The sequence below is a fragment of the Hymenobacter sp. BT491 genome, assembly GCF_014349165.1.
GTDB lineage: Bacteria > Bacteroidota > Bacteroidia > Cytophagales > Hymenobacteraceae > Hymenobacter > Hymenobacter jejuensis.
Window position 1 is genome coordinate 575502 of sequence record NZ_JACSJJ010000004.1, and the last position, 57671, is coordinate 633172.

Sequence of the window (57671 nt, forward strand, 5' to 3'; positions counted from 1 at the left end):
TGACATCGACGCCCGCCGCGTCGCGCCTATTATCGACGAACTGGAAGCCGATGACTTGCGGCCAACCGACGAAATGTCGGACCCCGATTCGCGGGTAGGCATGGGGCAGATGGAACAGCCGCAGCCCAATGCGACCGACGTGGGTGCCACCCCCGAAACCAACGCCGACCTGCTGGACCGCAACGCGCAGGAATCCGGTATTGAGCTGTAAACGATTGATTGTCAATTATTTGTATTTAACTTTAATTGCCACAGCCATGCCCTACAAGAGCAATAACACCAACCAGCAATCAAAGGAAAATCACGGCAGCCCCTCGCAGTCGGAGCAACCGAAAGGCGCCGGCAACCTGCCCGTCAACGATTTGGACGAACAAACCGAAGACCGGCTCGAACAGGAAGCCGCCGACGCACCGCAGCGGCACCCCAATCGCAACCTCGACAAGCCCGATATCGACAAGCCTACCTACTCGTGAGTAGCTGGCGCTGATCGTCAAAAAGCACCTGCCTTCAAATGCAGGTGCTTTTTGGTTTATAACGATTTTGCTTGCTGCCTGCTTTTTCGCTCCGCCCTGAATTTGGGTACTGCACGACGCAGTACGCTGCCCGCCCGCCGCTTCTCCACACCTTCCTTGCCATGGCCCGCTACGTCACTACCGATTTGCATGGGTGCTTGCTTTCCTTTCAGTGCGTGCTGGAAGAAGTACTTGCGCTAAAGCCCGCCGATGAGCTATATGTGCTCGGCGACTACGTCAACAAAGGGCCCGACAGCCGCGGCGTGCTCGACTACCTAATGCAGCTGCCCGGCCGGGGCTTTCGGGTGCAGTGCCTGCGGGGCAACCACGATCAGGAGCTGCTGGACGCGGCTCGCGGACGAGACAAGCTTACTTGGGCTTCGGCAGCCGATCGAAGGCTGACATTGCAGAGCTTCGGGGTGGAGGACGCCACTCAAATTCCGGAGCACTACCTGCACTGGCTCGATGCGCTGCCCTACCAGCTTGACTTACCGGATTTTGTGCTGGTGCACGCCGGCTTCAACTTTCGGCTGCCACCCGATAAGATGCGCACCGATTATCATACCATGCTCAACATCAAGGAGTTCGTGTTTGATGCTTCGCGTCTGCAAGGCAAGCGGCTTCTGCACGGACACGTACCGACGCCCACCGCCGAGGTGCAGCGCAGCGTGCGCACGAAGCAAGGCGTCATCAGCCTCGATACGGGCTGCGTATACCGCCACAACCCCGAGCTATCGCACCTGGCGATTCTCGAACTGGATGAATTTGCGTTGACATTGCAGCCCAACATCGAGCCGCCTTACGAAATCGCAAGGCGATGATTAATAAGGAGTTGTAATTATTAATCAGCGTGGAAGATCGGGTCTTTCAGCAGGTGCTGCGCCGCCCGCCGATACGGATTGACGGAGTCGGCGGCCACGTCGCGGAGCATGCGCGAGGCTTCTTCTACCCGTTCTTCCTTCCAAGAGGCCATGCCCAAGTGGTAGCGAGCCCGCCCCGCCAACGGCGACTCGGACTGTTGGCTGACGCGCCGTAAAAATGGCCGGGCTGCTGCCGCCTGGTTTTCGCGCAACAGAAAAATACCGTTGTAATACAGCAGCGTGTCCTGGCCAATGTTGTCGGTGGGGACGCGGCGCAGCGTGCCCAGCGCCGTAGAAAAATGCCCTTCGCGGTATTGGCGCATGGCTTCGGCCAGCAGCGGCCGCCGGTCGCCCTGCACAGTTACCTCGGGTAGGCCGGGGTCGGGCACGTAGTAGCGCGTCCAGGGGTCGTTGCTGCGGATGCCGGAGCGCGTCATCAGCCACACGCCCGCAATCAGCAGTAAGGCTCCGGCGGCAAGGATGCCCCAACGCTTCTGGGTGCTGCGTTTTCGGCGACGCATTCGGGTTACGGCGCTTTGGCGCTGGTCGAGGCGTTGGTCGAGGGCCAGTAAGCGCTGCCGGAGTGTGGCGTGGCCTGCTACCCAACGCAGATCGGCGGTGAGTTGCTCGTAGATTTCGTAGGCGTGGCGCAGGTCAGCATCGTGACTCAGGCGTTCTTCGAAAGCCGCCTGCTCATCGTTCGACATCTGACCGTCGGCAAAGCGCTCTAGTTCTTCTATATAAGGGCGCAAATCAGCAGGCGGTATCATACGCGAAGGCCTAAGCACGGGGTAAAAACTTACCTGGTTACTCGTTCGGCGGTGAGGAGGGTGGCAAATTACGCAGAAACCACGGGTCGCTCACACCGAAGCCACTGCATCGGAGCGCGACAGCAGTTCGTAGAGCTTGCGCAGACAGTTGTTTTTCTGGATTCGCGCCACGTTGGCATTGGCATAACCCATTTTTCCCGCCATGGTTACAAAATTGTAGCCTCGGTAATAAAAAAACAGAAGCACCTGCTGCGAGTCGGCGCTGAGCTGCATAAAGGCTTGCAGCAGTTTCTGCCGCCGTTGCGCTTCGGCCTTGGGCAACACTTGCGCCTGCTGGATCACAAACGTCGTCGAGACCTGCTGGCGGGCCATGCCGTAGATGTAGGCGCGCAAATCCAGCGGCAACCGCGTGATCCGGCCATCCACTACCTGATCGTAGAAGTCGAGCAGCACTTCGCGAAGCAACTCGTGGGCGGCCGGCGACTGCAGGTTGTGGTGCTGACGGGCCCACCGCGCAAAGTGGTTGCGGTGCTGCTGGTAAAAGGTCAGGAGCAGCGATTGATCGCCCACTCGTAACTGGGTAAGGCTCTCGGCAAGTGGCTGATTCATAATTACTTAGCAATTAGCAATAAGCTGTGGCTGGCGAGGATGCGGACCGGAATAAAGAGCAATGTATTAAGAAGCACAAAGTAAATGGCAAAGGCCCAGGCAACCTACGAGCAAAAGGCAGGAAGGGGATGCAGCTTCTTAAGTTCATAAATGTTAATTGAACTACCTTTGGGATATGGAAACGAGCACCGCAACTCTCACGCAGGACACCGTCCTGTTCGATCTTATTCGCCAGGAAAACGAGCGTCAGACCCACGGCATCGAGCTGATTGCTTCCGAGAACTACGTCTCGGAGCAAGTCATGCGTGCCCAGGGTTCGGTGCTCACCAACAAATACGCCGAGGGGCTTCCGGGCAAGCGCTATTACGGGGGCTGCGAGATTGTAGACCAAGTCGAACAACTCGCCATCAACCGTGCCAAAGAACTCTTCGGGGTGGAATGGGTGAATGTGCAGCCGCACTCCGGTGCCCAGGCCAACGCGGCCGTGATGCTGGCCATTTTGCAGCCCGGCGACAAGATTTTGGGCTTTGACCTCTCGCATGGCGGCCACCTGACGCACGGCTCGCCGGTCAACTTTTCGGGCAAGCTCTACAAGCCTTCGTTTTATGGCGTGGAGCCCGAAACCGGCCTGATCGACTGGCAAAAAGTAAAAGAAGCCGCTCGTCGTGAGCAGCCCAAGCTCATCATCTGCGGGGCCTCGGCCTACTCCCGCGACTGGGATTACAAAGCCCTGCGCGAAGCCGCCGACGAAGTAGGGGCCTTGCTCCTGGCCGATATTTCGCACCCCGCAGGCCTGATTGCCAAAGGGTTGCTGAACGATCCGTTTGCGCACTGCCACATCGTGACTACCACTACCCACAAGACCCTGCGCGGACCGCGCGGCGGCTTGATCATGCTGGGCAAAGACTTCGACAATCCCTTCGGCCTCAAAACTCCGAAAGGCGAGCTACGCCCCATGTCGGCCCTGCTCGACTCGGGCGTGTTTCCGGGTACGCAGGGCGGCCCCCTGGAGCACGTGATTGCGGCAAAAGCGGTTGCGTTTGGCGAAGCCCTCAGCGACACGTACGCCGAGTACACGCAGCAAATCATCCGCAATGCGCAGGCGCTGGCCAAAGGCTTCACCGACCGCGGCTACCAGATTATTTCGGGCGGCACCGACAACCATTTGATGCTCATTGACTTACGCAGCAAGGGCCTGACGGGCAAATTGGCTGAGAACACGCTGATCAAAGCCGACATCACCATCAACAAAAACATGGTGCCCTTCGACGATAAGTCGCCGTTTGTGACTTCGGGCATGCGCATCGGGTCGGCGGCCGTTACGACCCGCGGCCTGCGCGAAGCCGACATGGAGCGCATCGTCACCTTCATCGACGACGTACTGATGCACCACGACGACGAAACTCATATCGGGCAGGTACGCCGGCAAGTGAACGAATGGATGCAGCAGTATCCGTTGTTTAAAGGAGCCGAATAGTCAGGCACGGGGCAGGGCCACAACGCACCCTAGCGCACACGCCGGCAACATCCGGGGATCGCTGGTTTACGTTTGTTCTCTAACTCCCTTCGACGCGGCTATCTGGCTCGTTACCTATTACTCAAGTAAACCTCTGTGGATCAGGCTCATATAGAACCCGAGCAGGCGCTCGGTGAAGCGCATGAAATGACGTTCATCGACCATCTGGAGGCCTTGCGGTGGCACATCATCCGCGCGGCCGTCTCGATTGTCGTGTTCACAACCGGGGCATTTTTTGCCAAGGACTTTCTTTTTCACGACCTCATTCTGGGGCCGTCGCGGCCCGATTTCTGGACTTATCGCATGTTCTGCAAGTTCGGCAACTGGATCGGCGCGCCCGACCTGTGCATGGATAAGATCGGGTTCGTGATTCAGAACCGCGAGATGAGCGGCCAGCTGACCATGCACATCAGCACATCGTTTATGGTGGGCATCGTGCTGGCGTTTCCGTACACGTTCTGGGAACTCTGGCGCTTCGTGAAACCGGGCCTGTACCCGCACGAGCGGCAAAACTCGCAAGGGGCCGTGTTCTTCGTGTCGGTGCTGTTCATCCTGGGTTTGCTGTTTGGGTATTACATCGCGGCACCGCTGAGTATCAACTTCTTAGCCTCTTACACCGTCGATCCGACAATCGAGAACCAGATCGACATGCAAAGCTACATCAGCACGCTCACCACCATGTCGCTTTCGTGCGCGTTCGTGTTTGAGCTGCCCATGATCGTGTTCTTCCTGGCCAAAGCCGGGTTGATTACGCCCGAAATCATGCGCCTCTACCGCAAGCACGCCATCGTGGTGATTCTGGTGCTAGCCGCCATCATTACGCCGCCTGACGTTTCGGCCCAGATCATCGTGACCATCCCGATTCTGCTGCTTTACGAGCTGAGTATCAACATTGCCCGCATCGTAACGCGCAACAATCTGCAACGCCTCAACGCCGAGTTGGCAGCCAATAAAGGGCGTGCGTAGGGCACTCAATCCGATAGCAAACGCATAAACCAAGCGGCCCTCCGGTGATTGATACGGGAGGGCCGCTTATTTTTGAGCCTAAACCTGACCATGATGAGCAACTCCCTCGCTATCGGTTCCGACCACGCCGGTTTCAAATACAAGGAAATGCTAGCCCAGTGGCTACGCGACAACGGCTACGAAGTGCAAGACTTTGGCACGTATTCCGCTGATTCTGTGGACTATCCAGATTTTGTGCATCCGCTGGCCAACTCCATTACTGGCGGGCAGTTTGAGCGCGGTATTTTGGTGTGCGGTTCGGCCAATGGCGTGTGCATCACCGCCAACAAGCACAAGGGCATTCGGGCGGCTATCGCGTGGGCGCCCGAGTTGGCCACGCTGGCCCGCCAGCACAACGACGCCAACATCGTGTGCATCCCCGAACGCTTTGTGAGCGAAGAAGCCGCTCGCGCCATCGTTAGCCAGTTCCTAAATACGCCCTTTGAAGGCGGTCGTCACCAGACCAGAGTCAGCAAGATTGACGGCTAGTCAAATAGATAACTTCTTAATTATTAAGAAGTTATCTATTTGACTAGCCGATATACTTTTTCGTTGGCTGTAGGCTTGTAGCGGCCGAAGATACTGGGTACTTTATACTGAAGCTCCGGCAGCAAGCCCGCTTCGTCGATGAGGTAGTCGGGCGGATTGGGGGCAAAATTATCGGCTAGCCGGAACACCGCGGCATACTCGTTCAGGTGACCAAAGTCCTTCTGGGCTAGTTGCCAATCGAGGTACGGCGACGCCAGCCGGTTCTGCACGTAGGGCCGCCGGTCAGGGCCCAGCACAAGCAGCCGTTGCCCTTGCAGGGTAGCATAAATGGGGTTGGGCTGAACGGCATAGTTGCGCTCGGAAGGAAGCTGCAACACCCCGTCGAGGTGCAGGACGTCTCGGTACCGGATCACGACGACCGTGCCCACCAATAGCAGCAGCAGTACTTCGGGTGCCCATGCCCGCCGGGCTTTTTGCCAGAGAAACAGGCTGAAGTACGTTAGCGAAGGTAGAAACAGCACGAGGGTGCCGGGTGCTGCCCCGCGGCCTGCCGCCGCCATCGCAAAGGCTACTAGCAGCCATACCAGCATGAGCTGCAAGAACTTAACCTGAAAAACCAAGCCCAGCGACGTAGTAAATGTGCGTCCTAAGGCGAGCAAGAGCACCACGCCCGGCACAATCAGGAGCCGCAGTTGCAAGGCCAGCGGCAAGCCGTCGGCCCCCGCCACCACGCCGCGCAGCACCGGCTGCAAGTGAAACTGAACAAAGCTGGGCAAGGCCTCGGCATAAAGAAATAGCGTAGCCGCCACAGCGTACGGAAACAAGAAGCCGCACACCAGCAGCAGAAAGCTCCGGAAAGAATTGGCTGCGAAGATGATAACGGCAAACAACCCCACCAGCAGAAACAGCGCCAACGGCAAATAGCACAGCGCCGCTACCCCAATCAGGAAGCCTGCCCGAAATAGCCGCCGGTTGTCGTAGCCCTCGCGGGTAGTAGGCAGTAACGCACTGAGCGACAGAATGATAAATGTATGGCCAATCAGGAGCGGCGACAGAATGTCGAGGTCGAAGGTGCTGCTGGCCAGCAGCAAGTAAGTCAGCGCACCCACAAAGCCGCGCTCAGGATGCACATCGGCACGGTTGAGTACCACGTTTAGGCGCAGGGCTTGCAGAGCCAGAATGCCCAGCGCCAGCAGGCGATACAGCAGTAGCGGTCGGCTGGCTATCACATCGAGGGCACCAAACAGCACCGAGGCCAGCGGGGCGGTACTGTCATAGAGGTCGCGGTAGGGTAGGGCGCCTTCGTGCAGCCGCTCGCCCACGAGCAATGCGTGTAGCTCGGCGGGCATCAGGGGCACGCCCAACCACAGCAGCGGCAACCGCAGGGCCAGCAGCAGCAATACCAGCAAAATAAGGCGGGAAGGAAGCGGGCTTTTGAAAAAACGAAGCAAAGCGGGAAGGCTTAGGAACGTAACAAGTCAGAGACTGGCTTCGGCGGATGAGGTCGCGCGAGCAGCAAAGGTAGCAGCCTGTTACTGGAGCCAATACGTCTCTACCTGATGACGCAGGCCGTTCGGCTGGTATTGTTGCAGCAGTGTAGGGGAAGGGTAGCATTGCGGCTCAATGACCTTCTGCTGGCGCCTCAGTACCACTCGCATCCCTGCGGCGTTGGGTCGGAAACCGTCAGTCTTGCGCCCAAGCTGCACGAAGTCGGTAAGTTCCCAAGTCCCTAAGCCCCCAACTGCTATCTTTGCCAATTCATATGGAAAGCAAACGACAGCAAAAAGTTGCCAGCCTCCTGCAGCAGGAACTGGCCGCCGTCTTTCAACGCGACTTGCCCCACCTGTTTCCGGGGCTGGCGCCCGGCATCAGCACGGTACGGGTGTCGCCGGATTTGGGCGTGGCCCGCGTGTACCTGAGCCTGCTCATTGCCGGCAATGCCGAAGGCATGCTGGCCGAGGTGCGCGACAACGCCAAAACCATTCGACTCGCCTTGGCCAAGCGGGTGAGGCAGCAGCTGCGCATTGTGCCGGATCTGGCCTTCTACCTCGACGACAGTGCAGCTTATGCTGCCCGCATGGATCAGGTATTCAGCGGCTTGAACATCCCACCGTCGCAGCCGGAAGACCCCGACAAGGACCAGCCTGACTCGAAGCGCCCCAAACTTTTTGCCGACGAAGATGAGGAATAAGTGAATTGCCTTATGTGTGCAAATAATTGATTATCAATGTTTTGTACACAGGTTCAATTCGCGATTCGTCCTTCATAACTCAACGTTTCCCTTTGTATTACGATCCGATTAAAAAGTCGCTGGGTGAGGTATTTAACCGCACGCCGTGGCTGCGCCGCACGTTTTACGTGTTGCTCGATTTGTTGCTGTTGCGTACCTGGCACGTACACCGTGAGCTGCGGCAGTGGGCCGCGGGGCGTACCAACGAGGCGCTCAACATCCTGGATGCCGGTTCTGGCTACGGCCAGTACACGTACTGGCTGTCGGGGCTGAGCAAGAAATGGAACATCCTGGCCGTGGACGTGAAGGACGAGCAGATTGCCGACTCCAACCGCTTCTTCCGCCAGATTGGCCGCACCAACGTGCAGTTTGCCGTGCAGGACTTGGTGCTGTACCAAGAGCCCAACTCCTTCGACCTTGCCCTGTCGGTGGACGTGATGGAGCACATTCTGGAAGACGTAGAGGTGTTCCGCAACATCCATGCTTCGCTGAAAGACGGCGGTATGTTGCTGATTTCCACCCCTTCCGACCAAGGTGGCTCCGATGTGCACGCCGACGGCGAAACCTCGTTTATCGAAGAGCATGTGCGCGACGGCTACAACATCCACGAAATTCAGCAGAAGCTGCGCACGGCCGGTTTCGAGCGCATCGAAGCCCGCTACAGCTATGGCGAGCCCGGCCAGATTTCGTGGCGCCTAAGCATGAAATACCCGATTCTGATGCTGGGAGCCTCGAAGTGGTTTTTCGTGCTGCTGCCGTTTTATTACCTCGTGACGTTTCCGTTCTGCTTGATTCTGAACACATTGGATGCGCGCATGAAGCACGATTCCGGTACGGGCCTGATTGTAAAAGCCTGGAAATAGACCTTTTACGCTTAGCGGCGTATCTTGCTCTTGTGCTTCATTGGTGCATTCCCACAGTTTTTACTATGGTTGATTCAACACTTAAAATAGAAGTTCGAGGGCGAAAGGTGCTCATTCCGGTTGCGCAGGAAGCGCGCCTGACCAGCTTCCCTATTTACGCGTAATCTGGCATAGGTATATGATTGTCAGATATTTACCTAATAAGTTGCTCTTTATCCTCGCGCGTTGAACGTCCCTCTGCTCATTGCCCGGCGTTACTTTTCGTCGAAGAAGAAGCGCAACATCATCAGCATCATCTCCAACATCTCCATGATCGGGGTGGCGGTGGGCACGATGTCCTTGATTATCGTGCTGTCGGTCTTCAACGGGCTGGAAGATCTGGTGCGCTCGCTCTACGGCAAGTCGGACCCAGACCTGCTTATTTCGGCTGTCCAGGGCAAAGCGTTTCCCGTGTCGCCGGCGCTGCTGACTCGGCTTAGCGCCACGCCCGGCGTGGGCCTCGTTACGGAAGTAATCGAAGACAACGCCCTGCTGCAATACCACGACCGCCAGATGGTGGTCAAGATGAAGGGCGTCAGTAATAACTACTTCGCCCAGAGCAACATAGATTCGGCCATTGTAGAAGGTGATCACCGCCTCAATCGCAACGGCGAACACTACGCGCTGCTCGGTGCCGGCGTACAGCACGAACTCAGCATTGCCCTCGACAACCGTTTTTCGCCCTTGCGCTTGCTCTACCCGCGTAACAGCGGCAAGAAATCCTTTTCCATAACTGACCTCGACAACGCTTTTACCCAGCAGAACATCTTGGCCGGGGGCGTATTCCTGATCGAGCAGCACATCGACGACAGCTACATTTTTGTGCCGCTCGATTTTGCCCAAAGCCTATTGCAGTACGGCAACAAGCGCACGGCGCTGGAAGTAAAGGTAAAAAACGACGAACCCGTCGACGACGTGAAGGCGCGGCTGCGGAAGGTGCTCGGCAAACAGTTTAAAGTGCTGGACTCCGATGAGCAGCACGTAAGTCTGCTGAAAGCCATTAAGGTGGAGAAGATGTTTGTATTCATCACGTTCGCCTTCATCCTGCTGATTGCTTCGCTCAACATCTTCTTTTCGCTGTCGATGCTTGTGATCGACAAACGCAAGGACGTCGCCATCCTAATGGCTATGGGCGCGACTTCGCACATTGTGCGCAACATCTTCCTGCTCGAAGGCGCCATTGTGGCCATGGTCGGAGCCCTAACGGGACTCATCCTGGGCGTCACGATTTGCTGGGCACAGCAAACCTTTAAGATCGTATCGATGGGCATGGCTACCAGCGTGGTAGATGCCTACCCGGTGAAGATGCAGTTGGTCGATATCGTGCTCACCGGCTTGGCGATTGTGGTGATCACCATTACGGTATCAATCCGCCCGGCTCTGGCCGCTTCGCGCCTTGACGTGCGAGAGAACCTTTAGCAAATTCCTGTACAAAAGGGCAATTCGTCTACTGAGGAGTACGCTTCAGTGGTAAGAAAACCATTTTCTGCCTTGTCAATGTAACTATTTATAGATTTAATTTTACTTTTTAATAGAAATTACGCTATTTAGCATTTGTTACTACTTTCGATGTTGCATATCTGTCGTTGATTATGAAGGTTTCAACTTCACAGCCGTTTCAAATTGTTTATTCTTTGCTTGAACACGAGTACTTAGGGTACTTGTTCGAGTCATATGTAGTACAACGCAATTCGAGAGGGCAACTCACGCTTCAACATCAAACGGTTTCGGCCAAGAACGCCTCCGAATTTGCTGATGGACTAGATGCTACGGATTTCGAGCTCGTAGCCCTGACCGACCAGATTCAGCAGGATGCCGTCATCAAAGAATTCTGGTCGAAAAAGACCACTCCGGCCGATTTCTTCCTCAAAATTTACGATCCGGAGAAAGGCGACAAAGGTTTGCAGGACGCCATCTGCCGCTACGTGCAGGAGCGCATGGGGCAGATACTAGAACGTTTGAAGGGGAAGTGCGTCTTCATCATGGGCAAGGACGGTGAGCCAACCTGGCGCGAAATTCAGGTAGCGCCCGAACCGGCATCGGTGCTGTTTCATTTCCGCCGCAACGACGACAGCACGCACTACTTCCCAACCATTCAGTACAAAGGCCAAAAGCTTGATTTTCAGTTTAAAGGTGCTGTTATCGTGGCCGCTCAGCCCGCCTGGATGCTTGTGGACGACACGCTGCACAACTTCCAGAACGACGTCGACGGCAAGAAGCTGCAGCCGTTTCTGAACAAGAAATTCATCGTTATTCCGCGCCAGGTCGAGGATAGTTATTTCCACCGGTTTGTGGCGCCGCTGGTTGAGTCGTTCGACGTGCACGCCCGTGGATTCGATATTCGCTCGGAGCGCTACGTGGCCCGGCCCCAGCTTACCTTCACCGATTCGCCCAGCGCAACGGTGGTGCAGGACGAACGCAGCCGCACCAGCGGCCGCCGCACGGCGGAAGTGGTAACTAGTTCTGTAGCAGATACTTCCGATCAGATCCATTTCGACCTCTCGTTCCGCTACGGCGATCATACCGTGCACAATGGCTACGACAAGCGGGTGTGCGTGAAGCTGGAGAAGAACGAGGGCTCATATATATTCCACCGCCTCATCCGCAACCTCGACCGCGAGCACGAAATCATTCGCGAGTTGAAAGACCGCGCTTTAGAGGTGCGCAACGGGCGGGCGGTGCTCGAAAAAGCCACGGCCTTCCGGTGGCTGCACAGCAACGCCGAAGAGCTAGCACGGCTAGGCTTTACGGTGCAGCAGGCCGCCACGTCGGGCAAAGACTACTTTATCGGGGCCGTGACGGTGCAGGTGGGCATCACCGAAACCAACGACTGGTTTGATGTGCACGGCACCGTGCGCTTCGGAGAGTTTGAAATTCCGTTTGTTAAGCTGCGGCCCTACATTCTCAACAAGCGCCACGAATACCGGCTGCCCAACGGCCAGATCGCCATCATCCCCGAGGAATGGTTTACGCAGTACTTGGAGCTGTTTGCGTTTTCTGAAGAGCACCACCACAGCCTCACGCTGCGCAAACACCACTTGGCCTTAGTGGCTGATTTACAGAACGGTAACCTCGCCAACGTGGTAATGAGCCGCAAGCTGGAAAAGCTGCGCGAGTTCGAAGCCGTGGAAGACAAAGCATTGCCCGCTGGCTTTAAGGGAACGCTCCGGCCGTACCAAAAGGCGGGTTACAACTGGCTACATTTCGTAAAAGACTATCGCTTTGGCGGTTGCCTGGCCGATGACATGGGTTTGGGTAAGACGGTGCAAACGTTAGCGCTGCTGTTGGATCGCAAGGAAAGCGGCGAATCAGATGGGGCGGCATCGCTGCTGGTTATGCCTACTTCGTTGGTATACAACTGGTTAAGCGAGGCGCAAAAGTTCACGCCGGGTCTGCGCATCCTGACCTACACGGGCACTTACCGCGACAAAAACGTGGAGCAGTTTCAGGACTACGACGTGGTGCTGACCAGCTACGGCATCGTGCGCCTTGATACGGAACTGCTGAAAAGCTACGCCTTCGATTACGTGATCTTAGACGAGTCGCAGGCCATCAAAAACCCGAGCTCGACCACTTCGCAGGCCGTGCGCGGGTTGCGCTCGCGCCACCGCCTCATCCTAACGGGTACGCCGGTGGAAAACAGCACGATGGACCTGTGGTCGCAGATGTCGTTTATCAATCCGGGGTTGCTGGGTTCACAGGCGTTTTTCCGCAAGGAATTCCTGAAGCCCATCGAGAAAGGCAAAGACGAAGTGCAGACGCGCCGGTTACACGCGCTTATCAAGCCGTTTATCCTGCGTCGTCATAAAGCCCAGGTAGCCACTGAGTTACCCGATAAAATTGAGCATCTGAGCTATTGCCCCATGACTGAGGAGCAGGCGCACTGCTACGAGGAAACCAAGAGCTACTACCGCAACAAGATCCTCAAAAACATCGAAGAGCACGGCACGGCCAGCACGCAGTTTATGCTGCTGCAAGGCCTGACGAAGCTGCGCCAGATTGCCAACCACCCGCGCATGGCCGACGAAGGCTACGAAGACGAATCGGGCAAGCTGCGTGAGGTGATCCGGATGATCAAGAGCATCGTTTCAGAAGGGCATAAGGTGTTGGTGTTCAGTCAGTTTGTAAAGCACTTGGACATTGTGCGGGCGTCGCTCGACGAGCGGCAGATCGAATATGCTTACCTCGACGGCAACACCCGCGAACGACACAAAGAGGTGAATCGCTTCCAGGAAACCGAGGAGTTGCGCGTGTTCCTGATCTCGCTGAAGGCCGGTGGCGTAGGGCTCAACCTCACCGCCGCCGACTACGTGTTCATCCTCGACCCGTGGTGGAACCCGGCCGTAGAAGCGCAAGCCGTGGACCGCGCCCACCGCATCGGCCAGCTCAAGACTGTGTTTACCTATAAGTTCATCACCAAGAACACGGTGGAAGAGAAGATTCTGGCGTTGCAGAACAAGAAAATCCAGCTGGTAACCGACCTGATTACGACGGACGAGGCCATTATCAAGTCCTTGACCAAGGAGGATATTGAGGAATTGCTAGGGTAAGCCTTCGGTAATTCTCAACGAAAACGGGGTTCGGAGCTAGGCTTCGCGCCCCGTTTTCGTTTAGTCAAGAAGTGGTTGACGCAAACTCCGTCACGAGTTCTGCGACTCGCGCCACATCGGCCGACGTATGCAAGGCGCTGAGCACTATGCGCGTGATGCAGGGATCGGTAGGTGAAGGATACGGAAAGCTGGAAATCCAAACGCCGCGCTTTAACATAAATTCATATATCTGATTATCAGATATATACGAAACAGGAAACCTGTTGAAAGATTGGAGCATGCCGGTCGGCTGCACGGCTTCGGCTAGTTGCTGCACGTTGGCCGCCAGTTGCGCGCGAGCTTCGCGGTAGATTTCGCCAGCGCGCACAAAAGCGTGTAAATAAGCGGGAACGACCGGCGAGCTGGCGGCAAAAAACGCACTTTGCCGCAACTGCCCGATAAACGCTTGTGAGCCTAGCACTACGCCGCCCGGAATGCCGCAGGCCTTTCCTAATGAGCTGATCACCAACACGTTTATCCCTTCGGGGACGCGCAGTTCCGAAATAATACCAGCGCCCGCAACCCCCGTGACGCCAAAGCCGTGCGAATCGTCGATGAGTAAGGTAATGGGTCGATCGCGGGGCAACTGGCTGACCCAACTGAAATCGTAGCGCTGCACCCGCAACGGATCGAGGGAGTTGCTGATAATTACCACTGGCTCAGCCGGTTCGTGGGCAAGCCGTGTGAGAAGCGCCGAGGCCCAGTCAGGGTAGGATAAGGCAGGCGCCGCGGGCAGATCGGTCGTTAGCCACGCGGCTGGGTGCGTACCGGGCGCGTACTCGAAGCGGCCGGCGTGGGCTAGTGCCTTCACGGCCATCTGCCCGGCCAGGTAGCCCGAAGAAACGGTGAGCGCAGCTTCGGCGCCGGTATAGCGGGCGAGGTAGTGCTCGGCTTCGTCGTAGATGCGCAACTGCAAATTGGAGATGCGCGAGCTCGAATAATTGGTCCCGTAGTGCTGCATTCCTTCGAGCAGCAGCGCCTGAAAATGCGCGTTGCGTGCCATGCCCAAATAGCTGGTGCCGCTGCAAAAGAGGTATTCCCGGCCATCAGCAAGGATGGTGCGGCCCGGGAGCTGATCTATCTGTAACACAGGCAGTACGAAAACAGGATGGAGAGCGCCGGAAAGATAGAACCTTGAGCTGCTCAGTGGCGCCGCCCACAAACAAAATCTGCTGGGAAGGCGTTTGTGCACTAATGCACCTTCAGCTCCGCACGCCCGTCTACCAACAGCCTTTGCAAGTTTTCATGGGGTTTACGCGCGATTTATTTCTGCGCCTCGCCCCGCCTTTCCCGACGATGCGGCTGTTGCGCTTTGATGGCTGCACGCCCGGCGACCGCGTGGAAATTGAGCTTCTGGTTGGCCCCGCGCGCTTCCGCTGGACTAGCCTGATTACCGAAGCCGGGCAGCTGCCCGATGGCTCTATGTATTTTATCGACGAAGGGCAGGAGCTGCCGCGTCCGTTGCGGTATTGGCGGCACCGGCATCTTATTGAGCATAACCCCGTTAGGAGCGGCAGCATCATCGTCGACGACATTACCTATCGCACTTCCTCGCGGCTGCTCGACCTGCTGATCTACCCGTTGATGTGGGCACAGTTTGCGTATCGCAAGCCCATTTACCGCCGCACTTTCGCGCGTTTATAAGTCCAACACCATTCGGATGTCGGCGCGCTGGTACTCGGAGGCCGGCAATGGCGCTTCTACAAACCCTAGCTTCCGATACAGGGCCAGCGCCGGGCTCAGGCGGCGGTTCGACAACAACTCTAGCTGCCGGATGCCCAAGGCCCGCGCTTTCGCAATGGCTGCTTCTCCTAACAGCCGCCCGATGCCAAGACCCTGTGCACTGGGCGTAACGGCCATTTTGGCCAGCTCAAATACCGCATCGGTTTCGCGCAGCAGTGCGCACGTCCCGACGAGCTGCCCTTGGTACGAAGCCATAAAAATATGGCCGCCTTGGTCTAGAATATAGCCTTGCGGATCGTCGAGCATCCGGTTGTCGGGTTCTTCAAGTTGAAAATAATGGGTTATCCACTCGTGGTTGAGCGCCCGGAAAGCAGGCTGATGCTCAGGGCGATAAAGGATAATTTCGGGCAAAGACTCAGCCATAAGATCAGGGAAATAGGCGTACAAGGGCGCAAGCGGCGTCGCTGCGCGGTAGTCGCAAAATTACCGCTTGGCTGCGGTAGTTGCGCCTGCGGGCTTTGGCGTACTTTTGTGTTTCTCTTTTGCTTTTCATTGCCTCACTTCGCTGCCATGCCCGCTACCATCACCCTCAAACCCGGTAAAGACCATTCGCTTCGTCGCTTTCACCCGTGGGTATTTTCGGGCGCTATTGCCCGCATGCAGGGCGAAGCCATTGAGGGTGAAGTAGTTACAGTGCAGGCTTCCAACGGTGAATTGCTGGGCATGGGTCATTACGCCCCCGGCTCTATTGCCGTACGCATGCTGGCGTTTGGGGCCGACGCGCCGCAGCCCGATGCAGCTTTTTGGGAAGATCGGCTGCGCAATGCCTACGAGCTTCGGCAGCGCTTGGGCCTGACGGGCACAGGGAACACCAACGTGTTTCGCCTCGTGCACGCCGAAGGCGACGGCCTGCCCGGCCTCATCATTGATGTGTACGGCGATGTAGCTGTGATACAAGCACATAGCGCGGGTATGTACCGCGCGCGCCCACAGATTGCGGCGGCGTTGCAGGAGGTGCTTGGTGCAAACCTTAGTGCCATCTACGACAAGAGCGCCGAGACCGTGCCGGCCAAAGCGGCCCCCGGGGCGAAGAATGATTATCTGCTAGGCGAAAGCACTGGTAACGAGCACCTTGTTGAAGAAAACGGGCATCGGTTTGCCGTTGATTGGGAAACGGGTCAGAAAACCGGCTTCTTCATCGACCAGCGCGACAACCGGGCGTTGCTGGCTCGCTACGCGCCCGGTCGCCGCGTCCTGAATACCTTTTGCTACACCGGTGGCTTTTCGGTGTATGCGTTGGAAGCGGGAGCCGAGCTGGTGCATTCTGTCGACAGCTCCAAGCGTGCCATCGAGCTTACTGAGCGCAATGCGGCCCTCACCGCCCACGCCGACCGCCACGAAGCCTACGCTCAGGATGTGTTTAGCTTCCTGAAAGAGCGCCACAACCAATACGACCTCATCGTGCTCGATCCGCCGGCGTTTGCCAAGCATTTGTCGGCGCGCCACAACGCGCTCATGGGCTACAAGCGCCTGAATGTAGCCGGCATAAAGCAGATTGCGCCCGGCGGCATCTTGTTCACGTTCAGCTGCTCACAGGTCGTCAGCATGGAGCTGTTTGAAGGCGCTATCATGGCGGCCGCCATCGAAGCCGGTCGGCCCGCCCGCATTCTGCACCGCCTCACGCAGCCCGCCGACCATCCGGTAAGCTTGTTTCACCCCGAAGGCGAGTATTTGAAGGGCTTAGTGCTGGCCGTGGAGTAAACAATTGCCATCGGTTGGTTGTGTAGCAATGTGCTGCCGCGCAAGTTGGTTGTGATACGGCACGCAGTTGAAAACCAACGCAAACCCCATACTTGGCGCGAACGAGGAATACCCGGTAGCGCGTTTCTGCCCTTCCGTAGTTATGGCTGTCCGCTCCAGATCTTCCTCCAAGCCTCCCGTTGCCATCATCGGAGCCGGCATTGCCGGCATTGCTGCTGCCGTGCGGCTGGCCGCGCGCGGGCACGCCGTGACGGTATTTGAGGCGGCCGCTTCGTTTGGAGGCAAGATGCACCAGTTTGAGCTGCCCGGCGGCTATCGGTTTGATGCTGGTCCGTCGTTGTTTACGCTGCCGGAACTGGTGGACGAGCTGTTTCGGCTGTGCGGCCGCGATCCGCAGGAGTATTTTCGCTACCAGCGCCTCGACCCGATTACGCAGTATTTCTTTGCCGACGGCACGCGCCTCACCGCCTGGGCCGATGAAGAAAAGTTTGCGGCCGAAATCGAAGCGAAGCTGCAAGTACCCGCCGTAACGGTGCAGCGTTTCTTGCGGCGCAGTGCCAAAGCATACGGGGCTACAGCTAATACTTTCTTACACAAGTCGTTACACAAAGCCAAAACCTACCTTACGCCCGACGTGCTGCAAGCAGTCGCGGTGCTGCCCCAACTGGGCCTGACGGCCACCATGCACCAGCGCCACGCCAAGACTTTCGCTGACCCGCGCCTTGTGCAGCTCTTCGACCGCTTCGCCACTTACAACGGTTCCGATCCGTACCAGGCGCCGGCCACGCTCAGCATGATTCCGCACTTGGAGCACGGCATCGGCGCGTTTTACCCCGAAGGCGGCATTTACAGCATTGCTCAGAGCTTGGTATCATTGGCCGAGGAATTGGGCGCTACGTTCCGTTACAACGAGCCGGTGGAAGAAATTCTGACGGCCGATGGCCTCGTGACCGGCGTGCGCACGCCGCAAGACGTCTATGATTTTGGGCTGGTAATCAGCAACATGGACGTGGTGCCTACCTACCGCCGCTTGCTGCCGCATGCCCCGGCGCCCGAGCGCACGCTCCGGCAGCCGCGGTCGTCGTCGGCCCTGATTTTTTATTGGGGCATCGAGCACGAGTTTCCGGAACTGGGGCTGCACAATATCTTCTTTTCGCAAGATTACAAGCGCGAATTCGACGCCATTTTTCAGGACAAAACAGTAGCCGCCGACCCCACGGTGTACGTCAACATCACGTCCAAATGCTCGCCTGCCGATGCGCCCTCCGGCCACGAAAACTGGTTTGTGATGGTGAACGTGCCCCACGACGAAGGCCAGGACTGGGAAGCGCTTACCGCGCATACGCGCCAAGCCGTGTTGAAACGGGTAAGTCAGGCACTGGGCCGCGACATCGAACCACTCATCCGAAGCGAGCGCGTCTGGACGCCGCCGGGCATTGCCGCGGATACCTCGTCGTTTGGCGGCGCCCTGTACGGCAGCAGTTCCAATAATATGCTGGCGGCATTTCTCCGCCATCCCAATTTTTCGCGTAAACTAGAAGGTCTCTACTTTTGCGGCGGCTCCGTGCATCCGGGCGGCGGCATTCCGCTGTGCCTGCTCTCCGCCAAAATTGTCGCGGGCCTAATCTCTACCCGATAAAGGTGGAGTGAAAAACGCGACATAACAACGTATTTTGCAAATGATTGATTATCAATTATTTATGGAAATGCGTTCAATATTCAGAATTCAACATTCAAAATTTCAACCAAGCGTGCCCTTTACGGACCCAACTCAACAGCCGCCTGCCGCTACTGCCGTAGCTCTCGAAGCGCGTCAGCGCCGCCTGCGCATGGCGCAGGGGGTACTTCTTCTTTTTCACGTAACGGGCTTTCTGGGCCTGGGCTTTTCCAAAGATCCGAGCTTCTACCTGCAATTCGTGCCGCTCAACCTGCTGCTGACGGCGGTGTTGCTGCTGGCTTTTCAGCCCGACCGGAGCGCCACGTTTGCCTGGTTTTGCTTCACCGTAATGGCGGTGGGCTTTTTTGTGGAAGTGGCCGGCATCCGCACCGGAATCATTTTTGGCCATTACCAATACGGCGACGTGCTGGGTTTGAAATGGCTGAACGTGCCGCTGCTCATTGGGCTTAACTGGCTGATGCTAACCTACATGACGGGCGTGCTGGCGCGTTACCTGCCGGGCCCCGGCTTCGTGCGGGCTGTGGTAGCTACTCTGCTTATGGTGGGTATGGACGTGTGCATCGAGCCAGTGGCCGTGCGCTACGGCTTCTGGACCTGGGATTTCAACGTGATCCCGCTTCAGAATTTTAAGGCGTGGTTTTGCGTAGCGCTTATCTTGCAGGTGTATTTCAACCGCAACAATTTCGTCAAGCGCAACGCGCTGGTGCCCTTCGTCTACTTGTTGCAGCTCCTGTTCTTTTTCGGGTTGGGATTGATAGGCTAAGGGAATTGCAATTTTTGTAGGAGAGCCTGCTTTTTTTTTGCTTTTTGAGTGCCGCTTTCCACCCCTCTATGCAACCAAATTTAAAGTCAACGCTACTGGACGAGGTTCAGCAGCTATTTCATCGGCATGGTGTGCGTGCGCTCTCCGAAGACCAGATCATCACTTCGTTGAGCATCTCGCCGGCCACGTTCTACGAGATGTTTCAGGACAAAAACGACCTCGTAGACCAAGCGGCCCGGCACGATCTGGAGCGGCAGAAGCGAGAGCATGCGGCCATGTTTGCCAAGGCGGGCAGTCCGGTTGAGCGCATTTTGCTGCTGCTGCAACACGGCATCAAGGAGCTACGGAACATTCCCGGCACCTTGTATTCCGAAATTCAGCAGGATCACCCCCAGACGTGGGCGATGATGCTGGACCATTTGGCTACGTATTCCTATCCGCAGATTCATAACCTGTTGAATGACGGGATCTTGCAGAAGCAATTTCGCAGCGACATCAACATCGAGCTGGTCACCAAAATCATTCTGGAGCAAGTAAATCTGCTGCTCAACGCCGATATATTTCCGCCCTCGCGCTACAATTTATCGGAGGTATTTCGCAGCATCTACCTCTACTACATTCGCGGCATCTGCACCGAAGAAGGCTTTAAGCTCGTGGCTGCGCACTTCTCCAAGGCGTAATTACTTGACCTTATTACCAAAAACGGCCGCTGCAACCCAGGTTGCAGCGGCCGTTTGGCTTTTGGGCAAGGCCGGTTTAGTTGAGCGAAACACGCACCTTTTTGGTGAACTCGCGCATGGCATCCTTAAACTCCGAGCCGTTGTCCTGCATGTGGTTCAGGATGAAGATGGCGGCAAACACGTGCGTGAGCTTTTCGCCCTCGTCTTCGCCTTCTACTTCAAAAGAGGGTTCACGCTCCTCGAGCAGCGCTTCTTCGGCGGCTACCAGCGCGGGCAGCGGTTGCGTCTCGACGAGGCGCTTGATGGCGGGCATTTTCATAACCTCTTGATTTAGTTGAGGTTAGAAATAAGGCTTACAACGGCCTCTTCCTTGCTGGCCGAAACGGTTTCTACCAGCTCTCCTTGTTTGAAGATGGCAAAGAAAGGCAGCGTCGTGACGCTGGCCAGCTTGCGGGCCTCGGGGCTCGTTTCGGCGTTCACGTCGAGGAAGGCGATGTTCTGAAACTGCTCGGTTTCGGAGAGACGCTTGAATTTGGGCGAGAATAGGCGGCAGTTGCCGCACCAATCGGCGTAGTATTTCACAACTACTTTCTCGTTGTCGGCGAGAAGCTGGCGGAAGTCTGCGTCGGTTGCTTTTGTAACAGGCATAAAACTTTGAAAACGTGAAGAAGCTGGTAAAAGGGCAGGCAGATGAGAATAGTTCTTACCTGGCGACAAAGCTAAAGCCTTTTCGGGTGAAAAAGGTTGTGAAAAATACCAAGTAAGCTGTGCATCCAACTTCCCCTGCGGCCTCACGTTTGTAGCAACTACCGGTTCCGGGCGGCTTTTCTACAGGGCAGATGAGGGCGTTGCGACCTCGCCGTCAGTGCTGTAAATAAGCTGTGTGCCTGGGTTGACTGGCTTTATAAATTGCACATATGCAGAATATTATCTTTTTTGGCGACAGCCTTACGGCCGGATATGGCTTGCCTGCCAGCGCGGCTTTCCCCACGTTGCTCCAGCAGCGCATCGACTCTCTGAAGCTTCCGTACAAAGCCATCAACTACGGCGTGAGTGGCGAAACCACAGCCGGCGGTCGGCAGCGCATTGCCAGTGTGTTGCAGCGCCAGCCCGTCGATGTGTTTGTACTGGAGCTGGGTGCCAACGACGGCTTGCGGGGCATCCCAGTCCGCGAAACCATCCAAAATCTGCAGGCCATCCTCGATCAGGTGCAGTTAAAATATCCGGCCGCGCAGATTGTGCTGGTTGGGTTGGAGTTCCCGTTCGACCTCAGCGCTTTCGGCAGCCATCAATACGGCCGGTACGCTGCCGAATTCAAAGCGCTTTTTCGCACGCTCGCCGAAAAGAATCAAGTGGCGTTTGTGCCTTTTCTGCTGCAAAGCGTACTCGGCCGCCGCGATCTGAACCTGCCCGACGGCGTGCATCCCAACGCCGAAGGCTACAAGATCGTGGCCAACAACGTGTGGGCAGTGCTGGGACCTCTCTTACAAGCCAGTAGCTCGTTTTCTGGGTAGCAAAACCGAAGGTGCCGCGAGTACATAGCCCCAGGCGCTTTCCTGATACTTGGCGCTATATGCTTGTTAATGAATAGGTTGTGAATCCTGCTCGGTTACCTCGTGCGGCAAGGCCTGTAACACTTGCTCGATGTGCGCAATGAGGCTCAGCACGATAGCGCGCAACTGTTCGGCTTCGGCCGGGCTAGGGTTACTGGCCTGCCGCAAGCGCTCTAGCTGCTGAAGCGGCTCTTCCGCGCCGGCTATTCCCAACGACAGCAGATTGGGCTTGATGTGATGCAACAGCTCCGCCGCTTTGGGCCACAAGCCGGCTTCTGCCGCCACGCGCAATTCTTCGAGGCTCACCGGAATATTGGTGAGAAACGAGCGGATAATCTTGGCCACAAACGCCTCCCGCCCGCGCGACAAGTCGCGCAAATGCGTCAGGTCGTAAAGCGGGGCGGGCGGCGGGGTATTTAGTAGGGCTTCTAACTTTTGGAACAGGTCTTCTTCCTCGAAAGGTTTGGCCAGGCAATCGTTCATGCCGGCCGCCAGATATTGCTCATTATCAGACCGAAAGGCATTGGCGGTAAGAGCCAGAATGGGCGTGGCGGCCCGGCGCGGGTCGGGGTGGCGGCGCAGGTGGGCCGTGGTTTCCAACCCATTCATGCCGGGCATCTGAATGTCCATGAGCACCACGTCGTAGGTGTAATGCTTGAACAACGCCACGGCCAAGTTGCCATCGGCCGCCTCGTCTACCTGAACGCCCCAGTCTTCCAGAAATAAGCGGGCCACGTCGCGGTTGATTTCGTTGTCTTCCACCAGCAGCACGCGCTTGCCCGCCAACCGAGTGGTATCGGTGTTTTTCGGGCGTTCTACGGGCACCGACAGCGGTGCCCGCGGCAGGCTCAGTGTAAACGCAAACGTGCTGCCCTTGCCTAGTTCGCTTTCCAGATGCAGCGTGCCGCCCATTTGGGCCACCAGCGCCCGGCTGATGCTCAGCCCCAAGCCCGTGCCACCATAGTTGCGGGTGGTATCGGTGTAGGCTTGGGTGAAATCTTCGAAAATGTGAGCTTTTTTGTCTTCCGGGATGCCGATGCCGGTATCGGCCACGCTGAATTGCACGGTCAGCTGCGAATCAGTTTCGGCCAGCAACAGTCCTTTCACGGTGATGCTGCCCTGTTTCGTGAACTTGACCGCGTTCGCGACCAAGTTTATAAGTATCTGATTGATACGGTATTGGTCGCCGACTACCCACGGCAGCGGGCAGCTTAGGCGCAGAGGTGTCGCGTAGAAGGCCAAGCCTTTTTCGGCAGCTTGCAGCGCCAGCGGCTGCACGGCCTGACCCATCGAGTCGCAGAGGTTGAAGGCCGTTTGGTCCAATTCCAGCTTGCCCGAAGTGATCTTGGCCATGTCGAGCACGTCGTTGAGCACGGCCAGCAGGTGCTGCCCCGACGAGCGAATAACGTTTAGCTGCTGTTGCTGTATTGGGCTTAACTGACTCTTGGCTAGCAAGTTGGCATAGCCCAAAATGCCGTTCATGGGCGTCCGGATTTCGTGGCTCATGTTGGCCAGAAAGTTTTCGCGGGCGCGGGCGGTGGCTTCGGCTTCGTAGCGGGCGCGCTTCATTTCTTTCTCGGCCAAAATGCGCTCCGTGATGTCGTGGGCGTGGGAAAGGACGTACGGCGCGTGATTGGTTTCCTGAACGAGGTAGTTGCGATAGTGCACGTACCGAAGCTCAGTGCTGCCATCGGGCAGGATGCGCTGGAGTCCAGTAACTTCCTGGTTAGTAATGATTTGCTGTAGGTATTCTGCGAACCCCTCTTGGTCTTCTGCGGGCATGGTGGCTGCCAAGCTGCGCCCGACAATTGCCTCGGCCGGCCGCTTGAGCAGCGTAGCCAGCGCCGGATTGACGGAGAGCACGTTGCCGTTGAGATCGTGCGTACAGATCAGGGCCTGCGCGTAGTGCATCAGGTCGCGGTACTGCTTTTCGCTGCGTTGCAGGGTTTCCTGAATCCGCTTCAGGTCAGTGATGTTGGTGCTCACCGCCAACACTTCCACCGACCCGTCCGGGCGCTCGATGGGACGCCTAACGGTTTGAAAATAAAGCACTTCGCCCGAGGGCAGCGTAAACGGATCTTCCGATACAATTTCTTCGCGCGTGTCGCGTACGTACGACTCGGCCGCGGCGTAAATCTGTCGTTCCTGCGCCTGTATCGATGCTTGCGGGTAGCTCTGGTCGTAATCCTCCAGCCGCTCGCCCAGTGCGCGCAGCTGCTTCATGCCGCGGTTCTGGAAGGTGAAGCGGCCCGTGGCGTCCCGCACATAGATCATGCTGGGATTGGTATCCAGTACCTGGTTTGCAAACTCTTGCTGTTCAAGTAGTTGTAGCTCACTCTGGCGGAGCTTTTCTTCGGCTAAATAGCGCTCTGTTACGTCGAGGCCGTAGCCCAGCATCATCCGGAGCGAGCCGTCGGGGTGAAGGATCACCTTGAAGTTGCGCTGGTAGTAGCGGGCGCCATCCTCGGAAGGGCTTTCTTCAATCCAAGAAATAGAGTGCTGATTGCTTAGGGCCTGCTTAAATTTTGCCTGTCGCTGCTCGGCATATGCAAGTGGGTGCCCGTACTGTGTGCAGTAGTCGGTGAGGGTATGGCCGAGCAACCAGTGCCGGGCTACCGGATCGGCTACGGCGTGCGGATTGGCGTAGAGGTAGCGCTGCGCCTCGTCGAGAACGACTACCTCGATGGGCAGTTCGGCCAGAATGGTTTCGTAGAAGCTGCGCTGCTCCGCCAGCTGGGCATCGGTGCCAGCCGGTGTGATTACCTGGACTGCCGTGGCTTGTGCCAGCGCCGATTCCAGCTGCAGAATGCGGTTCTCGGCCTGAGTTAAAGCGGCAAGAAGTTCCTCCTTAGAGGCCGAGAGAGAGAGGGATGCGGACATAAAATAAAGGCAAGCAGAAACGTAAAATAGCTAGTCCGCTGCCATGCGCTCTCGGTATTCTGGCTGAACGCGGTAGAATTCTGTGCGAACGATGCCTTATTGTAGCTGAACGCAACAAGGAGTCGCTTTTAGTTCGCTTTGCCCAAACGCACACAAGCCGGAAACTAGCTGTACAGCGGGTTTCCGGCTTGTGTGCGTTTGGGCTCGGCTTGATTACATATATATTTGATAATCAATTATTTATACAATAAAACCGAGCGTTCTTTATTTAAGCGTTGTACATTCTCTCGTAGTACTCGGTCGCCATGCGGCAGGACTCGAACTCGGGCTCGACTTCGAGCATGCCGGTCTTGGCGATTTCTAGGAAATCCTGGGGCTGGCTGTAGTAAAGTGGTAGAATCTCCTGCTCCAGCACGTCGAGTACACCGGTGGCTTCGATGTCATCTTTCACTGGTTCGGGCTCGTTCACGTTGGCCAATGGGATCAGAAAGCCGTTTTCACCGTGGCGCACAAACTCCGGAACCCAGCCATCGGCGATGCTCAGGCTGACGCAGCCGTTCATGGCGGCCGTCATACCGCTGGTGCCGGACGCTTCGCGCGGGAAGCGCGGCGTATTCAGCCAGATGTCCGCGCCCTTCTTCATGGCCGCCGACAACCCCAACTCGTAGCCCGTGAGCACGGCGCAGTTCTTAAACGGCTTGGTTTTGCGGATGATGTCGTTGAAGAGAGCAATGGCGCCGTAATCCTTGGGGTACGGTTTGCCGGCCCAAATGACCTGCACCGGCCGGTCAGCGTTGTTGATGAGTTCCTGAAAGCGCTGGAAGTGCCTCAGAATCAGATCGGCGCGCTTGTAGCCGGCAAAGCGCCGCGCCCAGACTACGGTCAGCACGTCCGGATCGAACAAGTTGCCGGTCTGGTCGGCCACGATCTTGAACAGCTCCTGCTTCAGCTCGCGCTTGCAGGCTTTCAGGGCGGTATCATCGTTGGCGGCCAGGGCTTCGTGCAGCTTTCGGTCGCGCCAGTAAGTGCCGTTTTGCGAGTTGGTGATGGCGATGATGGGGCAAATGCCGTTGTAGTGGCCCCACATTTCGTTGGCCACTTCGCCGTGCACTTTCGACACGCCGTTGGAGATGTGCGAGAAGCGCAGCGCCGTAAGCGTGTAGTTGAGCGTGTTGTTCTCGACCTGGGCCACGCGACGGATTTCTTCTTCCGGAACAGGGCCGAAAAACGACATATCCGTCAGGAGCTTCATCGGATGCTCCTCATTACCAGCAAGTTCGGGGGTGTGGGTAGTGAACACCAACCGCTTCTTTACTTCCTCCAAGTTCCGGCCGTGCTTGTCGTAGAGGAAGAACGCCAGCGGCAGGCCGTGGCCTTCGTTGAGGTGGTAGGCATCCACCTTGCGCTCCAGCAGATCGAGCAGCTTGCCGCCGCCTACGCCCAGCAGAATGGACTGTGCCACACGCGCTGCGGTATCCGGGTCGTAGAGGTGGTGGGAAATGGTGCGGGAGATGTAGTCGTTTTCCGGAATGTCGGTGGTCAGGAAAAACATCGGGGCCGTACCGAACGTGTCGGGGGCCAGGTACATCGCCTTCACCAGCACCGGCGCATCATGAATAATGATGGGGAACGTCAGGCCGGTATCCTGCAGGAAGGAGTACGATTTGAGGCGAAAATCGGCCCGCATCGTCTGGTCTTCGTTGCGGCCCTGGTCGTAATAGCCATACGACCACAGAATGCCGATGCCTACCAGGTTCTGCTTTAGCTCGTAAGCCGACCGCATGTGCGAGCCGGCCAGAAAGCCCAGGCCCCCGGAGTAGGTCTTAAGCGCCTGATCCAGCGCAAATTCCATTGAAAAATAAGCCGCCGAGGTCTTGAATTTCTCGGCAACAGGGTACATGTTCAGGTCAAATGCCATGTAGGGGATAAAAGTCGAAGTTGAAAAATCAGGCTGTAGCAGAGTCCGCTACGGCTCGTCAATGTCCGCACATTCTGAGCGAAAAAAAAGCGGAGGTCAAACCTAAGGTTCAGCCTCCGCTTCAAGGACGAGAACGGGCCTTTTTTGTTACGCGCCGCTCTTCATTGCTTTTAACTTGCTGTAGGTCTGCTGCGAAATCTGGTATTGGCGCTCTACAGCCTGGCGGGCCGGGCCCGTCAGATCCGAGTCGGCGAGCGCTTCTTGATAAGCTTTCAGGGCCCATTCCTCGCCGTAGATATTGGATTCGAGCACGGCTGCTTCGTCGCGGCCCGTCACGAGGGCCTTGGCATCCATCCAGCCCCGGTACAGCTTGCCTTTGGTCGTGGTGCCGGTCTGGCCGTCGCTGCCGGCACTGCGGGCAAAGCCGTTTAGCTCGTTGGCAAATTGCTGGCTTTGGTTGGCTAGCTCTTGGTAATAGGCTTTGTGTTGCGGGTCAGTGCTTTCGGTAGTCGCGTGCTTGTAGCCTTCGATGCGGTCGTTTACGAAAAGGGTAAGCTCGTTGAGCGTGGCCGCAGTTTTGGAATCAGTAGCCATAACAGGCAGAAAGTGAAGTGAATACAGAAATAATATTCCTGACAAACGGCCCACGTGGGCAAAGGGTTAGGCTAAAACATAAGAGCCAGATTTACAGATAAATAGCCAAAATCTTGTAGCGTACTAAATGCGGCTGATTTGGTAATAAAATGATAAAATTGGACTGTGCAAAGGCGCCGTAGTCACCCGTTACTTTTGCCTGCGTACACTGAACTCCATTCCTTCCTCACCAACCAAACCAATTTATGCGTACTTCTTTTCGCTGGCTAGCGGCCTCGTTGCTAAGCCTTTCCGTGTTGTCCTGCGCCAAGCAGGAAATGGTTTCGCCCACCCCGACGGCCGTGTCGGCCTCCGCCGATGTAAGCGCTGCCGGCTTTCCTGAAACGTTCGAGTCGGGCACCAAAACGGCGTACACCGCGGGCAGCGTGACGCTCGGCTCCGGCTCTTGGAACCTCGACGACGCCCTGCTCGGCAACACCACCGCCGACCACAAAACGGGTACGCAATCGGCCCGCGTCCGCAACCTCGGCACGCTGACCATGAACTTCAACACCACGGCCGGCGTGGGCGTCGTGACGGTACAACACGCCGTGTACGGCACCGACGGGAGCAGCCAATGGGAACTGTGGGCATCTACCAACAGCGGCAGCTCTTACGCCAAAGTTGGCTCCACCATTACCAGTTCCAGCACCACGCTCCAGACGGCTTCCTTTACCGTGAACCTGGCCGGCAGCGTGCGGCTGCAAATTCGCAAAACGTCGGGCGGCACCAACCGCATCAACCTCGACAACATCACCGTCGAGCAGTACGGCAGTACCACGCCGCCACCTACCGGCACGGGCAAGAAATTTTTGTTTGACGCCACCCACGCCGAAACCGCCGGCAATGCCGATTGGGTCCTCGACGTAGACAACGGCGTGGTGCCACGCTACCCCACGCCGGCCGCCTCGGGCATCACCAGCACCACCCCCGAAACCTACTGGACGGGCGCGCTGTCCTCGTGGGGCGTGGCGTTGGTAAAGCAAGGGCATCAGGTTGAAAATCTGCCGGTTGGCACGGCCATTACGTATGGCAACACGTCCAATCCGCAGGATTTGGCCAACTACAATGTATTCGTAATCGACGAGCCCAATACCTTGTTTACGTCGGCTGAAAAAACAGCCATCCTAAATTTTGTGCGCAACGGCGGCGGCTTGTTTATGATCTCGGACCACGACGTTTCGGACCGCAACAACGACGGCTACGATTCGCCCGCCATCTGGAACGACCTAATGAACTCCAACTCGGTACAAGCCAATCCTTTCGGTTTCAGCATTGATAAGAACAACATCGTCGAGACGTCCAGCAACGTGCGCACCGGCACCAACGCCATCCTGAATGGTTCGCAAGGCACCGTGACGCAGATCAAATACAGCAACGGCGCTACCATCACCGTCAATTCCACGGTGGCCACGCCGCTGATCTGGCGCTCGACTTCCACGCAGGGCAATGCCAACGTGCTATGCGCCAGCAGCACCTTCGGTACCGGCCGCGTGGTGGTGGTCGGCGATAGCTCCCCCGCCGACGACGGCACCGGCAGCCCCGGCAACACCGTTTACCCCGGCTGGACGGAAATCGCTAGCCACGCTAAGCTCCACATGAATGCCTCGTTGTGGTTGGCTAAGTTGCAGTAGATCAAGTATTTATAATAAAATTATAAAAAGCCCGCTTCCAAGATTGGAAGCGGGCTTTTTAGTTTTTCTTAGGTTAAGGTTAGTGCTAAGCTCCCCTCCTTTTTTAAGGACGGGTTGGGGGTGGTAAAAGCCGTTGAACGGCAACTAGCTCTAGTTTTTTACTTCTAGTCTTTACCACCCCCAACCCCTCCTTAAAAAAGGAGGGGAGCTAGTTTTTAGCTCTTGGGCTTCACCAGCCCTTTTTGCATGTCCTTGCCAACAGCCCTACCTTTCCTCCTTGTTTTCACGCTCTGATTTCTAATCATGAAGTTCTTCCCCGCCTTCGCCTTGGGGCTGTCGTCGTTGCTGGCGGTGGCTCACGCCGAACCGGTTGCCGCCCAAATAACCCAAGTGGCCGGCCTCGCGGCCAACGCTGCCCGCGTGGCTGCCGCCAACAAAGCCGCCGGCATCAGCCGCATCGACCCGACATTTTGGTGGGTCGGCATGAAAAACCCCAAGCTACAACTCTTGGTACACGGCCCCAGCATTGGCGCCAGTCAGGTAAGCCTCAACTATGCCGGCGTAACCTTAGAAGGCACCCAGAAGCTAGACAATCCTAACTATCTGGTTGTCAACTTAAATGTTAGCGCCGCCACTAAGCCCGGCAAGCTCGCGCTGACCTTCAGCGGGCCCAAGAAGACGACTTACCAATACGAATTGCGTGCCCGCAGTACTGACAAAAACCGGGTGCAGGGCATCAATAGCAGCGACTTCATCTACTTCCTGATGCCGGACCGCTTCTCCAATGGCGACCCGAAGAACGACGTAGTAAAAGGCACCCGCGTCAACCACATCGCCCGCGACTCGATGTCTGCCCGCCACGGCGGCGACCTGAAGGGCATTGAGAATCACTTCGATTACCTAAAATCGATGGGGGTAACGGCCATCTGGCCCACGCCGGTGGTCGAGAACGATATGCCCAAGGCTAGCTACCACGGCTACGCCCTCACCGACTACTACGCCGTTGACCCACGCTACGGCTCCAACGAAGAGTATGTGCAGTTTGTGCAACATGCTCACCAGCAAGGGCTTAAAGTAATCCATGATGTGGTGCTCAACCACATGGGCAGCTACAACTACCTGCAACTCGACCCGCCAACCAAAGACTGGGTGCACCAGTGGCCCACCTTCACGCGCAGCAACTACAACTCGCAGGCCCTCAACGATCCTTACCGCGCGCAGTACGACAGCAAGCTCTACAATGACGGCTGGTTTGACACCACCATGCCCGACCTTAACCAGTCGAATCCGCTGGTGGCCAACTACATCATCCAGAACTTCATCTGGTGGATAGAATACACGGGCCTCGACGGCTACCGCATCGATACGTACCCGTACTCCGACACGAAGTTTCTGATGGACTGGAACACGGCGCTGCTCAATGAGTATCCGCAGTTGCACATGTTTGGCGAAGCGATGGTCAACAGCACGTCTCAGCAGGCCTTCTTCGCCCGCAACATCTTTGCGCCCGTCAATGGCTTTAAGTCCAACCTGCCAGGTGTACTGGACTTCCAATCGACATGGGCAATTCAGGCAGCCCTGCGCAAGGATAACCCCAACATTAGCGGCCTCTACGACGCCTTGCAGGGCGACTGGATGTACGAGGACGCCACGCGCAACGTGGTATTTATGGATAACCACGACATGAGCCGCATTTATTCGGTGATTGGCGAAGACCTGGACCGCCTGAAGATGGGCTTTGCCTGGCTGCTGACCACTCGCGGCATCCCGCAGCTTTACTACGGCACCGAGATTCTGATGAAAAATTTCTCAAACCCCGACGGCCTGGTGCGCGCCGACTTCCCCGGCGGCTTCTCCGGCGACAAGAGCAACAAGTTCACGGCTGCCGGCCGCAACGCCCAAGAAAACGAGGCATTTACCTACGTCAGCAAGCTCGGTACCTACCGTAAGTCGCACCCGGTGCTGCAAACCGGCAAACTCATGCAGTTCATCCCTAACGACGGGGTGTACACTTATTTCCGCTACAACGACCAGGGCCAAACCGTGATGGTAATGATGAACTCCAACAAGCAGGAAAAGACCATCGACGGTGCCCGGTTTGCCGAGCGCACCAACGGGTTTGCTTCGGCGCAAGAGGTCGTGACCGGCGCAACGGTTTCCAGCCTAAAGTCCTTTAAGATTCCGGGTCAGACGGCTTGGGTATTGGAACTGCGTAAGTAGCTATCCGTAAGATACTTGTGCCAAAACGGCCGTTGCTAAGTATTCAAGCTTAGCAACGGCCGTTTTGGCACAAGGTCTGTTCTGGGCCGTTGTCGAAGCTGAGAAAATGCTGCGGATAAATACGGGAAATTGAGTTCTTAAAACCCGTCAGTTGCGTATTTTAGGGAAACGACTCCTTGCCATGACAGACATCACCGATCAAGTTGCCATCGTTACCGGGGCGAGCCGCGGCATTGGGCGGGCTACGGCATTGTTGCTGGCCATGCAAGGCGCCAAAGTGGTGTGCGTAGCCCGCTCCGCCGACGAGCTGGAAGAAGTAGCCCACAAAACCCACGGCTTGGCCGTGCCCGCCGACGTAGCCGACGAAGTCGATGCCCAAAACGTGGTGGACGAAGCGCTACTTCACTTCGGTCGCCTCGATATTCTGGTGTGCAACGCGGGGGTGGGCAGCTTCGACACGCTGGAAAACGTGCCGGCCACCGAATGGGACCGTATTTTCGACGTGAACGTGAAGGGCACTTTTCTGATGTGCAAAGCCGTAGTGCCGCACCTGAAGTTGCAAGGCAGCGGCCATATTATAGGCATCACGTCGGATGTGGCCCGGCGTACTTTCGCTCATGGCTCGGTGTATGGTTCGAGCAAATATGCGCAGGACGCCCTGCTGAGCGCCCTGCGCAAAGAAGTGCGGTCGTTCGGCGTGAAAGTCAGCAGCATCTATCCGGGCCTGGTCGATACACATTTCAATGATGCTCAGCCCGGTAGCCCCGAGGCCGAAAAAACCCATCTCAAACCCTCCGACATTGCCCAGGCCGTCCGCTACGTGCTCGAAGCACCCCCGCACGTAGTGATCGACGAGCTGATGATTCACCCGCTGACGCAGGACTATTGAGGCCCGAAACGGGAAAAAACGCCGCTGCCTAGTTTCGGACGAACTGCGCCAATCATCGCAAATAGGCCCCTTGCAAGCGGTAACCTGTTATCTTACCGGTCGATATGAAGAAAGTCCTACTGCCGTTGGCTGCCTTGGCGCTTGCTTTGGCTGCATTTAGAATTCCTTTTTCTTCCCCCAATTCCGCGCCTGTGGCCGAGCCAATTTCCCTTGCGGACCCCAACACGACCGAGGAAGTGCCTCAAGATAATAAGCTGATTATCTATCAGTTAATGACGCGCCTGTTTGGCAACAAAGCCACTACCAACAAGCACTACGGCACCCTCGCCGAAAACGGTGTAGGCAAGTTTAACGACATCACCGATACGGCCTTGCTCGCGATCAAGAAGCTGGGCGCGTCGCATGTGTGGTTTACGGGCGTCATCGAGCACGCCACCATGACCGACTATACCAAGCACGGCATTGCCCTCGACGACGCCGATGTGGTGAAAGGCCGCGCCGGGTCGCCGTACGCCATCAAGGATTATTACGACGTGGCCCCCGACTTGGCCGTGAACGTGCCCAACCGCATGGCCGAGTTTGAAGCTTTGGTGAAGCGCACCCACAGCCACGGCCTGAAGGTCATTATCGACTTCATTCCCAACCACGTAGCCCGCACCTATAAATCGGATGCCAAGCCCGCCGGCGTGGTAGACCTGGGCGAGAAAGACGACAAAACCAAGGCCTTCGCGCCCAACAACAACTTCTACTACCTGCCCGGCCAAGCCTTTGTGGTGCCCAAGGAGTACAACCCCCTCGGGCCGGGCACAGGGCCACGGGAAGACCATAAGTTCCAGGAGATGCCCGCCAAGGCAACCGGCAACGACGTGTTTTCGGCGACTCCTTCGGTCAACGACTGGTTCGAGACCATCAAGCTCAACTACGGCGTCGACTATCAGAATAACCGGCAGTTGCACATCACGCCCGTGCCCGATACATGGAAGAAGATGCGCGACATTCTGGTGTTTTGGGCCAACAAAAACGTCGATGGGTTTCGTTGCGACATGGCCGAGATGGTGCCCGTCGAGTTTTGGACCTGGGTAATTCCGGAGGTGAAAAAGGTGAAGCCCGACCTCATTTTCCTGGGCGAAGCCTACAACCCCAAGGAGTACAAGCGCTACCTCACCGAGGGCAAATTTGATTTTCTCTACGACAAAGTCGGCCTCTACGACGGCCTGCGTCGCCTCATGCACGGCGAAGGCAACACCGACGACATCACGAAAGTCTGGAGCCAGGAAAGCCGCGGATTTGGCTCGCGGATGCTGCGCTTCCTGGAAAACCACGACGAGCAACGCATTGCCTCTAAGGACTTTGCGGGTGACCCGCGGGCGGCCATTCCGGCCATGACGGTGTCGGCTACCTTGGGCTCGGGGCCGGTGATGCTGTACTTTGGGCAGGAAGTCGGGGAGCCGGCTCACGGCAGCGAAGGCTTCAGCAGCGAAGACGGCCGCACCACCATTTTCGATTATTGGGGGGTGCCCGAACACCAGAAATGGATGAACGGCGGCAAATTCGACGGCGGTCGCCTGAGCGCCGAGCAAAAGCAGCTGCGCGATTTCTACAGCCGCCTGCTCAACCTCACGGCCACCAGCGACGCCATCCGGCGCGGCCGTTTCTACGAGCTTCAGGATGCCAATAACCTCGGCCAGCAGTACGACCAACGGCACGTATACAGCTACCTGCGCTTCACCGACAAGCAGAAACTGCTGATCGTGGCCAATTTCAGCCGCGACAAAACGTCAAAACCCACCTTGGTCATTTCCAAGGAAGCGATGCAGGCCGCCGGGCTCAACCCCGATAAAGTGTACACTTACACCGATCTGCTCAACAACGCCCCCGCTACCCAGGGCCTCACCATGACCTTGGCCCCGCAGAGCGCCTACGTCTTCGAGATCAATCTGAAGCAGTAACTTTTCTTATCTTTAAGTGTCTTCCGGCTACTGATAATTATTGATCATAACTATTTGATGAACAATTAGTTGTATTGAAAATTTGTCCGTGTTCGGTGGCTCTTTCGTCCTGTTCTTTACCCCAAAATTCCCCCGATGGCAACCAGTGTAGCGGCTCCTACTGATACCCGCCCCAAACCCCGCCTGAGTTTCTGGCAAATCTGGAACATGAGCTTCGGCTTCCTGGGCATCCAGTTCGGCTTTGCCCTGCAAAATGCCAACGTGAGCCGCATCTTCGAAACGTTGGGCGCCAAGCCCGATGAGCTAGCGTTCTTTTGGCTCGCGGCTCCGCTCACGGGCCTGCTGGTACAACCCATCATTGGCTACCTCTCCGACCGCACCTGGAGCCCGCGGTTCGGACGGCGACGTCCCTTCTTTACGGTTGGTGCTATTCTGGCTTCGCTGGCGCTGCTGTTGATGCCCAACGCCTCCGCCCTCTGGATGGCCGTGGGTACGCTGTGGCTCATGGATTCCAGCATCAACATTTCGATGGAGCCTTTTCGGGCCTTGGTCGGTGATCTTTTGCCCGATGAGCAGCGCACGATGGGCTTCGCTGCCCAGACGTTTTTCATTGGCGTCGGTGCCGTGGTGGCCTCCATGCTGCCCTACATTTTTACCAATTATATGAACGTGCCCAACACGGCCGGGCCGGGCGAAATTCCTCCGTCGGTGCGCTACGCGTTTTACATGGGCGGTGCGGCTTTTTTCGGGGCTGTGCTCTGGACGGTACTGCGCACCCGAGAATACCCGCCCGAAGACCTAGCCGCTTTTGAAGAGGAAAAACGCCGGACTGCCGGCTTTGTCAACGGGCTGCGCGAGTCGTTTATGGGAATCTTCCAGATGCCCCAAACGATGCGCCAACTGGCTGTGGTGCAGTTCTTTTCGTGGCTGGCGCTGTTCTCGCTCTGGATATACACTACGCAGGCCGTTACGGCGCACGTGTACCATACTTCCGACACGACTTCCAAGCTTTACAACGAAGGCGCCGACTGGGTGGGCGTTTGCTTCGCTGTATATAATGGCGTGTCGGCGGTGTTTGCGCTGTTGCTGCCCTTCATTGCTCGGGCCACCAGCCGCCGGTTCACGCACATGCTTTGCCTGATAGCCGGTGGGTTGGGCCTGATTTCCATCTATTTCATCCAGAACCCCAATTTCCTGTTGCTGTCGATGGTGGGAGTGGGCATTGCTTGGGCCAGCATTCTTTCGGTGCCTTATGCTATGCTGGCTGGGTCGCTGCCCGCCAACAAGATGGGCTATTACATGGGGGTGTTCAACTTCTTCATCGTAATTCCGCAGGTGGTCGCCGGTCTGATTTTGGGCTGGGTTACCAAGCACCTATTCCACGATCAATCGGTGTACACGCTCGTGTTTGGGGGCTGCTCCATGATCTTATCGGGGCTGCTCACTCTGCGCGTTTCCGACGAAGGCGATGCGCGCCTGCCCATCGGTCCGCCGCCCTTGCCCGAACCCGGCTACGATGCACCTCTGCAAACGGACCCACGTCTGTAAATCGTCTTGGCTTACTGTCAAAAAGCCCAACTGCGCTCTGCGGTTGGGCTTTTTTGTGTTCGTTTGTAATTAATTGATAGTTAAGTACTTATGGTAGTTAGTGTTTTTGGCGCCTGGCCGCTCTACGTATCCTTACTGATATTTCGCATTTATACGCAGGCGCAATTGCTTGTAAATCAGCATTTAACCCGGTAGCTCGAGCGGTCTTTCCTGCGTATGCCTTGGGAACATTGGCGCCTCCGTTACAGCAACGCGGCGCCTAGTTATCCACGGGGGCCTATGCTAGTAGCTTTTATCTTTTTCGGGTTCTTTTTTAGCGTTTGCGCGCTGATGCTGTGGTGGTTGGTCCGCGCGAAGCCGGTCATTGTCGCATCGTCAGATTGCCCGCGGGTGAGCATTCTGGTGGCGGCCCGCAACGAAGAAGCCGTAATCGAGCGGTGCCTGGCATCGTTGACGCAGCTGCGCTATCCCACTGATAAACTGGAGATACTCATCGCCGACGATGCCTCTACCGATAACACCGCCGGCGTCGTGCGGCGCTTCATTGCCGATAAGCCGCAGTTTCGGTTGCTCACGGTCAGGCACCGGCTGGGCACGGCTCGCGGCAAAAGCAACGCCTTGGCCCACCTGTGCCGCGCCGCCACCGCCGATTATTTCTTCATCACCGACGCTGATATGGCCCTGCCGCCCGACTGGATTCAGACCATGCTGGGCGCGGCTCCCGAAGGCGTAGGCGTAGTAACCGGCGTCACGACCTGCAACACTACGTTGTTTGGCCGCTTGCAGGGGCTGGACTGGCTGTTTGGCCTGAGCGTGATTCGCCTGCTCACCGACCACGGCCTGCCCGTAACGGCCGTCGGCAACAACATGCTCGTAACGCGGGCCGCTTACGAATCCATCGGCGGCTACGAGGCCATGGCCTTCACCGTCACGGAAGATTTGCAGCTGTTTTCGCTGATTGTGGCGCAGGGGTGGGACTACCGCAACCTCCTCGATCCGCGGGTGCTGGGGGTATCGGTGCCGCAGCCTACAGTGCGGTGCCTGTTGCAGCAGCGCAAGCGCTGGATGAAGGGGGCCGTGCGGCTGCCGTGGCAACTGTCGGCACTGTTTGGCCTGTACGCGCTGTTTTACGTGGCTGTATTCTGGCCGGGCTTCTTATCGATTGGCAGCATCGCCGTGCTATTCGGTGCTAAAGTGCTGTGTCAGATGGTATTTCTGAAAATCACGCTGCGGCAGGCCGGGCGCCGCGAATCGTGGGCGGTGCTGCTAGGCTATGAGCTTTACCTGTGCCTGATGTCGGGGGCGGTGCTGGTGTATACCGTGGTGCCGGGCCCTATTCAGTGGAAAGAGCGCCGCTATCGGTGGGCGGAGGGGTAAGCGCGCCGGCAGAAACGTTCTGCAAGACCGGATCGCTCAACCACTGCTGAGCACTCTGCTCGCCCGTAAAGGTCTTAAAATGAACCTGTTGCAATTGGGGTTGCCCCGGAGCGGCTTCCGCTTTTTGCAGCCGTTCGTTGAGCAGCTCCAAGTGGTACGGAGCCACCAGATAGGCGATGCGGGCAGGTCGGCCGCCCAAACTCGCCAACAGGGCAGCCCGAAACGTGGTGAGCACCCACTCAAAATCTTCGGCCGAGGCCAGGCCCCGGCTGCGCAAATCAATTTGCCAGCGCATGGCCCCGGTGGTTTTGGCCAGTTCCAGGGCTGCGTGGTAGCCTGCCCGGTGCTCTTCGGAACCAACCGGCTGCGTCCAGCGCACAAATAATACCTCCAAATCGGAACGGTAATTGAGGCGGACGTAAGTAAGGTCAATCGAATGCATAGAGGCGAACAACGTACAGAGGTAGGCAACGGCTGACCGGTTATTTAAGTTTAAACACGACTGTAATCTTGTTGAATCGCCTCGGCTAGCTTCAAGCTAACGCATTCATATACTGCGAGATATCTTAGGTAGATGAAAGTTGTGGGAGCCAAAAACAAATAAAAACCGCGCTTGCAGCTAGCAAGCGCGGTTTTAGCTCATCGCAAGACTAGCGACTGCTCAGACGCCGCCCAGGCTTTTCTCCCGAATGGCTTTAAACTCCGATCCGGTTTTCCACTTCGGAAAGGTAGTTTCGCCGGCCAGGCGCTGCCCCACCCGAAACAGCAGGCGGACATCTTGTTCCACGCCGCCCAAATCCCATTTCGGATCGTATTCGTCGGCGGGCTGGTGATAGCGGTGTGCTTCGTAGTCTTCGCTGCGCTCTTTGGTGAAGGCGCGGCCGTTGGCGCGGCTCTCAAACCGCCCGTTGGCGTCCAGGGCGGGCACGCCTACGTGGGCAAAGCTGAAGTGGTCGGAGCGGAAGAAGCTGCCTTTCTCCGGCGTTTGATCGGGCAGAATGTAGCGGCCTTGCTCTTTGGCCGCGGCGCGGGCGTAGTCGTCCAGCTCCGACTGGCCGTAGCCGATCACCGTCAGGTCTTTCATGGGGCCGTTTACCGAAAGCGCATCCATGTTAAGGTCGGCCACGGTTTTGGCCAGCGGGTAGAGCGGATGCGCTGCGTAATAAGCTGAGCCCAGCAAACCCTGCTCTTCGCCGGTCACGGCCAGAAACACGATGGTGCGGCCGGGTTTCGTCTTGGCCTGCGTGAAGGCTTTGGCGATGTCGAGCAGGGCCGCGCAGCCGCTGGCGTTATCAACGGCGCCGTTATAAATAGAGTCGCCGTTTACGGCTGGCCCGATGCCCAAGTGGTCCCAGTGTGCGGTATACACAATGTATTCGTCGGCGCGGGTAGTACCCGGCAACACGGCCACCACGTTTTTAGAAGCCGTACGCCGGATTTTGTTACGTATTGACGTACTGACCGTTAGGTTTAAAGGCCGCGGCTTAAAGCCCTTCTTATTGGCGGCGGCGTAGGCTTCGTCGTAGTTCTGGCCGGCGGCGGCGAACAGGCGCTTGGCCGCGTCCAGGGTCACCCAGCCTTCCAGGGCACACTTGCTGGCGCCTTTGTCCGGCGTTTGGGGGTAGAGCTTCGCGCCCGACCAGCTGCTTTGCACCACCGACCAGGGATAGGCCGCGGGCTTGGTGTCATGGACGATGAGCAGGCCGGCGGCGCCGTGGCGGGCGGCCTCCTCGTACTTGTAGGTCCAGCGGCCGTAGTAGGTCATGGCCTTGCCTTTGAACAAGGTCGAGTCCGCGCCCGCGTTGCCCGGGTCGTTGACCAGCACGACCACGGTTTTGCCCCGCACGTCCAGCCCGGCGTAGTCGTCCCAGCCGTACTCGGGCGCCACCACCCCGTAGCCGGCAAACACCAGGGGCGAATTTTGCACCGCCACCACCGGCTTTTCTTGCTCGGTGAAGGCCACGTAATCCGTTTTGTAGTTCAGCGTCAGGTTTTTGCCCTGGCCAGCGATGGTCATGGTCGGGGCGGGCATACCCGTGATCTCTACCAGCGGTACATCCTGAAAGTAGCTGCCATTGGGGCCGGGCTTCAGGCCAAGCTTTTTGAATTCATCAGCCAGATACGCCGTGGTTTTCGCTTCGCCCGGCGTAAAGGGTTTGCGGCCCTGAAACTCATTGGACGACAATATTTTGATGTGCTCGGCAATGCTGGCGGCGGTAATGCCATCCGGGGGCGCAGCAATCGCGATCGAATCGGTGGCCGCGTCAGTGTCGTCGGTGGTGGTCGCGGTAGAGGACGATTTGCTTTGGCATCCCGCTAATAGGCTCAACAGCAAAGCGTTACCAAATAGCAAAGAATAGGGTAGTCTCATGGGCGGCAGAACGAGAGTGAGAAAGAGAAAGGCAGTGAGCGAGCAAAAAGCTGATCAACAGCTCAAGGTGTGGAAAATGCGGCACACTGAAAATTCCGGTAAATGAATATCTTAGGGGCCGCGAACAGATATAGTATCTTCAGGAGAAAAAATATAACGTTGCCGTAACCATAGTCGCCTCAACTATTACCGAATTTTGCCGTTCCATCCCAAACTCTCACCTATATAACTCTTCCGTTATGATCAAATTCTCCCCAACGGCAGTCGCAAGTTGCCTGTTCGCTACCGCAGCCTTGCTGGCCGGCTGCAAAAAGGATGGCCCGGTTATGCATGGCCCCGACAAGATGCCCACGCACGTTTCGTCGTTGCGGTTCATCGGCGAAAAGATTGTGCCTTTCAAGCAGGACTACAACAACACCACGATAGGTGGGCTTTCGAGCATCGACTACCGCCCTGATAAGGACAAATACTACATCATGTGCGATGATGCAAGTGCTTTCCAACCAGTGCGTTACTACACTGCTGACATAGATTTTGACCAGACGCAGTTTACGAACGTGAATTTTACGGGCGTCACCACCTTCAAGCGGCCCGACGGCAGCCTTTACCCCAACACAGCCGCTGATCGCTACAGCGCTATCGACCCCGAGGGCCTTGCCTACGACCCCGCTACGTCGCACCTCATCTGGTCGAGCGAAGGCATTCGTAATGTGACGGTTACGCCGGCAGTGCTCACCGATCCTTTTCTGTATGAGGCCAACCTCGACGGCACCTTTGTCGCCTCCTTTGCGCTGCCTTCTCTGTTTAAAATACAGTCTACCGAAAACGGCACGCGTTCCAACGGCTCGTTTGAAGGTGTCTCAGTCGTGCCCAATAGCCGCTATGTCTTTACGGCCAATGAAGAGCCTGTGTATGAGGACGGGCCGCGCGCCGATTTCGGCGTGGCCGGTTCGCCTATCCGCCTGATCAAGTACGACAAAGTGACGCATCAGCCGGTAGCGCAGTATGCCTACAAGCTGGATGCCGTGCACGCGGCCCCCATTCCCGCCGATCAGTTCCGGCTGAACGGAGTGGTAGAAATGGTAGCCATGTCGGAAACGAAAATGCTGGTCATGGAGCGTTCTTTCGCCGTGGGAGCGACGCCTGATTACGTGGTTAAAATCTACGAAGTTGATCTGGACGGGGCCACCGATATATCGCGTGAAAACAGCTTAAAAACAGCTATTTACACGCCAGTAAGCAAGCGCCTCGTGCTGGACGTGGCCTCCACCGGCATCAAGCGCGTCGACAACCTCGAAGGCATGACTTTCGGCCCGAAATTGGGCAACGGCCACTACTCGCTGGTGCTGGTTTCCGACGACAATTTCGGCAGCTCCCAGATTACGCAATTCCTGGCGTTTGAAGTAATTCCATAACCAACCGGTTGCTAAATTTTTAAAAGTGCAACTGCCTTATTATTAGGTGGTTGCACTTTTTTATTTTCCCCTATCTCCAGAAGTAAATTGCAGAAAGCAAAAAAATAACGGGCGGCGTGCGTCCGTAGGGGAATGCATCCGTCTATTGGCGATGTTGTGCGGTACGTTACGACCGAATCACATCTTCATCTTTTGCTTTTCGTGTATTTATGACGCAAAAACGACTCTGGCTGTTGGGCCTGGGCCTCTCGCTCTCGCTGCACCCGATGCTGGCGCAGCAAAAAACCACTGCTGCCAAGACCAAACCCAAAACCGTAATCGTACCCGCCAAAGCTACCGCCGGCGGTGCGCGCTTAGTGGAAAAAGTAACCCGCAAGGGTTCGGAGCTGGTTATTCCGTACGAAAAATACGTGTTGCCCAACGGCCTGACGGTCGTTGTAACCGAAGACCACAGCGACCCGCTGGTGCACGTCGACGTGACCTACCACGTGGGCTCGGCGCGGGAGCAAATCGGTAAGTCGGGTTTTGCCCACTTCTTTGAGCACATGATGTTCCAGGGCTCCGACCACGTAGCCGATGAGCAGCATTTCAAGCTGGTTACGGCCGCCGGCGGCACTTTGAACGGCTCGACGAACCGCGACCGCACCAACTACTACGAAACCGTACCGGCCAACCAGCTCGAAACGGCTTTGTGGCTGGAAGCCGACCGCATGGGCTTTTTGCTCGACGCCGTTACCCAGCAAAAGTTTGAAGTTCAGCGCTCTACTGTCAAAAACGAGCGCGGCCAGAACTACGACAACCGTCCCTACGGCCTGGCCGGCGAGAACGTATCGAAAGCGTTGTATCCGTACGGCCACCCGTATTCGTGGATGACCATCGGCTATCTGGAAGACCTGGATCGCTCGAACGTGGACGATCTGAAGAACTTCTTCCTGCGCTGGTACGGCCCCAACAACGCCACCCTGACCGTCGGCGGCGACGTGAAACCGGCCGAGGTAGTGAAATTGGTGGAGAAGTATTTTGGCCCGATCAATCGGGGCCCTGCCGTGCAGAACATGAAGCTGCCCGCGCCCAAGCTGGCCTCGGACCGCTACGTGAGCTACCAAGACAACATCCGCTTCCCGATGCTGCAACTGGTGTTCCCGTCGGTGCCGCAAAACCACCCAGATGAAGTCGCACTCGACGCGTTGGCTGAAATTATTGGCTCGGGTCGTAACTCATTGCTATATAAGAACTTAGTAAAGAACCAGAAAGCCGTTCTGGCGCAGGCCTACAACCAGACTACCGAGTTGGCTGGCCAGTTTACTATCACAGCCCGCAGCTTCCCCGGCAAAGGCCTCGACAGCACCGAAGTGCTCGTGCGCAAATCGCTGGCGGAGTTTGAGCGTACCGGCGTTTCCGACGATGCCTTGGCGCGCTTCAAAGCCAGCCGCGAAGCCGACTTGGTCAACAGCCTGTCGAGCGTGAGTGGCAAGGTTTCGCAATTAGCTGCTAACCAGACGTTTACTGGTAATCCTAATCGCTTGCCTATCGACGTGCAGCAGTTGCGTTCGCTGACCAAAGCCGATGTGCAACGCGTTTACAATCAATATATTAAAGGTAAGCACGCCGTGATCCTGAGCGTGGTACCCAAAAATGCTCCCACGCTGGTTGCCCACGCCGACAACTACCAAGTGTCGAAGGATGGCTACCAGGCACCAAAAGACGAGTACGCCGGCCTTACTTATGTGAAGGCCAAGGACACGTTCGACCGCGGCACGCAGCCCAAAGCCGGTACCAATCCGGTGGTGCAGGTGCCTGCTGTGTGGCAGGACCAGTTTGAGAACAAGCTGCGCGTCATAGGCACGCGCAACGCGGAAATCCCGACGGTTACCATGCTGCTGACCATTCGTGGTGGTCACCGCCTCGAGCAAAACGACCGTGACAAGGCGGGCATCGCTGCACTCACGGCGGCCATGCTCAACGAAGGCTCGCAGAAATACACCAGCGAACAATTCAGCGCCGCCCTCGACAAGCTGGGCAGTGCCATTCAGGTGAGCGCCGGCAACGAAAACACAACGGTGTACGTGCAAACGCTGACCAAAAACCTGCCGGCTACGATGGCGTTGTTGCAGGAGCGCTTGCTACACCCACGCTTCGACCAGGCTGATTTTGACCGCCTTAAGAAGCAAACCCTGGAAGGCATTGCCAACCAGGTGACGCAGCCGGTAGTCATTGCCGACAATACGTATTCGCGGTTGCTCTACGGCGGCCTCGACATCATGAGCACGCCGGTGAGCGGCACCAGCGCCAGCGTGCGCAGCATCACGCTCGACGACGTGAAGAAGTTTTATCAGCAGAACTACGCCCCCAATGTGAGCTACCTGACGGTGGTCGGTGACGTCGATCAGAAGACGGCGGAGGCACAGATGGGCTTTCTGAAAGGCTGGCTGCAACAAGGCGTAAACCTGCCCGCCAGCCCCAAAACCCAGCAGCCGGACAAAACGCGAATCTACTTCGTGAACAAGGACGGGGCGGCGCAGTCGGAAATCCGCGTCGGTTACCTAGCCCTGCCTTATGACGCGACTGGCGATTATTACCGCGCGTATTTGGCCAACTATATCCTGGGCGGTGCTTTCAACTCGCGCATCAACCTCAACCTGCGCGAAGATAAAGGCTATACCTACGGCGCTCGCTCGGGCTATTCGGGCTCGCGTTTCGTGGGGCCTTTCACGGCCTCGGCCGGCGTGCGCGCCGATGCTACGGCGGCTTCGGTAAAGGAGTTCATGAAGGAGATCGAGAACTACCGCAACGGCATCACTGACGAAGAGCTACAATTCCTGCAAGCCTCTGTGGGTCAGAGTGATGCGTTGCGTTACGAAACGGGCCAGCAGAAAGCTGCCTTCCTGGCGCGCCTGCTCGAGTACGACCTCGACAAGAACTACGTGCAACAGCAGAGCACCATCTTGAAAAACCTGACGAAGGAAGATGTCAAAACGTCGGCGCAGAAATACTTGCCCGCCGACCATATGTACATCGTAGTGGTTGGCGACAAAAAGTATTTGCCTGAAGTGCAACAGCTTGGCTACGAAGTAGTTGAGTTGGATGCTGACGGCAACCGCTTGACGCCTGCCGTAGCTGCTGCTCCGGCCGCCGCTGCCGAACCTGCGCCTGCGCCCGTCGAAACCAAAAAGTCGAAGCGCAAAGCCAAGACAGAAGACGGTAAGAAAATCAAGGTGAAGGAAAAGGCTGGCGAAGCCAAATAGAGGTCTGCTACTTCCTCATTGCAAAGGCCCGTCTCCAGTTGGAGGCGGGCCTTTTTGTTTGTAACTACTTGTATATGAGTTATTTGTGTGGCTTGAGTTGGTGGGTATAAATTGTCTTTTGCCCTCTGAAGTAAATAGTATCTAAATAATATACTACTCGCACTAAGCACGTGTGTTTGTATCCTGTACCTTAACGTTGGAATTAGACACAACTACCCTTTTTATGATCTGTAAGCCCTTTATTTTGCTCGGACTTGGCTCGGCTTTGGCTTTGTCGCCAGCCGCCCAAGCCCAGCAAAAAGCCCCGGCCAAACCGGCTATGGCTACCACCAAATCTACCGGCGGCACTCGCTTAGTAGAAAAAGTAACCCGCAAGGGTTCGGAGCTGGTGATCCCGTACGAGAAGTACGTGCTGCCCAACGGCCTGACGCTGCTCGTGGCCGAAGACCACAGCGACCCGTTGGTGCACGTCGACGTAACCTACCACGTGGGCTCGGCGCGCGAAACAATTGGCAAATCCGGTTTTGCCCACTTCTTCGAGCATATGATGTTTCAGGGCTCGGATCACGTGAAAAGCGGCGAGCATCCCAAGATTATCAGCGCCGCAGGTGGTAGCATGAACGGGTCGACCAACCGCGACCGCACCAATTATTTTGAAACCCTGCCCAGCAACCAGGTTGAAACAGCGTTATGGCTGGAAGCTGATCGCATGGGCTTTTTGCTGGATGCCGTTACCCAGCAAAAGTTTGAGATTCAACGCGCTACGGTAAAGAACGAACGCGGCCAGAGCGTGGACAACCGCCCGTATGGCTTGGCCGATGAACTCAAGGATCGGGCGCTGTATCCGTATGCGCATCCGTACTCGTGGTCGGTGATTGGCTCGTTGGAAGACTTGGATCGCTCGAACGTGGACGATCTGAAGAACTTCTTCCTGCGCTGGTACGGCCCCAACAACGCCACCCTGACCGTCGGCGGCGACGTGAAGCCGGCCGAGGTAGTGAAACTGGTGGAGAAGTACTTCGGCTCCATCAAGCGCGGGCCGGCTGTAGCGGACATGAAAGTAGCGGAGCCCAAGCTGGCCTCGGACCGCTACGTGAGCTACCAAGACAACATCCGCTTCCCGATGCTGCAACTGGTGTTCCCGACCGTGCCGCAGTACCACCCCGATGAAGTCGCTCTGGATGCGCTGGCTGACATCATTGGGCGCGGCAAAACGTCGTTGTTGTATAAGAACCTGATTAAGAACCAGAAAGCCGTGCAGGCTTCGGCCAGCCACCCGACCTCGGAGCTGGGCGGCGAATTCACAATTTCGACTTTCAACGTACCCGGTCAGCAGCTTGATAGCACCGAAGCCGTAATTCGGAAGACGTTCGTAGAGCTGGAAAAACGCGGCATCACCGACGACGATGTACAGCGCTTCAAAGCCAGCCGCGAGGCCAGTATGATTAACCGGCTGGCCAGTGTAAGCGGTAAAGCTTCGCAACTGGCAGAATTTCAAGCGTTTACGGGCAACCCCAACCGTCTGCCGGAAGAGATGCGCAAGTTACAAGCCCTGACCAAGGCCGATGTGCAACGCGTTTATAATCAATATATTAAAGGCAAGCATGCGGTAATCGTAAGCGTGGTGCCTAAGGCCGGTACGCCTGTTGCCGCGGCGCATCCCAACAAATTTGAGGTATCGAAAGCAGGCTTTAAAGCGCCTGCCGACGAGTACAAAGGCCTAACCTATGTGAAGGCCAAGGACAACTTCGACCGTACCCAGCGGCCTAAGTCGGGTGCTAACCCGGTGGTGAAAGTGCCAGCTTACTGGCAAGAGGAACTGCCTAACGGTCTGAAGGTTATCGGGGCCCGCAACAGCGAAATTCCATCCGTAACCTTGTTGCTGAGCATGGGCGGCGGGCATCGGTTGGAGCAGCAAAACCCTGCAAAAGTCGGCGTCGCGGCCCTAACGGCTTCTATGCTCAACGAGAGCTCACAGAAATACACGGGCGAGGAGTTTACGGCCGCGCTTAACAAGCTGGGCAGCACCATTCAGGTGAGCTTAGGCAACGACAACACGACGGTGTATGTGCAGTCATTGACCAAAAATCTCGACAAGACCATGGCGCTGCTGCAGGAGCGCCTGTTGCATCCGCGCTTCGACGAGGCTGATTTTGCTCGCCTCAAAAAGCAAACGCTGGAAGGCATTGCGGCGCAAAACACTCAGCCAGTGACGGTTGCCAACAAAACCTACGCCCGCTTGCTCTACGGCGCCAACGACATCATGAGCGTGCCCACGAGTGGTACCGCAGCGTCGGTGCAAAGCATCACGCTTGACGACGTAAAGCAATTTTACCAGCAGAATTACGCGCCCAACGTGTCGTATCTGGTGGTAGTGGGCGACGTCGAGCAGAAGGACGTAATGCCCAAGCTGGCCTTCCTGAAAAGCTGGGAGAAAAAATCGGTGGCACTGCCCACAGTGAATCCGGCCGTTCAGCCAGACAAAACGCGAATCTACTTCGTGAACAAGGACGGAGCAGCACAGTCGGAAATCCGCGTCGGCTACCTGGCCTTGCCTTATGACGCGACCGGCGAATACTACCGTGCGTATTTGGCGAACTACATGCTGGGCGGCGACTTTAACAGCCACATCAACCTCAACCTGCGCGAGCAAAAAGGCTATTCGTACGGCGCCTACTCATACTTCGGTGGTACGCGCTACGTGGGGCCCTTCACGGCGCAGGCCGGCGTGCGCGCCGATGCCACAGCGCCCGCGGTAAAGGAGTTCATGACCGAAATTCAGAACTACCCGAATGGGGTTACGGACGAAGAGGTTGCTTTCCTGAAAACCGCTGTGGGTCAGAGCGATGCCTTGAAATACGAGACCGGCCAACAGAAGGCTAACTTCCTAGGCCGCATCGTAGAGTACAACCTGCCTCGGGATTTTGTGCAGCAGCAGCAAACCATCCTGCAAAACATCAAGAAGGAGGACATTCAGGCGACGGCGCAGAAGTACTTGCCCGCCAACAGCATGTACATCGTCGTGGTCGGCGACCGGGCGAAAGCTTTCCCCGGCCTCGGCGAGCTGGGCTATGAGGTAGTCGAAATGGATGCCGATGGAAATCGGGTGGCTGCTCCAGCCCCAGCGGCCGCTGCTACTCCGGCCGCTCCCGCTGCCGCCGCTGCGGATGCTGCCGAGTTGGGCGACAAAAAGATGAAGCGCAAGGCCAAAGACGAGGATGGCAAAAAAATGAAAATCAAGCACAAAGAAGGCAGCGACGCGAAATAATCGCGCTCAGCCGAATAGTAAAAAAGCCAGCCTTCGTATCGAGGGCTGGCTTTTATGTTTAAGATCTGTTGCAGCTAACGCAGTGGCGTATGTTGCCCTCACTAAACACGACGATCATGCAGAAATTAAGCAGCGCAGTCGCCTTGCATTTCCCAGCCCCACTCAGCATGGGCACGGGGGCGAAGTGTATCAATAGCAGGTTTGGCCACCTAACCAGCAAGGAGCATTTCCGCCACTTCGCGCCCGGTGGCTAAGGCTGCGTTTTGCGAAGGATAAGCCGTGTGATCGCCACAGCGGTAGAGTGTATCGGTGAGGCGAAGCGGCTGACGCACGGGCTGTCCTGCCGAATATACCGGCAGGGCATAAGGAAGATGGTACGTGCGAAGATGTTGCCACTGAGCCGCTTGCGGCCCAAACCAGTCCGTAAGCTCTTGCTGCAAATGTGTCGTTAGGGTTCGCTCGTCGAGGCCGTGCTCGCCGTGGGTGCTAACGGAAACAAGCGTGCGGCCCGCAGGCGCGTAGGCCGGTGCCACATCGCTGGGAAAGCTCACGTTGTGCGCCAGCGCATTGGGCTTCGCATTCAGGCGCAGCAACCGATCGCCCTGACCTGGCGAGCTTTCGGCGGCAAAATACGTGCAGGTGGTGCGCCGCCACGCCAGCGCTTCGGCGTGAGCCGTGGGCGGCAAAAGCTGCCGGGCAGCTTCCCCGTCCACAGCAACCACCACGGCGGAGGCTTCCAGGGTTTCGCCAGTTGCTAGCTGCACTGTGTTGGCTTCAATGGCCTCGGCTGCCGTATTCAGCCGCACCGAGCCGGCAGGTAAGCGCTGGGCCAATTGCTCCGGAATCTGCTGCATGCCTAGTGCCGGAATCACAGCTTCGCCTTCCAGAAATTGCTGAAAGACAAACTCGAAGAAATTGCTAGCCGTACCCAACGACCGATCTAGAAATACCCCGCCAAAAAAGGGCCGGAAGAACGAATCAATGATCTGCTCGCTCCAGCCGTAGCGCCGCAAAAAAGTAAGCGTGTCGGTCGCCTCGCGGTTGAGCAATTGTTCGGGCTTGTACTTGCTTACGTGCTGTACTAGGCTGAGAATCCGCAACTTATCAGCGAGCGTACCAATGCGCGAGGCGAGCGCCGTAAACGCGGCCGTGGGCCGTTGCAGTGGGTTTTGCAGGGTGGTTTGCTGCCCATCGGCCAATTGAATGACCGCCCCGGAGCGAAAAGCCCGCAGGTCGGCGGCGCCATAATCGAGCAGGCGCTGCACCTCCGGGTAGCGCGTCAGCAGCACCTGAAAGCCGTGGTCGAGGCGAAAGCCCTCCGGTGTAACGTCGGTGCGAACGCGTCCGCCCACTGCGTCGGCTGCATCCAAAACGAGCACCGGCCGGCCGGCGCGGTGTAGGTAGTTGGCGCAGGCCAAGCCCGCCAAACCAGCACCGATGATCACAACGGGAGCAGAAGAAACGAGAGATTCACTCATGTGATGCCAAACCGATAATGCCGCTCCAAGGTTACGGGTTAATGGCTCTTGGTTGTAAAGTTCTTATAATAAGGTGCTTATGCGAGGCTGCTCGTCCTTCATACTGTCTTCCGCGCTTACCCTCAAAACAGCTTATGCGGCTTGGGTACTTTGCGCGTTTTCATGGTGTAAAACTCCGCCACACCGTTGCGGGCAAAGCGCACTTGCCACGCACCCACCACCGCACCACGCTGATAGCCAATGGCTTGGTCGGTCGGATAGGCTTTCTTGATGAGCGCGTAATCGGCGGCGGCAATGTCTTTGCCAACCTCACCGTGGCAGCGCAGGCAAAGCGCATCGTCCAGCACAATGGGCCGCTGGTAGGTGAATACCTCAGCCGATGGGCGGGCAATATTGCGCATGGTATCATTTTGACTAGCAACAAGTTGCGTTGCCGGCTGGTGTTGCGGATTGCGCGGTTTGTTGCTGACGCGCTGGGCAGTAGCCTTCAGAACATGCGCCAGCGAATCGGTGGACGCGTACGTTTCGGGGCGGCAGTAGGGTAGAGCAGCCGCTACGCCGCCTTGCGCAAGCCGCTCGGCAAGCAGTCGGTGCAGTTCGCGGTCGGCCGAAAGGGTCAGGGAGTCGCCGGCCCAGCGGGTAGCATGCAGCAAATCGGCGGGCATAATGCGTTTGACCACCCAGTTTTCGGCCTCAATGCCAATGCGTTTGCTGTCTTTCAGATGCTGAATCTGATCAGGACGACAGGCCGGCAACGCGGCTAAGAAAAAGGCCGCGACCCCGGCGGCACAAACAAGACGACGCATACAAACTGAAGGGTTACGACCGAATCCGGTTGCCTAACAACGCTCGAAGGTATACGGTTACGGCGGGACGCGCTGCGAGTACTTTGTGCCTCTGGCTATCTGCTTACTAGATAGTCTTTTAACGTAGTATAGTCGGCTTGCATTACATGGCTTTGCTTGGGCTTGGGCAGGAGCTCAGCCACGGCCGGAGGCAACGAGATTTTGCCTTGGATAAGGGGCTCTACCACGTCGTAAAACTTCACCGGATGAGCCGTTTCCAGGAAAATCCCCCGCTCGTCGGGGTGTTGCGCTAGGTACTGCTGCAAGGCCTGATAGGCCACCGCCCCGTGCGGGTCAAGCAGGTAACCGTGCTCGGCGTGTACCTGCCGGATGGTATCGGCAGTGGTGTCGTCGCTGATGGTATAGCCCGTGATGCTACTCTTAACGTGCTCATAGTCACGTTGGAACAACTCCAGAATGCGCGTGAAATTACTAGGATTGCCCACGTCCATGGCATTGGAAATGGTGGCGATTGCGGCTTTGGGGGCAAACGTGCCGCTCAACAGATAAGCGGGCACCGCGTCGTTGGCATTGCAGGCCGCCACAAAATGGCGGATCGGCAAGCCCGACACGTACGCCAGCAGCCCCGCGCAGAGGTTGCCGAAGTTGCCGCTTGGTACCGCCACTACCGGCGGCTCGGCGTGCGACCATTGCTGCAAGGCGTAGCCGTAATAAAACTGCTGCGGCAGCCACCGCGCCACGTTGATGGAGTTGGCTGAGGTAAGAAATAGCCGGCTGGTAAGTTCTTGATCAGCAAAGGCTTGCTTAACCATGCGTTGGCAGTCGTCGAAGGTGCCCTGCACTTCCAGCGCCGTGATGTTCTGGCCCAGCGTTGTTAGTTGCAGCTCCTGCACTGAGCTGACTTTGCCCGACGGATACAGGATCACAACATCCACGCCTTCGACTCCCAAAAACCCGTTGGCGACCGCTCCGCCGGTGTCGCCGGAAGTGGCTACCAGCACCGTAACGTGGCGGCTGCCGTGCCGCGAAAAGTAGCCCAGGCAGCGGCTCATAAAGCGGGCGCCCACGTCCTTAAACGCCAGCGTCGGGCCGTGAAACAGCTCCAGCACCGTACTGCGCTCACCGACGGGCACCAACGGAAAGTCGAAGTTTACCGCCTCCGTACAGATGGCGTGCAAGGCTTCTTCCGGAATGGCGGCCCCAACGTAAGGCCGGATCATGTCAAAAGCTAGGGTAGCTTTGTCCTTCTCTTTCAGGGTGTTAAGAAACGAAGCCGAGAATTTCGGAATGGCTTCCGGGAAATACAGACCACCATCGGGCGCCTGCCCGGCAATCGTGGCTTCCCGAAAATCGACGGCCGGCGCTTGGTGATTAAGACTGTAATAAAGCATGGAAAGGCAAAAGAAGGAAAGTGAAATTAAGATAGTTGTGATTTATAATACATTGATTGTCAAATAATTATGTAGGAATATTAATTTCGGTTTCCACGGGCATTACGCGCACCCCTTCGAGGTTGATGGTGCTCACGTACGTATGAAAATCAATGCCGAGCCCGTGGTAAACGCTTTGCATGACGGCTTCTACCTGGCGAGCGGTGGTTTCGTGCTGGCTGAGCATGAAAATGGAAGGACCCGAACCCGAAATGCCGCCGCCAAGCGCGCCGGCTTCCTGACTAGCCCGTTTTACTTCGGCAAAGCCCGGGATGAGAATGCTGCGCACCGGCTCGATGATCACGTCTTCCAACGACCGCCCGATAAGCGCGTAATCGCCCTTCATCAGGCCCGCAATCAAGCCTCCTACGTTGCCCCATTGCCGGATGGCGTCCTTGAGCGGCACTTGCTTTTTCAGAATTTCACGGGCATCGGACGTTTTTACTTCGATTTGGGGGTGCACCACGGTCACGTACAACGGCGGGGCGGGAATGGGAATAATGTCGAGCGGTTCGGTGGAGCGAATCAGGGTAACGCCGCCGTAGATGCAAGGCGCAATGTTGTCGGCGTGCCGCACGCCCGAGGCTACCTCTTCGCCATACGTGGCAAACTCTACCAGCTCGGCTTTGGTGAACCGATTGTCCAGCAAGGCGTTAGCGCCTACTACGGCGCCGGCCGCACTCGCCGCGCTCGACCCGATGCCGCTGCCGGGTTTGATGGCTTTCGCGATTTCAACCTCAAACCCAATGGGCTCGGACACCGCCCGCAACAGCGCCAACAGCGCCGCCCCGGCCACGTTGCGCCGGGGCTCGGTGGGCAGGTTGTAGTCGTCTTTGTTGATGATGACGACGCCCGGTTGCGAGGTAAGGCGCAGGGTCATGGTGTCGTAGGGCGCGCCTAGCGCGAAGCCCAGCACATCGAAGCCGCACACTACGTTGGCAACGGTAGCAGGCGCAAGAACGGTTACTGAATTCATATATGCTTGATGTAGAATCGGTTATGGATTGCAGGCGGACTAGGTAACTATACCCGCGCCGCCCGAATCATATCGGCGAATACCCCCGACGCCGTAACGTCGGCGCCGGCGCCGGCCCCTTTCACTACCAGCGGCTGCTCGACGTAGCGGTTGGTGTAGAAAAGCACCACGTTGTCTTTGCCCTGCAAGGTGAAAAAGTCGTGCTCCGGCCCCACCTGCTGCAAGCCCACAGCCGCTTTGCCGTTTTCGTAGTGAGCCACAAACTTGAGCTTTTTGCCCGCCGCCGCCGCTTGCTCGTAGAGTCGGCGGAAGTGTGCTTCGTGCACGGCCAGCTGCTCGTAAAAGGCCGCTACGTCGCCTTCCATGCACGTCGCGGGCAGAAAAGAATCGTTCGTGATGTCGTCCATTTCCATCACGACGCCGGCTTCACGGGCCAGAATCAGGATTTTGCGCATCACATCGGTGCCGCTCAGGTCGAGGCGCGGATCGGGTTCGGTATAGCCTTCATCCTGAGCCCGTTGCACCACGGAAGCAAAGGAGCTGGTGCCGTCGTAATGGTTGAATACGTAGTTGAGCGTCCCCGACAGCACCGCCTGAATGCGGTTCACCACGTCGCCGCTGCGTAGCAAGTCGTTGAGCGTTCCGATGATGGGCAAACCCGCGCCCACGTTGGTCTCGAAGAGGAAATTAGCGTTGAATTCGCGCGCTAACGACTTGAGATTCGCATAGTTGGCGTACGCCGACGAACAGGCCACCTTGTTGCATGCCACTACCGAAATACTCTTTTCCAGCAAAGCCGCATAGCACTCGGCCACTTGGGCGCTGGCCGTAATGTCCACAAACACAGCATTGCGAAGGTTGCGGGCCTGGATGTTGGCCACAAGCTGCGTCAGCTCCATGGGCTCACCTTCCTGCAAGTCTTCCTGCCAGGTATTCAGGTCGAGGCCTTCGTCGTTGATAACGTACTTTTTGCTGTTGGCAACGGCAATCACCCGCAGCTGCAAGCGCAGTTTTTCCAAGAGATAGTCTTGCTGCTGAGCTAGTTGGCCTAACAGCTTGCTGCCCACGTTGCCCGCGCCCACGATAAAGAGGTTGACCTGCTTGTACTCGGTTTGGAAGAAGGCCTCGTGCAGTACATTGATGGCTTTGCGAACGTCATGCGACTGGATAACCGTGGAAATGTTCTTCTCCGATGATCCCTGGGCTATTGCTCTGATGTTCACGCCGTTATGACCGAGCGCGCCAAACATCCGCCCGCTGACGCCGGGGTGATCCTTCATGTTCTCGCCTACCAGTGCGACAATGGCTAGACCGGTTTCCAGTCGAAGCGGCTCGACTTTATTGCTCGTAATCTCATAGGCAAACTCCTCATCCACAGCGGTTTTGGCACGTGGTGCGTCGGTGCTGCTGACGGCCACCGAAATGGAATGTTCCGACGAGCTTTGGGTGATCAGAATCACGTTGATGCGCTCCTGCGCCAGCGCGCCAAACAGCCGCTTCGAAAAACCCGGAATGCCCACCATGCCGCTGCCCTCGAGGTTGAGTAGGGCGATGCTGCCAATGCTCGAAATGCCGCGCACAATGGTATGGTTGGGCGGTGAGTCTACCTCGATCAGGGTGCCGTGGTCAGCGGGGGCGAAGGTATTCTTGATCCACAATGGAATGCCCAGCTGCATAACCGGTTGAATAGTAGGCGGATATAAGACCTTTGCCCCAAAGTGCGACAGCTCCATCGCTTCTTTGTAAGAGATGTGCGGGATGGCTTTGGCGCTGGTCACTAGGCGCGGGTCGGCCGTCATCATTCCGCTCACATCCGTCCAGATTTCCAGCACGTCGGCATGCACGGCCCCGGCGAAAATGGCGGCACTGTAGTCGGAGCCGCCGCGGCCTAGGGTAGTAGTGGCACCTTGCGCGTCGGCCGCAATAAAGCCCGGCACCAAGTACACCTGCTGCTCTGACTCCGTAAGTAAGTTCTTGATTTGCTGGTTGGTAACGGCAAAGTTGACTTCCGCCGCCCCGAACCTTGAATTGGTGCGGATCAGTTCGCGGGAATCGAGCCATTGGCAGCGCAACGAAGCCGCCTGCACGCGGGCCGCCACCATCTGCGACGACATCAACTCGCCAAAACTCATCACGCGGTCTTGGGTACGTGGTGAGAGTTCGCCCAAGGCAAATACGCTGTCGCAGATAGCGTCCAGCTCGTTGCAGCGCCGTTTTATGGCACTCAGCACCGCGCTTTGGTTGGCCACCGGAACGAGGGCCTTCACCGTGTCGAGGTGGCGTTGCTCAATGGCTTGCAGGTGTTCTCGGTAGGTTTCGTCGCCGGCCGCGGCCCGTTGGCTGGCCTCAATCAGAGCATCGGTGACGCCGCCTAGCGCCGAGACGATTACAATGGTCGGCCCGCGCTGGGCAGCGGTTGCGATGATGTCGATTGCTTTGTTGATGTTCTCTGCGTTGGCTACCGAGGTGCCGCCGAATTTCAAAACCTGCATACAAGTGAAGTGAGTAGAACACATAAAGGCCCGCTCGCTCAGTAAAAATCCAGTATCGGATTTTACCGGTGAGGGGCTGCAAACTCTGGGGTTGAAAAAGGAGAAGGTGGAGTGGGCAGCCCTGTTACCGGGTAATGACCATCCATGTGACTGTTGTAATGACAGTCAGAGCGCGGGTGAAATAGCGAATAGCAAGCTGCTGAGGCATATACGCGCGGGCTAGATGCTGCAAAGTAGTAAAACTTTCGAGGCATCCTAGCAGCCACGGCAAATATGCTGCCCTGCAAACGAGGCAATCGGGAACGCAGAGCCTTCTCGGACGTGTTTGTTTTCAGTACCTTTGCACCAGCAAATACAATTTCCCACAGGCAAGATGCTAGACAAACTGGAGGCCATTAGCCAGCGCTACGAGGACGTGAGTCAACAACTCATGCAGCCCGAAGCTATGAGCGATATGAAACGCTACAAGGCCCTCAACAAAGAATATAAGGACCTCGGCAAAATCGTGACGGAGTACCGCAACTATCAGCAGGTGCTCTCCAACATTGAGAACGCTCGGGAAGTCATCTCAACGGAGAAAGACGAAGATTTCCGCGAAATGGCGAAGGCGGAGCTCGATGAGCTTCTGCCCGAGCAAGATCGCTTGGAAAGCGTGATCAAAGACTTGCTCATCCCGAAAGATCCGAATGACTCGAAGGACGTGATCATGGAAATCCGGGCGGGCGCCGGCGGCGACGAGGCGGCGATTTTTGCCGGCGACTTGCAGCGTATGTACATGCGCTACGCCGAAAAGCAGGGCCTGCGCATGGACCTGATTGACGCCACGGAAGGCACCTCGGGTGGCTACAAAGAAATCGTGCTCTCGCTGAAAGGCGAAGACGTGTACGGCAAGCTCAAATTCGAATCGGGTGTGCACCGTGTGCAGCGCGTACCGGCTACCGAAACGCAGGGCCGCATTCACACTTCGGTAGCTTCTATTGTGGTAATGCCAGAGGCAGAAGAACTCGACATCGAGCTGGATATGAACGACATCCGCAAGGACCTATTCATGTCATCGGGCCCCGGTGGTCAGTCCGTTAACACGACGTATTCGGCCGTGCGCCTTACCCACATCCCAACCGGCCTCGTGGCTCAGTGCCAAGACCAGAAATCGCAGCTCAAAAACTTCGACAAGGCCCTGCAGGTATTGCGCTCGCGCATTTACGAGATTGAGTTGGCCAAGAAAAACGAAGCCGAAGGCGCTGCTCGCAAGAGCATGATCGGCGGCGGCGACCGTTCTGATAAGATCCGTACGTACAACTACCCCCAAGGCCGCGTAACGGACCACCGCATCGGCCTGACCGTCTACAACTTATCCAGCGTAATGGACGGCAACATCGACGAGTTTGTTGAGCAGCTCCGCATCGCCGAAAGCGCCGAAAAGCTGAAAGAAGGCGTTGTGTAAGTATTTGAAAGTTAATAGGTTATAGAAACCTGTCTCATACGTCTGTCATCCTTCCTTCATTAGGATGACAGACGTTTTTTATGAATCCTATGCGCTTGCTGCTGCCCGTTCTGTCTATTTTTCTGTGCATCAGCTCGTTGTTAGTGGGCTGCGAGCCGAAGGAAGATGTCATCACGACGAGCGCATCGGCCAAGCTGGAGTTTTCCTCCGACACCGTGAAGTTCGATACGGTGTTTGTGCAAAAGGGCACGGTCACGAAACGGTTGTGGGTGTATAACCGCAATGCCCGCGCCGTGAAGGTAGAGCAGATTTCGCTGGGCATGCCGGCCAATTCGCCCTACACTTTGACCCTCAACGGTGAAGCCGGAGTTGGAGCCAGTAACGTTGAGATCCGGGGCAAGGACAGCGTATTGGTATTGGTGCGGGCTGCCATTGATCCTACTGCCGGCGACGGCAAGCCTTTTCTGATCGAAGATCAGGTACGGTTTCGCACTAACGGTAACGATCAGAATGTCAGGTTGATAGCGTACGGGCAGAACGCATATTTTCACGACGGTGAGACCTTGCCTTGCGACGCTGTGTGGCGCAACGACAAGCCCCACGTCATTTACAACAGTGTGCTGGTCGGCCCCAATTGTACGCTGACCATCGAGCCGGGCACCCGCGTTTATTCGCACGCCAACTCCGCGATTGTGGTGCAGGGACGGTTGCTGGTAAATGCCAATTTCAACCCCGGTACAGCTACGGTGAAGGCGACCGACCGGAACATCGTGCGCTTCGCAGCCGACCGTCTGGAGCCATTTTACAACGAGATTCCGGGTCAATGGCGCGGAATCCAGTTCGACGCCAGCAGCCACGACAACGTGGTGCGGTATGCCGAGATCAAAAATGCGTCTTTCGGACTCTTGGTATACAACCCCCAAAACCTGCAACCGCGGCCACGCGTGACGGTCGAAAATACGGTCATTAAAAACATCTCAGGGGCAGCGCTTACGTTTGCCAGCGGCGGCCAGAACTTCACGGGCGGCGGCATCCTGAGCTTTTCCGGTGACTTTAGCTTAACTAATTGTCTGATAACGAATTGTGGTGAGTACGCGGTACTCAGTATTGGCAGTGGTTTGTTTGGCATGAATTTCTGCACCGTAGCCAATTTCACGCCCTCGTTTAAGCGCGACTCGCCTTCCATGGCCTTCACCGATGATTTTGCCACGCCGCAAGCGGCTAGGCAGCCCACTGTCGTGGACATTCGCAACTCTATTATCTGGGGCAATACGTTTGCGAACGGCTTGCTCCTGAAGGACGAACTTTTATTTAAATTCAAACCAGGAAATATTCAACGAAATCTTGTTAATAATCTAATTAGGACGGATCTTTATAAAGAATATCAACTGCCCAATCAGTCCAATAACGAAAGCAACTATCCTAAATTTAAACGCCCGGCCGGTGTAGGTTACTCAGATAAATTTGATTATCAGTTAGATACTCTTTCACCTGCCAGCAATAAGAGATACGCTACTCCCTTTGTGTCGCGCGACCTGCTCAATGTAGCGCGCGATCCTTCTTCTCCCGACCTCGGCGCTTACGAGCGGCTGAACCCTTAATTGCGAACCATGATCTGGGTTCAACGACGTTTGCGCTTACCGGCTGTGCGCCGCGGCTTTCACTTGGTTACTGATCTGTTAACGGCTGAGATGCCCGAACTGGAACAAGTAAAAGTGGGTACTGTCCACTTTTTCATTCAGCATACGTCGGCCAGCTTGAGCATCAACGAAAACGCCGATCCTACTGTACGTCACGACTTTGAAGAATACTTTAACCGCGTAGCTCCCGAAAACGCTCCGTACTTTCGTCATACCCAAGAAGGCCCCGATGACATGCCCGCACATCTGAAAGCGGCATTGCTGGGGACTTCCGTCACCATTCCGGTGAGCAATGGGCAGTTGGCACTGGGGACTTGGCAGGGAATTTATTTGGGAGAGCACCGCAATCATGCCTCGCGCCGCTGGGTGATGGCCACGCTGATGGGCCAATCGTGAATCACTGCTTAACTACCTCCGGACATTGAAAAAATTATACTTGCGGAGGTGGCGAAATGAAA

45 protein-coding genes (1 of these 45 only partly in view) are annotated in these 57671 nt (G+C 56.8%); 28 read left to right on the forward strand and 17 right to left on the reverse strand.

Annotated features, from left to right (window positions below):
* The 3 genes from H9I52_RS19175 to H9I52_RS19185 all read left to right on the forward strand — a co-directional run.
* On the forward strand, nucleotides 1-211 hold the end of the coding sequence (locus tag H9I52_RS19175; protein WP_187455178.1) for a hypothetical protein. 293 nt of this gene lie to the left of the window's left edge; only the last 211 of its 504 coding nucleotides appear in the window; the start codon falls outside the window, past its left edge; the stop codon is at nucleotides 209-211.
* A gap of 46 nt (nucleotides 212-257) precedes the next feature.
* Nucleotides 258-473: a hypothetical protein gene (locus H9I52_RS19180; protein ID WP_139515318.1), complete on the forward strand. Its 216-nt coding sequence runs from the start codon at nucleotides 258-260 to the stop codon at nucleotides 471-473.
* A gap of 161 nt (nucleotides 474-634) precedes the next feature.
* Nucleotides 635-1333, forward strand: a complete 699-nt coding sequence (locus H9I52_RS19185) for a metallophosphoesterase family protein (protein WP_187455179.1) — start codon at nucleotides 635-637, stop codon at nucleotides 1331-1333.
* 20 nt (nucleotides 1334-1353) lie between these two features.
* On the opposite strand, the gene H9I52_RS19190 is transcribed toward H9I52_RS19185, so the two are convergent.
* Together H9I52_RS19190 and H9I52_RS19195 are read right to left on the reverse strand one after the other, a co-directional pair.
* Nucleotides 1354-2142: a hypothetical protein gene (locus tag H9I52_RS19190; RefSeq protein ID WP_187455180.1), complete on the reverse strand. Its 789-nt coding sequence runs from the start codon at nucleotides 2140-2142 to the stop codon at nucleotides 1354-1356.
* A gap of 90 nt (nucleotides 2143-2232) precedes the next feature.
* Complete coding sequence (locus H9I52_RS19195) at nucleotides 2233-2751, reverse strand: RNA polymerase sigma factor (protein ID WP_139515321.1); 519 nt, start codon at nucleotides 2749-2751, stop codon at nucleotides 2233-2235.
* 175 nt (nucleotides 2752-2926) lie between these two features.
* On the opposite strand from H9I52_RS19195, the gene glyA reads away from it, so the two are divergent.
* From glyA to rpiB, 3 genes are all read left to right on the forward strand, one after another.
* The gene (gene glyA, locus H9I52_RS19200; RefSeq protein WP_187455181.1) at nucleotides 2927-4228 is read left to right on the forward strand and encodes a serine hydroxymethyltransferase; all 1302 of its coding nucleotides are present in this window, start codon (nucleotides 2927-2929) and stop codon (nucleotides 4226-4228) included.
* A gap of 135 nt (nucleotides 4229-4363) precedes the next feature.
* Complete coding sequence (tatC, locus tag H9I52_RS19205) at nucleotides 4364-5233, forward strand: twin-arginine translocase subunit TatC (RefSeq protein ID WP_230471331.1); 870 nt, start codon at nucleotides 4364-4366, stop codon at nucleotides 5231-5233.
* Nucleotides 5234-5326: 93 nt separating this feature from the next.
* Nucleotides 5327-5761, forward strand: coding sequence for a ribose 5-phosphate isomerase B (gene rpiB / locus H9I52_RS19210; protein WP_139517735.1), 435 nt, complete (start codon nucleotides 5327-5329; stop codon nucleotides 5759-5761).
* Nucleotides 5762-5796: 35 nt separating this feature from the next.
* Here the strand turns inward: rpiB and H9I52_RS19215 are convergent, their stop codons facing one another.
* Nucleotides 5797-7212 carry a hypothetical protein gene (locus H9I52_RS19215; protein ID WP_187455182.1) on the reverse strand — a complete coding sequence of 472 codons (1416 nt, stop codon included), beginning with the start codon at nucleotides 7210-7212 and terminating at the stop codon, nucleotides 5797-5799.
* 311 nt (nucleotides 7213-7523) lie between these two features.
* Here H9I52_RS19215 and H9I52_RS19220 point away from each other — a divergent pair, with 311 nt between their 5' ends.
* The 4 genes from H9I52_RS19220 to H9I52_RS19235 all read left to right on the forward strand — a co-directional run bounded on the left by H9I52_RS19220 (nucleotide 7524) and on the right by H9I52_RS19235 (nucleotide 13443).
* Complete coding sequence (locus H9I52_RS19220) at nucleotides 7524-7952, forward strand: ribosome-binding factor A (RefSeq protein WP_139515325.1); 429 nt, start codon at nucleotides 7524-7526, stop codon at nucleotides 7950-7952.
* 92 nt (nucleotides 7953-8044) lie between these two features.
* Entirely contained in the window at nucleotides 8045-8854 is an 810-nt protein-coding gene (locus H9I52_RS19225; RefSeq protein WP_139515326.1) for a class I SAM-dependent methyltransferase, read from the forward strand.
* A 225-nt stretch (nucleotides 8855-9079) separates the two neighbouring features.
* Complete coding sequence (locus tag H9I52_RS19230) at nucleotides 9080-10312, forward strand: FtsX-like permease family protein (protein ID WP_139515327.1); 1233 nt, start codon at nucleotides 9080-9082, stop codon at nucleotides 10310-10312.
* A 173-nt stretch (nucleotides 10313-10485) separates the two neighbouring features.
* Nucleotides 10486-13443: a DEAD/DEAH box helicase gene (locus H9I52_RS19235; RefSeq protein ID WP_187455183.1), complete on the forward strand. Its 2958-nt coding sequence runs from the start codon at nucleotides 10486-10488 to the stop codon at nucleotides 13441-13443.
* Nucleotides 13444-13507: 64 nt separating this feature from the next.
* Here the strand turns inward: H9I52_RS19235 and H9I52_RS19240 are convergent, their stop codons facing one another.
* The gene (locus H9I52_RS19240; RefSeq protein ID WP_187455184.1) at nucleotides 13508-14572 is read right to left on the reverse strand and encodes an aminotransferase class I/II-fold pyridoxal phosphate-dependent enzyme; all 1065 of its coding nucleotides are present in this window, start codon (nucleotides 14570-14572) and stop codon (nucleotides 13508-13510) included.
* Nucleotides 14573-14676: 104 nt separating this feature from the next.
* Between H9I52_RS19240 and H9I52_RS19245 the strand changes: the two genes are divergently transcribed.
* Nucleotides 14677-15126, forward strand: a complete 450-nt coding sequence (locus tag H9I52_RS19245; RefSeq protein WP_187455185.1) for an SRPBCC family protein — start codon at nucleotides 14677-14679, stop codon at nucleotides 15124-15126.
* On the opposite strand, the gene H9I52_RS19250 is transcribed toward H9I52_RS19245, so the two are convergent.
* Complete coding sequence (locus tag H9I52_RS19250; protein WP_187455186.1) at nucleotides 15121-15588, reverse strand: GNAT family N-acetyltransferase; 468 nt, start codon at nucleotides 15586-15588, stop codon at nucleotides 15121-15123. The genes H9I52_RS19245 and H9I52_RS19250 overlap by 6 nt on opposite strands.
* Before the next feature lie 147 nt (nucleotides 15589-15735).
* Here H9I52_RS19250 and H9I52_RS19255 point away from each other — a divergent pair, with 147 nt between their 5' ends.
* From H9I52_RS19255 to H9I52_RS19270, 4 genes are all read left to right on the forward strand, one after another.
* Nucleotides 15736-16926: a class I SAM-dependent rRNA methyltransferase gene (locus tag H9I52_RS19255; RefSeq protein ID WP_187455187.1), complete on the forward strand. Its 1191-nt coding sequence runs from the start codon at nucleotides 15736-15738 to the stop codon at nucleotides 16924-16926.
* 142 nt (nucleotides 16927-17068) lie between these two features.
* Complete coding sequence (crtD, locus tag H9I52_RS19260; RefSeq protein WP_187455188.1) at nucleotides 17069-18565, forward strand: 1-hydroxycarotenoid 3,4-desaturase CrtD; 1497 nt, start codon at nucleotides 17069-17071, stop codon at nucleotides 18563-18565.
* 112 nt (nucleotides 18566-18677) lie between these two features.
* Nucleotides 18678-19367 carry a carotenoid biosynthesis protein gene (locus H9I52_RS19265; protein WP_187455189.1) on the forward strand — a complete coding sequence of 230 codons (690 nt, stop codon included), beginning with the start codon at nucleotides 18678-18680 and terminating at the stop codon, nucleotides 19365-19367.
* 68 nt (nucleotides 19368-19435) lie between these two features.
* Nucleotides 19436-20047 (forward strand): TetR/AcrR family transcriptional regulator, encoded by a 612-nt coding sequence (locus H9I52_RS19270; RefSeq protein ID WP_187455190.1) that lies wholly within the window; start codon nucleotides 19436-19438, stop codon nucleotides 20045-20047.
* A 76-nt stretch (nucleotides 20048-20123) separates the two neighbouring features.
* Here H9I52_RS19270 and H9I52_RS19275 read toward each other — a convergent pair whose 3' ends face one another.
* Together H9I52_RS19275 and H9I52_RS19280 are read right to left on the reverse strand one after the other, a co-directional pair.
* Nucleotides 20124-20366, reverse strand: coding sequence for a DUF6952 family protein (locus H9I52_RS19275; RefSeq protein ID WP_187455191.1), 243 nt, complete (start codon nucleotides 20364-20366; stop codon nucleotides 20124-20126).
* 11 nt (nucleotides 20367-20377) lie between these two features.
* Entirely contained in the window at nucleotides 20378-20695 is a 318-nt protein-coding gene (locus H9I52_RS19280) for a thioredoxin family protein (protein ID WP_139515337.1), read from the reverse strand.
* 269 nt (nucleotides 20696-20964) lie between these two features.
* Here H9I52_RS19280 and H9I52_RS19285 point away from each other — a divergent pair, with 269 nt between their 5' ends.
* Complete coding sequence (locus H9I52_RS19285) at nucleotides 20965-21561, forward strand: arylesterase (RefSeq protein WP_187455192.1); 597 nt, start codon at nucleotides 20965-20967, stop codon at nucleotides 21559-21561.
* Nucleotides 21562-21627: 66 nt separating this feature from the next.
* Here H9I52_RS19285 and H9I52_RS19290 read toward each other — a convergent pair whose 3' ends face one another.
* The 3 genes from H9I52_RS19290 to H9I52_RS19300 form a co-directional block, all read right to left on the reverse strand.
* Nucleotides 21628-24480: a response regulator gene (locus H9I52_RS19290; protein ID WP_187455193.1), complete on the reverse strand. Its 2853-nt coding sequence runs from the start codon at nucleotides 24478-24480 to the stop codon at nucleotides 21628-21630.
* Nucleotides 24481-24748: 268 nt separating this feature from the next.
* Nucleotides 24749-26398, reverse strand: coding sequence for an alpha-glucan family phosphorylase (gene glgP / locus H9I52_RS19295; protein WP_187455194.1), 1650 nt, complete (start codon nucleotides 26396-26398; stop codon nucleotides 24749-24751).
* 147 nt (nucleotides 26399-26545) lie between these two features.
* A complete protein-coding gene (locus H9I52_RS19300; protein WP_187455195.1) occupies nucleotides 26546-26992 on the reverse strand; it encodes a ferritin-like domain-containing protein in 447 nt (148 codons plus the stop codon).
* A gap of 245 nt (nucleotides 26993-27237) precedes the next feature.
* Between H9I52_RS19300 and H9I52_RS19305 the strand changes: the two genes are divergently transcribed.
* From H9I52_RS19305 to H9I52_RS19330, 6 genes are all read left to right on the forward strand, one after another.
* Nucleotides 27238-28665 (forward strand): hydrolase, encoded by a 1428-nt coding sequence (locus H9I52_RS19305; RefSeq protein ID WP_187455196.1) that lies wholly within the window; start codon nucleotides 27238-27240, stop codon nucleotides 28663-28665.
* Between the two features lie 303 nt (nucleotides 28666-28968).
* Nucleotides 28969-30885, forward strand: coding sequence for a glycoside hydrolase family 13 protein (locus tag H9I52_RS19310; RefSeq protein ID WP_187455197.1), 1917 nt, complete (start codon nucleotides 28969-28971; stop codon nucleotides 30883-30885).
* A gap of 181 nt (nucleotides 30886-31066) precedes the next feature.
* Entirely contained in the window at nucleotides 31067-31774 is a 708-nt protein-coding gene (locus H9I52_RS19315) for an SDR family oxidoreductase (protein ID WP_187455198.1), read from the forward strand.
* Between the two features lie 104 nt (nucleotides 31775-31878).
* A complete protein-coding gene (locus H9I52_RS19320) occupies nucleotides 31879-33723 on the forward strand; it encodes an alpha-amylase family glycosyl hydrolase (RefSeq protein WP_187455199.1) in 1845 nt (614 codons plus the stop codon).
* 135 nt (nucleotides 33724-33858) lie between these two features.
* A complete protein-coding gene (locus H9I52_RS19325; RefSeq protein WP_262386132.1) occupies nucleotides 33859-35271 on the forward strand; it encodes an MFS transporter in 1413 nt (470 codons plus the stop codon).
* A 279-nt stretch (nucleotides 35272-35550) separates the two neighbouring features.
* Nucleotides 35551-36648, forward strand: a complete 1098-nt coding sequence (locus tag H9I52_RS19330; protein ID WP_187455200.1) for a glycosyltransferase — start codon at nucleotides 35551-35553, stop codon at nucleotides 36646-36648.
* Here H9I52_RS19330 and H9I52_RS19335 read toward each other — a convergent pair.
* Both H9I52_RS19335 and H9I52_RS19340 read right to left on the reverse strand, forming a co-directional pair.
* Nucleotides 36605-37090: a hypothetical protein gene (locus H9I52_RS19335; RefSeq protein ID WP_187455201.1), complete on the reverse strand. Its 486-nt coding sequence runs from the start codon at nucleotides 37088-37090 to the stop codon at nucleotides 36605-36607. The genes H9I52_RS19330 and H9I52_RS19335 overlap by 44 nt on opposite strands.
* A gap of 219 nt (nucleotides 37091-37309) precedes the next feature.
* Nucleotides 37310-39019, reverse strand: coding sequence for a M28 family metallopeptidase (locus H9I52_RS19340; protein WP_187455202.1), 1710 nt, complete (start codon nucleotides 39017-39019; stop codon nucleotides 37310-37312).
* A gap of 239 nt (nucleotides 39020-39258) precedes the next feature.
* Between H9I52_RS19340 and H9I52_RS19345 the strand changes: the two genes are divergently transcribed.
* The 3 genes from H9I52_RS19345 (at nucleotide 39259) to H9I52_RS19355 (ending at nucleotide 46947) form a co-directional block, all read left to right on the forward strand.
* Entirely contained in the window at nucleotides 39259-40434 is a 1176-nt protein-coding gene (locus tag H9I52_RS19345; protein ID WP_187455203.1) for an esterase-like activity of phytase family protein, read from the forward strand.
* A 209-nt stretch (nucleotides 40435-40643) separates the two neighbouring features.
* Complete coding sequence (locus H9I52_RS19350; protein WP_187455204.1) at nucleotides 40644-43679, forward strand: M16 family metallopeptidase; 3036 nt, start codon at nucleotides 40644-40646, stop codon at nucleotides 43677-43679.
* A 223-nt stretch (nucleotides 43680-43902) separates the two neighbouring features.
* Entirely contained in the window at nucleotides 43903-46947 is a 3045-nt protein-coding gene (locus tag H9I52_RS19355; protein ID WP_262386133.1) for a M16 family metallopeptidase, read from the forward strand.
* Between the two features lie 209 nt (nucleotides 46948-47156).
* On the opposite strand, the gene H9I52_RS19360 is transcribed toward H9I52_RS19355, so the two are convergent.
* The 5 genes from H9I52_RS19360 to thrA all read right to left on the reverse strand — a co-directional run bounded on the left by H9I52_RS19360 (nucleotide 47157) and on the right by thrA (nucleotide 54129).
* Nucleotides 47157-48425, reverse strand: coding sequence for a protoporphyrinogen/coproporphyrinogen oxidase (locus H9I52_RS19360; protein ID WP_187455205.1), 1269 nt, complete (start codon nucleotides 48423-48425; stop codon nucleotides 47157-47159).
* 122 nt (nucleotides 48426-48547) lie between these two features.
* Nucleotides 48548-49231: a DUF3365 domain-containing protein gene (locus tag H9I52_RS19365; RefSeq protein WP_187455206.1), complete on the reverse strand. Its 684-nt coding sequence runs from the start codon at nucleotides 49229-49231 to the stop codon at nucleotides 48548-48550.
* A 95-nt stretch (nucleotides 49232-49326) separates the two neighbouring features.
* Nucleotides 49327-50622, reverse strand: coding sequence for a threonine synthase (gene thrC / locus H9I52_RS19370; RefSeq protein ID WP_187455207.1), 1296 nt, complete (start codon nucleotides 50620-50622; stop codon nucleotides 49327-49329).
* Between the two features lie 67 nt (nucleotides 50623-50689).
* A complete protein-coding gene (locus tag H9I52_RS19375; protein WP_187455208.1) occupies nucleotides 50690-51637 on the reverse strand; it encodes a homoserine kinase in 948 nt (315 codons plus the stop codon).
* A 47-nt stretch (nucleotides 51638-51684) separates the two neighbouring features.
* Nucleotides 51685-54129: a bifunctional aspartate kinase/homoserine dehydrogenase I gene (gene thrA / locus H9I52_RS19380; protein ID WP_187455209.1), complete on the reverse strand. Its 2445-nt coding sequence runs from the start codon at nucleotides 54127-54129 to the stop codon at nucleotides 51685-51687.
* Nucleotides 54130-54502: 373 nt separating this feature from the next.
* Between thrA and prfA the strand changes: the two genes are divergently transcribed.
* The 3 genes from prfA (at nucleotide 54503) to H9I52_RS19395 (ending at nucleotide 57609) form a co-directional block, all read left to right on the forward strand.
* On the forward strand, nucleotides 54503-55573 hold the full coding sequence (prfA, locus tag H9I52_RS19385) for a peptide chain release factor 1 (RefSeq protein ID WP_139515356.1): 1071 nt from the start codon (nucleotides 54503-54505) through the stop codon (nucleotides 55571-55573).
* 80 nt (nucleotides 55574-55653) lie between these two features.
* Nucleotides 55654-57174 (forward strand): hypothetical protein, encoded by a 1521-nt coding sequence (locus H9I52_RS19390; protein ID WP_222940561.1) that lies wholly within the window; start codon nucleotides 55654-55656, stop codon nucleotides 57172-57174.
* 9 nt (nucleotides 57175-57183) lie between these two features.
* Nucleotides 57184-57609 (forward strand): secondary thiamine-phosphate synthase enzyme YjbQ, encoded by a 426-nt coding sequence (locus H9I52_RS19395; protein ID WP_222940562.1) that lies wholly within the window; start codon nucleotides 57184-57186, stop codon nucleotides 57607-57609.
* Nucleotides 57610-57671: the final 62 nt, after the last annotated feature.

Excerpts from the sequence above, each read along its gene's own strand:
- H9I52_RS19180 (WP_139515318.1), top strand. The coding sequence starts at position 258 with ATGCCCTACAAGAGCAATAACACCAACCAGCAATCAAAGGAAAATCAC.
- H9I52_RS19185 (WP_187455179.1), top strand. The coding sequence starts at position 635 with ATGGCCCGCTACGTCACTACCGATTTGCATGGGTGCTTGCTTTCCTTT.
- H9I52_RS19190 (WP_187455180.1), bottom strand. The coding sequence starts at position 2,142 with ATGATACCGCCTGCTGATTTGCGCCCTTATATAGAAGAACTAGAGCGC.
- H9I52_RS19195 (WP_139515321.1), bottom strand. The coding sequence starts at position 2,751 with ATGAATCAGCCACTTGCCGAGAGCCTTACCCAGTTACGAGTGGGCGAT.
- glyA (WP_187455181.1), top strand. The coding sequence starts at position 2,927 with ATGGAAACGAGCACCGCAACTCTCACGCAGGACACCGTCCTGTTCGAT.
- rpiB (WP_139517735.1), top strand. The coding sequence starts at position 5,327 with ATGAGCAACTCCCTCGCTATCGGTTCCGACCACGCCGGTTTCAAATAC.
- H9I52_RS19220 (WP_139515325.1), top strand. The coding sequence starts at position 7,524 with ATGGAAAGCAAACGACAGCAAAAAGTTGCCAGCCTCCTGCAGCAGGAA.
- H9I52_RS19235 (WP_187455183.1), top strand. The coding sequence starts at position 10,486 with ATGAAGGTTTCAACTTCACAGCCGTTTCAAATTGTTTATTCTTTGCTT.
- H9I52_RS19245 (WP_187455185.1), top strand. The coding sequence starts at position 14,677 with ATGCACCTTCAGCTCCGCACGCCCGTCTACCAACAGCCTTTGCAAGTT.
- H9I52_RS19250 (WP_187455186.1), bottom strand. The coding sequence starts at position 15,588 with ATGGCTGAGTCTTTGCCCGAAATTATCCTTTATCGCCCTGAGCATCAG.
- H9I52_RS19255 (WP_187455187.1), top strand. The coding sequence starts at position 15,736 with ATGCCCGCTACCATCACCCTCAAACCCGGTAAAGACCATTCGCTTCGT.
- crtD (WP_187455188.1), top strand. The coding sequence starts at position 17,069 with ATGGCTGTCCGCTCCAGATCTTCCTCCAAGCCTCCCGTTGCCATCATC.
- H9I52_RS19270 (WP_187455190.1), top strand. The coding sequence starts at position 19,436 with ATGCAACCAAATTTAAAGTCAACGCTACTGGACGAGGTTCAGCAGCTA.
- H9I52_RS19275 (WP_187455191.1), bottom strand. The coding sequence starts at position 20,366 with ATGAAAATGCCCGCCATCAAGCGCCTCGTCGAGACGCAACCGCTGCCC.
- H9I52_RS19280 (WP_139515337.1), bottom strand. The coding sequence starts at position 20,695 with ATGCCTGTTACAAAAGCAACCGACGCAGACTTCCGCCAGCTTCTCGCC.
- H9I52_RS19285 (WP_187455192.1), top strand. The coding sequence starts at position 20,965 with ATGCAGAATATTATCTTTTTTGGCGACAGCCTTACGGCCGGATATGGC.
- H9I52_RS19290 (WP_187455193.1), bottom strand. The coding sequence starts at position 24,480 with ATGTCCGCATCCCTCTCTCTCTCGGCCTCTAAGGAGGAACTTCTTGCC.
- glgP (WP_187455194.1), bottom strand. The coding sequence starts at position 26,398 with ATGGCATTTGACCTGAACATGTACCCTGTTGCCGAGAAATTCAAGACC.
- H9I52_RS19300 (WP_187455195.1), bottom strand. The coding sequence starts at position 26,992 with ATGGCTACTGATTCCAAAACTGCGGCCACGCTCAACGAGCTTACCCTT.
- H9I52_RS19305 (WP_187455196.1), top strand. The coding sequence starts at position 27,238 with ATGCGTACTTCTTTTCGCTGGCTAGCGGCCTCGTTGCTAAGCCTTTCC.
- H9I52_RS19310 (WP_187455197.1), top strand. The coding sequence starts at position 28,969 with ATGAAGTTCTTCCCCGCCTTCGCCTTGGGGCTGTCGTCGTTGCTGGCG.
- H9I52_RS19315 (WP_187455198.1), top strand. The coding sequence starts at position 31,067 with ATGACAGACATCACCGATCAAGTTGCCATCGTTACCGGGGCGAGCCGC.
- H9I52_RS19320 (WP_187455199.1), top strand. The coding sequence starts at position 31,879 with ATGAAGAAAGTCCTACTGCCGTTGGCTGCCTTGGCGCTTGCTTTGGCT.
- H9I52_RS19325 (WP_262386132.1), top strand. The coding sequence starts at position 33,859 with ATGGCAACCAGTGTAGCGGCTCCTACTGATACCCGCCCCAAACCCCGC.
- H9I52_RS19330 (WP_187455200.1), top strand. The coding sequence starts at position 35,551 with ATGCTAGTAGCTTTTATCTTTTTCGGGTTCTTTTTTAGCGTTTGCGCG.
- H9I52_RS19335 (WP_187455201.1), bottom strand. The coding sequence starts at position 37,090 with ATGCATTCGATTGACCTTACTTACGTCCGCCTCAATTACCGTTCCGAT.
- H9I52_RS19340 (WP_187455202.1), bottom strand. The coding sequence starts at position 39,019 with ATGAGACTACCCTATTCTTTGCTATTTGGTAACGCTTTGCTGTTGAGC.
- H9I52_RS19345 (WP_187455203.1), top strand. The coding sequence starts at position 39,259 with ATGATCAAATTCTCCCCAACGGCAGTCGCAAGTTGCCTGTTCGCTACC.
- H9I52_RS19350 (WP_187455204.1), top strand. The coding sequence starts at position 40,644 with ATGACGCAAAAACGACTCTGGCTGTTGGGCCTGGGCCTCTCGCTCTCG.
- H9I52_RS19355 (WP_262386133.1), top strand. The coding sequence starts at position 43,903 with ATGATCTGTAAGCCCTTTATTTTGCTCGGACTTGGCTCGGCTTTGGCT.
- H9I52_RS19360 (WP_187455205.1), bottom strand. The coding sequence starts at position 48,425 with ATGAGTGAATCTCTCGTTTCTTCTGCTCCCGTTGTGATCATCGGTGCT.
- H9I52_RS19365 (WP_187455206.1), bottom strand. The coding sequence starts at position 49,231 with ATGCGTCGTCTTGTTTGTGCCGCCGGGGTCGCGGCCTTTTTCTTAGCC.
- thrC (WP_187455207.1), bottom strand. The coding sequence starts at position 50,622 with ATGCTTTATTACAGTCTTAATCACCAAGCGCCGGCCGTCGATTTTCGG.
- H9I52_RS19375 (WP_187455208.1), bottom strand. The coding sequence starts at position 51,637 with ATGAATTCAGTAACCGTTCTTGCGCCTGCTACCGTTGCCAACGTAGTG.
- thrA (WP_187455209.1), bottom strand. The coding sequence starts at position 54,129 with ATGCAGGTTTTGAAATTCGGCGGCACCTCGGTAGCCAACGCAGAGAAC.
- prfA (WP_139515356.1), top strand. The coding sequence starts at position 54,503 with ATGCTAGACAAACTGGAGGCCATTAGCCAGCGCTACGAGGACGTGAGT.
- H9I52_RS19390 (WP_222940561.1), top strand. The coding sequence starts at position 55,654 with ATGAATCCTATGCGCTTGCTGCTGCCCGTTCTGTCTATTTTTCTGTGC.
- H9I52_RS19395 (WP_222940562.1), top strand. The coding sequence starts at position 57,184 with ATGATCTGGGTTCAACGACGTTTGCGCTTACCGGCTGTGCGCCGCGGC.